This window comes from Pseudomonas sp. ICBG1301 (assembly GCF_016918385.1).
Taxonomy (GTDB): domain Bacteria; phylum Pseudomonadota; class Gammaproteobacteria; order Pseudomonadales; family Pseudomonadaceae; genus Aquipseudomonas; species Aquipseudomonas palleroniana.
In genome coordinates this window covers 517,969-575,639 of sequence record NZ_JAEKGB010000003.1, presented here as the reverse complement: position 1 = coordinate 575,639, position 57,671 = coordinate 517,969, and the positions used below count along the sequence as shown (strand labels likewise).

General features: G+C 62.4%; 47 protein-coding genes (2 of these 47 only partly in view). 32 read left to right on the top strand and 15 right to left on the bottom strand.

What is annotated here, in order from left to right; translation table 11 throughout:
* The 7 genes from JBE38_RS09740 to JBE38_RS09710 all read left to right on the top strand — a co-directional run.
* Positions 1-86, top strand: the 3' portion of a protein-coding gene (locus JBE38_RS09740; RefSeq protein WP_205344197.1) for a DUF3426 domain-containing protein. 1,150 nt of this gene lie to the left of the window's left edge; 86 of the gene's 1,236 nt are visible here — the last part of the coding sequence; its start codon lies off the left edge, out of view; its stop codon occupies positions 84-86.
* 185 nt (positions 87-271) lie between these two features.
* On the top strand, positions 272-1,285 hold the full coding sequence (gene dusB / locus JBE38_RS09735) for a tRNA dihydrouridine synthase DusB (RefSeq protein WP_161547810.1): 1,014 nt from the start codon (positions 272-274) through the stop codon (positions 1,283-1,285).
* Positions 1,282-1,602, top strand: a complete 321-nt coding sequence (fis, locus tag JBE38_RS09730) for a DNA-binding transcriptional regulator Fis (RefSeq protein ID WP_002555375.1) — start codon at positions 1,282-1,284, stop codon at positions 1,600-1,602. The genes dusB and fis overlap by 4 nt, the downstream gene beginning before the upstream one ends.
* An 81-nt stretch (positions 1,603-1,683) precedes the next feature.
* Positions 1,684-3,291 (top strand): bifunctional phosphoribosylaminoimidazolecarboxamide formyltransferase/IMP cyclohydrolase, encoded by a 1,608-nt coding sequence (purH, locus tag JBE38_RS09725; protein ID WP_060755025.1) that lies wholly within the window; start codon positions 1,684-1,686, stop codon positions 3,289-3,291.
* A gap of 129 nt (positions 3,292-3,420) precedes the next feature.
* A complete protein-coding gene (gene purD, locus JBE38_RS09720; protein ID WP_060755026.1) occupies positions 3,421-4,713 on the top strand; it encodes a phosphoribosylamine--glycine ligase in 1,293 nt (430 codons plus the stop codon).
* 124 nt (positions 4,714-4,837) lie between these two features.
* Complete coding sequence (locus JBE38_RS09715; protein ID WP_090367040.1) at positions 4,838-7,609, top strand: hybrid sensor histidine kinase/response regulator; 2,772 nt, start codon at positions 4,838-4,840, stop codon at positions 7,607-7,609.
* Positions 7,610-7,715: 106 nt separating this feature from the next.
* Positions 7,716-8,312, top strand: coding sequence for a MarC family protein (locus JBE38_RS09710; RefSeq protein ID WP_060755028.1), 597 nt, complete (start codon positions 7,716-7,718; stop codon positions 8,310-8,312).
* Here the strand turns inward: JBE38_RS09710 and JBE38_RS09705 are convergent.
* From JBE38_RS09705 to cobG, 5 genes are all read right to left on the bottom strand, one after another.
* Positions 8,309-9,088: a hypothetical protein gene (locus tag JBE38_RS09705; protein WP_161547809.1), complete on the bottom strand. Its 780-nt coding sequence runs from the start codon at positions 9,086-9,088 to the stop codon at positions 8,309-8,311. The two genes, JBE38_RS09710 and JBE38_RS09705, sit on opposite strands and share 4 nt — an antisense overlap.
* A 236-nt stretch (positions 9,089-9,324) precedes the next feature.
* Positions 9,325-10,962 carry a precorrin-3B C(17)-methyltransferase gene (cobJ, locus tag JBE38_RS09700; protein ID WP_205344196.1) on the bottom strand — a complete coding sequence of 546 codons (1,638 nt, stop codon included), beginning with the start codon at positions 10,960-10,962 and terminating at the stop codon, positions 9,325-9,327.
* A complete protein-coding gene (locus JBE38_RS09695; protein WP_205344195.1) occupies positions 10,962-11,693 on the bottom strand; it encodes a precorrin-2 C(20)-methyltransferase in 732 nt (243 codons plus the stop codon). Before JBE38_RS09695 ends, cobJ begins: the two co-directional genes overlap by 1 nt.
* Positions 11,693-12,319: a precorrin-8X methylmutase gene (locus JBE38_RS09690; protein WP_090367047.1), complete on the bottom strand. Its 627-nt coding sequence runs from the start codon at positions 12,317-12,319 to the stop codon at positions 11,693-11,695. Before JBE38_RS09690 ends, JBE38_RS09695 begins: the two co-directional genes overlap by 1 nt.
* Positions 12,312-13,658, bottom strand: coding sequence for a precorrin-3B synthase (cobG, locus tag JBE38_RS09685; RefSeq protein ID WP_090367049.1), 1,347 nt, complete (start codon positions 13,656-13,658; stop codon positions 12,312-12,314). Before cobG ends, JBE38_RS09690 begins: the two co-directional genes overlap by 8 nt.
* Before the next feature lie 38 nt (positions 13,659-13,696).
* On the opposite strand from cobG, the gene cbiE reads away from it, so the two are divergent.
* From cbiE to JBE38_RS09665, 4 genes are all read left to right on the top strand, one after another.
* Positions 13,697-14,902, top strand: a complete 1,206-nt coding sequence (gene cbiE / locus JBE38_RS09680) for a precorrin-6y C5,15-methyltransferase (decarboxylating) subunit CbiE (RefSeq protein ID WP_205344194.1) — start codon at positions 13,697-13,699, stop codon at positions 14,900-14,902.
* The gene (locus JBE38_RS09675) at positions 14,899-15,624 is read left to right on the top strand and encodes a cobalt-precorrin-6A reductase (RefSeq protein WP_205344193.1); all 726 of its coding nucleotides are present in this window, start codon (positions 14,899-14,901) and stop codon (positions 15,622-15,624) included. Before cbiE ends, JBE38_RS09675 begins: the two co-directional genes overlap by 4 nt.
* Before the next feature lie 127 nt (positions 15,625-15,751).
* Positions 15,752-16,030, top strand: a complete 279-nt coding sequence (locus tag JBE38_RS09670) for a hypothetical protein (RefSeq protein WP_205344192.1) — start codon at positions 15,752-15,754, stop codon at positions 16,028-16,030.
* Complete coding sequence (locus JBE38_RS09665) at positions 16,027-16,515, top strand: PIN domain-containing protein (RefSeq protein WP_126851394.1); 489 nt, start codon at positions 16,027-16,029, stop codon at positions 16,513-16,515. Before JBE38_RS09670 ends, JBE38_RS09665 begins: the two co-directional genes overlap by 4 nt.
* A 57-nt stretch (positions 16,516-16,572) precedes the next feature.
* On the opposite strand, the gene JBE38_RS09660 is transcribed toward JBE38_RS09665, so the two are convergent.
* Entirely contained in the window at positions 16,573-16,824 is a 252-nt protein-coding gene (locus JBE38_RS09660) for a DUF6124 family protein (RefSeq protein ID WP_126851395.1), read from the bottom strand.
* Positions 16,825-17,341: 517 nt separating this feature from the next.
* Between JBE38_RS09660 and JBE38_RS09655 the strand changes: the two genes are divergently transcribed.
* From JBE38_RS09655 to JBE38_RS09625, 7 genes are all read left to right on the top strand, one after another.
* On the top strand, positions 17,342-17,656 hold the full coding sequence (locus JBE38_RS09655) for a type II toxin-antitoxin system RelE/ParE family toxin (RefSeq protein WP_090367059.1): 315 nt from the start codon (positions 17,342-17,344) through the stop codon (positions 17,654-17,656).
* Positions 17,649-17,936 carry an addiction module antidote protein gene (locus tag JBE38_RS09650; RefSeq protein WP_090367061.1) on the top strand — a complete coding sequence of 96 codons (288 nt, stop codon included), beginning with the start codon at positions 17,649-17,651 and terminating at the stop codon, positions 17,934-17,936. Before JBE38_RS09655 ends, JBE38_RS09650 begins: the two co-directional genes overlap by 8 nt.
* A 98-nt stretch (positions 17,937-18,034) precedes the next feature.
* On the top strand, positions 18,035-18,430 hold the full coding sequence (locus JBE38_RS09645) for a DUF2946 domain-containing protein (RefSeq protein WP_090367063.1): 396 nt from the start codon (positions 18,035-18,037) through the stop codon (positions 18,428-18,430).
* A gap of 46 nt (positions 18,431-18,476) precedes the next feature.
* A complete protein-coding gene (locus tag JBE38_RS09640) occupies positions 18,477-18,959 on the top strand; it encodes a copper chaperone PCu(A)C (protein WP_198760928.1) in 483 nt (160 codons plus the stop codon).
* A gap of 11 nt (positions 18,960-18,970) precedes the next feature.
* Positions 18,971-19,360 carry a DUF2946 domain-containing protein gene (locus JBE38_RS09635; RefSeq protein WP_205344191.1) on the top strand — a complete coding sequence of 130 codons (390 nt, stop codon included), beginning with the start codon at positions 18,971-18,973 and terminating at the stop codon, positions 19,358-19,360.
* Between the two features lie 95 nt (positions 19,361-19,455).
* Complete coding sequence (locus JBE38_RS09630) at positions 19,456-21,516, top strand: TonB-dependent copper receptor (RefSeq protein ID WP_090367067.1); 2,061 nt, start codon at positions 19,456-19,458, stop codon at positions 21,514-21,516.
* 115 nt (positions 21,517-21,631) lie between these two features.
* Positions 21,632-23,005, top strand: a complete 1,374-nt coding sequence (locus JBE38_RS09625; protein WP_205344190.1) for a PepSY-associated TM helix domain-containing protein — start codon at positions 21,632-21,634, stop codon at positions 23,003-23,005.
* Here the strand turns inward: JBE38_RS09625 and JBE38_RS09620 are convergent.
* Complete coding sequence (locus JBE38_RS09620) at positions 23,000-27,586, bottom strand: DUF4329 domain-containing protein (protein ID WP_205344189.1); 4,587 nt, start codon at positions 27,584-27,586, stop codon at positions 23,000-23,002. The genes JBE38_RS09625 and JBE38_RS09620 overlap by 6 nt on opposite strands.
* A gap of 259 nt (positions 27,587-27,845) precedes the next feature.
* Here JBE38_RS09620 and urtA point away from each other — a divergent pair, with 259 nt between their 5' ends.
* From urtA to ureC, 11 genes are all read left to right on the top strand, one after another.
* Positions 27,846-29,111: an urea ABC transporter substrate-binding protein gene (gene urtA / locus JBE38_RS09615; protein WP_205344188.1), complete on the top strand. Its 1,266-nt coding sequence runs from the start codon at positions 27,846-27,848 to the stop codon at positions 29,109-29,111.
* Between the two features lie 134 nt (positions 29,112-29,245).
* Positions 29,246-30,748, top strand: a complete 1,503-nt coding sequence (gene urtB, locus JBE38_RS09610; protein WP_205344187.1) for an urea ABC transporter permease subunit UrtB — start codon at positions 29,246-29,248, stop codon at positions 30,746-30,748.
* Positions 30,748-31,815, top strand: a complete 1,068-nt coding sequence (gene urtC / locus JBE38_RS09605) for an urea ABC transporter permease subunit UrtC (protein ID WP_090367076.1) — start codon at positions 30,748-30,750, stop codon at positions 31,813-31,815. Before urtB ends, urtC begins: the two co-directional genes overlap by 1 nt.
* Positions 31,812-32,645 carry an urea ABC transporter ATP-binding protein UrtD gene (gene urtD, locus JBE38_RS09600; protein ID WP_162493818.1) on the top strand — a complete coding sequence of 278 codons (834 nt, stop codon included), beginning with the start codon at positions 31,812-31,814 and terminating at the stop codon, positions 32,643-32,645. The genes urtC and urtD overlap by 4 nt, the downstream gene beginning before the upstream one ends.
* A gap of 149 nt (positions 32,646-32,794) precedes the next feature.
* Positions 32,795-33,493, top strand: a complete 699-nt coding sequence (gene urtE / locus JBE38_RS09595; RefSeq protein ID WP_090367080.1) for an urea ABC transporter ATP-binding subunit UrtE — start codon at positions 32,795-32,797, stop codon at positions 33,491-33,493.
* A gap of 31 nt (positions 33,494-33,524) precedes the next feature.
* Positions 33,525-34,364 carry an urease accessory protein UreD gene (locus tag JBE38_RS09590; RefSeq protein ID WP_205344186.1) on the top strand — a complete coding sequence of 280 codons (840 nt, stop codon included), beginning with the start codon at positions 33,525-33,527 and terminating at the stop codon, positions 34,362-34,364.
* Between the two features lie 3 nt (positions 34,365-34,367).
* Complete coding sequence (gene ureA / locus JBE38_RS09585; RefSeq protein ID WP_003171437.1) at positions 34,368-34,670, top strand: urease subunit gamma; 303 nt, start codon at positions 34,368-34,370, stop codon at positions 34,668-34,670.
* A gap of 8 nt (positions 34,671-34,678) precedes the next feature.
* Positions 34,679-35,191 (top strand): GNAT family N-acetyltransferase, encoded by a 513-nt coding sequence (locus JBE38_RS09580; protein WP_205344185.1) that lies wholly within the window; start codon positions 34,679-34,681, stop codon positions 35,189-35,191.
* A 5-nt stretch (positions 35,192-35,196) separates the two neighbouring features.
* Entirely contained in the window at positions 35,197-35,730 is a 534-nt protein-coding gene (locus JBE38_RS09575; protein WP_090367086.1) for a GNAT family N-acetyltransferase, read from the top strand.
* Positions 35,727-36,032 carry an urease subunit beta gene (locus tag JBE38_RS09570; protein WP_060755055.1) on the top strand — a complete coding sequence of 102 codons (306 nt, stop codon included), beginning with the start codon at positions 35,727-35,729 and terminating at the stop codon, positions 36,030-36,032. The genes JBE38_RS09575 and JBE38_RS09570 overlap by 4 nt, the downstream gene beginning before the upstream one ends.
* Before the next feature lie 138 nt (positions 36,033-36,170).
* Positions 36,171-37,871, top strand: coding sequence for an urease subunit alpha (ureC, locus tag JBE38_RS09565; protein WP_205344184.1), 1,701 nt, complete (start codon positions 36,171-36,173; stop codon positions 37,869-37,871).
* Here ureC and JBE38_RS09560 read toward each other — a convergent pair.
* The 3 genes from JBE38_RS09560 to JBE38_RS09550 all read right to left on the bottom strand — a co-directional run bounded on the left by JBE38_RS09560 (position 37,868) and on the right by JBE38_RS09550 (position 50,541).
* Complete coding sequence (locus tag JBE38_RS09560; RefSeq protein ID WP_205344183.1) at positions 37,868-43,756, bottom strand: NEL-type E3 ubiquitin ligase domain-containing protein; 5,889 nt, start codon at positions 43,754-43,756, stop codon at positions 37,868-37,870. The genes ureC and JBE38_RS09560 overlap by 4 nt on opposite strands.
* A 97-nt stretch (positions 43,757-43,853) precedes the next feature.
* Positions 43,854-49,493 (bottom strand): NEL-type E3 ubiquitin ligase domain-containing protein, encoded by a 5,640-nt coding sequence (locus tag JBE38_RS09555; RefSeq protein ID WP_205344182.1) that lies wholly within the window; start codon positions 49,491-49,493, stop codon positions 43,854-43,856.
* Positions 49,494-49,602: 109 nt separating this feature from the next.
* The gene (locus JBE38_RS09550) at positions 49,603-50,541 is read right to left on the bottom strand and encodes a DnaJ C-terminal domain-containing protein (protein ID WP_090367094.1); all 939 of its coding nucleotides are present in this window, start codon (positions 50,539-50,541) and stop codon (positions 49,603-49,605) included.
* A gap of 239 nt (positions 50,542-50,780) precedes the next feature.
* Between JBE38_RS09550 and JBE38_RS09545 the strand changes: the two genes are divergently transcribed.
* On the top strand, positions 50,781-52,049 hold the full coding sequence (locus tag JBE38_RS09545) for an Hsp70 family protein (protein ID WP_060755060.1): 1,269 nt from the start codon (positions 50,781-50,783) through the stop codon (positions 52,047-52,049).
* 125 nt (positions 52,050-52,174) lie between these two features.
* Here JBE38_RS09545 and JBE38_RS09540 read toward each other — a convergent pair whose 3' ends face one another.
* From JBE38_RS09540 to JBE38_RS09530, 3 genes are all read right to left on the bottom strand, one after another.
* Positions 52,175-53,188 (bottom strand): AI-2E family transporter, encoded by a 1,014-nt coding sequence (locus JBE38_RS09540; protein WP_090367095.1) that lies wholly within the window; start codon positions 53,186-53,188, stop codon positions 52,175-52,177.
* A 110-nt stretch (positions 53,189-53,298) separates the two neighbouring features.
* Complete coding sequence (locus JBE38_RS09535; RefSeq protein WP_060755062.1) at positions 53,299-53,598, bottom strand: PsiF family protein; 300 nt, start codon at positions 53,596-53,598, stop codon at positions 53,299-53,301.
* Positions 53,599-53,669: 71 nt separating this feature from the next.
* Complete coding sequence (locus JBE38_RS09530; protein ID WP_090367096.1) at positions 53,670-54,458, bottom strand: AraC family transcriptional regulator; 789 nt, start codon at positions 54,456-54,458, stop codon at positions 53,670-53,672.
* A 97-nt stretch (positions 54,459-54,555) separates the two neighbouring features.
* Between JBE38_RS09530 and JBE38_RS09525 the strand changes: the two genes are divergently transcribed.
* Positions 54,556-55,431 (top strand): DMT family transporter, encoded by an 876-nt coding sequence (locus JBE38_RS09525; protein WP_060755064.1) that lies wholly within the window; start codon positions 54,556-54,558, stop codon positions 55,429-55,431.
* A 12-nt stretch (positions 55,432-55,443) separates the two neighbouring features.
* On the opposite strand, the gene JBE38_RS09520 is transcribed toward JBE38_RS09525, so the two are convergent.
* A complete protein-coding gene (locus tag JBE38_RS09520; protein WP_205344181.1) occupies positions 55,444-56,334 on the bottom strand; it encodes an esterase/lipase family protein in 891 nt (296 codons plus the stop codon).
* Between the two features lie 171 nt (positions 56,335-56,505).
* On the opposite strand from JBE38_RS09520, the gene JBE38_RS09515 reads away from it, so the two are divergent.
* Positions 56,506-57,036 (top strand): ferritin-like domain-containing protein, encoded by a 531-nt coding sequence (locus JBE38_RS09515; protein WP_060755068.1) that lies wholly within the window; start codon positions 56,506-56,508, stop codon positions 57,034-57,036.
* Between the two features lie 185 nt (positions 57,037-57,221).
* Here JBE38_RS09515 and JBE38_RS09510 read toward each other — a convergent pair whose 3' ends face one another.
* On the bottom strand, positions 57,222-57,671 hold the 3' end of the coding sequence (locus JBE38_RS09510) for an AsmA family protein (RefSeq protein ID WP_090367099.1). Its footprint extends 1,620 nt past the window's final position; the window shows 450 of its 2,070 coding nt (coding positions 1,621-2,070); its start codon lies off the right edge, out of view; it ends in the stop codon at positions 57,222-57,224.

Below are 57,671 nucleotides of genomic sequence, written 5' to 3'. Positions count from 1 at the left end.
AGACCCCCATCCACATCTCCCTGGACATCCTCGACCCAGGCAATAAAGCCGTGAATTACAGCCTGAGCTTTCACTCGCCCGAGTGAAGCGGTGCACGACCGAAGGTTTGGCGACGGATTATTGACTGCATCGCCGCCGACCAAACCGACGGCGATAAAGAAATAGCTGCTCAGATTTTATCCAATTCAGCCTTTATCCAGTCATCGAGAGCGGGTATCATGCCAACCCTTTTTCGAACTCTAATGATCCGGCCCCACAACAGGGAAGTCCTATGTCGGCGGTACGCATCGGCCCATACACATTGCAGAACGGCTTGATTCTCGCCCCAATGGCGGGCGTCACCGACCAGCCCTTTCGTCAGTTGTGCAAGCGTTTGGGCGCGGGTCTAGTAGTCTCGGAAATGGTCACCAGCGACATGAGCTTGTGGAATACCCGCAAATCGCGGATGCGCATGATCCACGAAGGTGATCCCGAGCCCCGCTCGGTTCAGATCGCCGGTGGTGATGCACAGATGCTGGCGGATGCGGCCCGGGCCAATGTGGAACTGGGTGCGCAGATCATCGATATCAACATGGGCTGCCCGGCCAAGAAGGTCTGCAACAAGGCCGCCGGTTCCGCGCTGTTGAAGGATGAGCAGTTGGTTGCCGAGATCCTGCAGGCCGTTGTTGGCGCAGTGGATGTGCCGGTCACGTTGAAGATTCGCACCGGCTGGGACCGGGACAACAAGAACGGCCTGACGGTGGCGAAGATCGCCGAACAGGCAGGAATTACAGCGCTGGCGGTGCATGGTCGCACCCGCGCCGACCTTTACACCGGTGAAGCCGAGTACGACACCATTGCCGCGATCAAGCAGGCGGTGTCGATGCCGGTCTTTGCCAACGGCGATATCGACTCAGCCGAGAAAGCCCGGCGCGTGCTGCACGCAACCGGTGCTGATGGCTTGTTGATTGGCCGGGCTGCCCAGGGGCGGCCGTGGATTTTCCGTGAGGTCGATCACTTTCTGCGTACCGGCGAAGTCTTGCCGGCACCGGAGCTGATCGAGGTGGAACGTATTCTGCTAGAGCATCTGGCCGCCCTGCACGCCTTCTATGGGGACGTGATGGGTGTACGCATTGCTCGCAAGCATGTCGGCTGGTATCTCGCAACCCTGCCGGGCGCCAGGGAGTTTCGCGCCCACTTCAATCGTTTGGAAGATACGCAAGCACAGGTCACCACCGTTCGAGAGTACTTCAGCGAGCGCGAAAAGAGCCTGAGGACAGGGAACGGAGAGGGGGTGGCCGCATGACGATGATGACCGAGACTTTAGTGAGTGGAACAACACCCGTGAGCGACAACGTCAATTTGAAACAGCACCTCAACACACCGAGCGAAGAAGGCCAGACCCTTCGCGGGAGTGTCGAGAAGGCGCTGCACAATTATTTCGCCCACCTTGAGGGCGCTTCCGTCACGGACGTGTACAACCTGGTCCTCTCGGAAGTCGAGGCGCCCTTGCTCGAAAGCGTGATGAACTACGTCAAGGGCAACCAGACCAAAGCCAGTGAGCTGCTGGGCCTCAACCGGGGCACCTTGCGCAAAAAGCTCAAGCAGTACGATTTGCTGTAAGCATTCAATCAACCCAGAAAGGCGCCCGCGTAAAAACGGTCGCCTTTTTTGCTGACTCCTTTGCTTTTGATGGAAATTGAAATGACCGACCAGACTACCCGCCTTCCGATCCGCCGCGCCTTGATCAGTGTTTCTGACAAGACCGGGATCCTCGAATTTGCCCGGGAGCTGGAAGCTCTGGGTGTGGAAATCCTCTCCACGGGCGGGACCTTCAAACTGCTGCAGGACAACGGCGTGGCCGCAGTAGAAGTCGCGGACTACACCGGTTTCGCGGAAATGATGGACGGTCGGGTCAAGACCCTGCATCCGAAAATCCATGGCGGCATCCTCGGCCGTCGCGGTATCGATGACGCCATCATGAGCGAGCACGGCATCAAGCCGATCGACCTGGTCGCCGTCAACCTGTACCCGTTCGAAGCCACCATCAACAAGCCAGGCTGCGACCTGCCGACCGCCATCGAAAACATCGATATCGGCGGCCCGACCATGGTGCGCTCGGCGGCCAAGAACCACAAAGACGTGGCCATCGTGGTCAACGCCGGCGACTACGGCCAAGTGCTGGAAAGCCTGAAAGCCGGTGGCCTGACCTACGCCCAGCGCTTTGACCTGATGCTCAAGGCGTTCGAACACACCGCCGCCTACGACGGCATGATCGCCAACTACATGGGCACCGTGAACCAGGCCGCGCAAACCCTGAGCACAGAAGGCCGCAGCCAGTTCCCGCGGACCTTCAACAGCCAGTTCATCAAGGCCCAGGAAATGCGCTACGGCGAGAACCCGCACCAGAGCGCGGCGTTCTACGTGGAAGCCAAGCCGGCCGAAGTGGGCATCGCCACCGCGACCCAACTGCAAGGCAAAGAGCTTTCCTACAACAACGTGGCCGATACCGACGCCGCGCTGGAATGCGTGAAGAGCTTCGTCAAGCCCGCCTGTGTGATCGTCAAGCACGCCAACCCGTGCGGCGTGGCCGTGAGCCCGGACGCAGAAGGCGGGATTCGCCAGGCGTATGAACTGGCCTACGCCACCGATACCGAATCGGCCTTTGGCGGCATCATCGCCTTCAACCGTGAACTGGATGCCGAAACCGCCAAGGCGATCGTTGATCGTCAGTTCGTCGAAGTGATCATCGCGCCAAGCGTGAGCGAAGAGGCACGCGCCATTGTTGCCGCCAAAGCCAACGTACGCCTGCTGGCCTGCGGCGAATGGTCGGCCGAGCGAGCCGCTGCCTGGGACTACAAGCGCGTCAACGGCGGCTTGCTGGTACAGAGCCGCGACATCGGCATGATCAGCAGCGCCGACCTGAAAGTGGTGACCCAGCGCGCCCCGACCGAACACGAGATCAACGACCTGATCTTCGCCTGGAAAGTGGCCAAATACGTCAAGTCCAATGCCATCGTCTACGCCAAGAACCGCCAGACCATCGGTGTCGGCGCCGGCCAGATGAGCCGTGTGAACTCGGCGCGTATCGCCGCGATCAAGGCCGAACATGCCGGCCTGCAGGTTGCCGGTTCGGTGATGGCCTCCGACGCATTCTTCCCGTTCCGTGACGGTTTGGACAACGCCGCGAAAGCCGGTGTAACCGCCGTGATCCAACCGGGCGGCTCGATGCGCGATGCCGAAGTGATTGCCGCGGCCGATGAAGCCGGCATTGCCATGGTCTTCACCGGCATGCGCCACTTCCGTCACTGATCGATCGTTCCCACGCTCCGCGTGGGAACGCAGCCTGGGACGCTTCGCGTCCCAAAGCGTGACGCTTCGCGTCACAAGAGGCATTCCCACGCAGAGCGTGGGAACGATGACCCAAACGAGGTTTTTGAAATGAATGTTTTGATCATTGGCAGCGGTGGCCGTGAACACGCCCTGGCCTGGAAAGTTGCCCAGGACCCACGCGTTCAGAAAGTCTTCGTGGCCCCCGGCAACGCCGGCACCGCGATTGAAGCCAAGTGCGAAAACGTCGCCATCGACGTGCTGGCCCTTGAGCAACTGGCCGACTTCGCCGAAAAGAACGTCGCCCTGACCATCGTCGGCCCGGAAGTCCCGCTGGTTGCAGGCGTCGTGGACCTGTTCCGCAGCCGTGGCCTGGACTGCTTCGGCCCAACCGCCGGCGCGGCCCAACTGGAAGGCTCCAAGGCGTTCACCAAGGATTTCCTGGCTCGCCACAAGATCCCGACCGCCGACTACCAGAACTTCACCGAGATCGAGCCGGCCCTGGCTTACCTGCGTGAAAAAGGTGCACCGATCGTGATCAAGGCCGATGGCCTGGCCGCCGGCAAAGGCGTGATCGTTGCCATGACCCTGCAGGAAGCCGAAGACGCCGTGCGCGACATGCTCGCCGGCAACGCCTTTGGTGAGGCCGGCTCGCGCGTCGTCATCGAAGAATTCCTCGATGGCGAAGAAGCCAGCTTCATTGTGATGGTCGACGGCAAGAACGTACTGCCAATGGCCACCAGCCAGGACCACAAACGCGTCGGCGACGGCGACACTGGCCCGAACACCGGCGGCATGGGTGCGTACTCCCCTGCCCCAGTGGTCACCAGCGAGGTGCACCAGCGTGTCATGGACCAGGTGATCTGGCCGACCGTGCGCGGCATGGCCGACGAAGGCAACGTGTACACCGGTTTCCTGTACGCCGGCCTGATGATCGACAAAGCCGGCAACCCGAAAGTCATCGAGTTCAACTGCCGTTTCGGCGACCCGGAAACCCAGCCGGTGATGTTGCGCCTGCAATCGAGCCTGGTGCTGCTGGTGGAAGCCGCCCTGGCCCAGGCGCTGGACAAGGTTGAAGCGCAGTGGGACCCTCGCCCGAGCGTCGGCATTGTGCTGGCGGCCGGTGGCTATCCTGCAGACTACGCCAAGGGCGATGTGATTGAAGGCCTGGACGCGGCAGCTGCGCTGGAAGGCAAGGTGTTCCACGCGGGCACCGCGCTCAAGGATGGCAAAGTCGTGACCGCAGGTGGCCGCGTGCTGTGCGCCACGGCAATGGGCGCCAGTGTCGACGCGGCGCAACAACAGGCATACAAGCTGGCGGCGAAAATCGACTGGAAAGGCTGTTTCTACCGTACGGACATCGGCTATCGCGCCATTGCCCGTGAACGTGGCCAGAACAGCTGAGCCGCTACTCTCCAGTAGCTATCCGTTCGGTTAGGTAAGGGCCTTCGGCCCTTGCCCTACGCATGTCGCCCCGCGCATAGTTAACCCATGCATCACGTGCATCAACCTACGAAGGGATTTCGCCGTGCGCTGGCTCAGGATCGCCATAGGTTTCACCGTCAGCCTGCTGACACTGCTCTGCTTGTTCCCGGCCCAGGCCGCGGCGCAAGGCAGTGGTTGGGCGGTATTACTTGATGAACAGGCCGACCTGCAACTGAGCGACATCCGCTCCTCACGCTACACCAATCAATTCAGCCCCATCGAACTGGACCGGATTACCGCTGCGCAACCGGACGGCGCGTTGTGGGTGCGCTTCAGGCTGCAACCCGGCAAGCACGAGCAAGTGCTGCGGGTATTTGCCCCGGACTTGTCCCATCTGAGCCTGTATGTGCTGGACGGCGACACTCTGGTGGAACAACAGACCACCGGCACCCGTCAACCCCAGGTTGAAAGGCCACTACCCAGCAGCGATTTCATGCTGCCGATGCCCCAGAGCCCCAAACCGCTCGACGTCTACCTGCGCCTGGTGTCGGAGCATGAGCTGCGCCCCTATATCACCCTGGAGCCGGCCGTACTGGCGGCGGCCGACCAGCACCAGACGCTGATCTACGGGCTGCTGTTCGGCGTCCTCTTGATGCTGATCCTGCACAACCTCACGCGCTTCGCCTACCACCGCTCGCGGAGCAGCCTCTGGCTGGCCGCCTGCGAGTTCCTGTTGATGCTCAGCCTGCTGCTGTTGCTCAACCTGATCGGGCCCTGGCTGCCGAACTGGCAAGCCATCCAGACGCCCGGCGCCTACCTCGCGCTATTGCTGACCGCCCCCTGCGGGCTGATGTTTGCCTACCGCTTCTTCATGCCGCTGGGCCCGCATCCGCTGAACAAACTGTTGATGGCGGACATCCTGTTCATCGTGCTGTGCGGCCTGCTGCTGTTGTTCGTCAACACCTTGCCGCTGAACATCATCACCTATGCCCTGGTCGCCCTGGCCGGGTTGAGCATGCTGTTTATCTCGGCCTACCACTGGCAGAAAGGCTATCGCCCGGCACGCTTGTTCGTGGCGGCCATGGTGGTGTTCAACCTCGGCACGCTGATCATCCTGCCGGCCCTGCTCGGCCTGACACTGGTGGCACCGCAGGGTTTGATCGTCACCCTGCTGAGCTTTATCTGCCTCAGTGGCCTGCTGATGAGCCTGGCCCTGGGCGAGCGCCAGCGCGCGATTGTTGAAACCCGCTTCAGCCTCAGCCGCGACCTGGCCGCCAGCAACGCCGAGATCGCGGCCAAGGCCGAGTTCCTGGCGAAGATCAGCCACGAAATCCGCACCCCCATGAACGGTGTGCTGGGCATGACCGAATTGCTGCTGGGAACGCCGTTGTCGGTCAAACAGCGGGACTACGTGCAGACCATTCACAGCGCCGGGAATGAGCTGCTCACGCTGATCAACGAGATCCTCGATATCTCCAAGCTGGAGTCCGGGCAGATCGAGCTCGATGATGTGCAGTTCGACCTCAACGCACTGATTGAAGACTGCTTGAGTATCTTCCGCGCCAAGGCCGAGCAGCAAAACGTCGAACTGATCAGTTTTATCCAGCCCCAGGTGCCTCGTGTGATCAGTGGCGACCCGACACGTCTGCGCCAGGCAGTGTTGAGCCTGCTGGAAAACGCCCTGCAGAAAACCGACGAAGGCGAAGTGCTGATCGTCGTCGCCCTGGACGAGCGCAGCCCCAAGCCGCGCCTGCGCATTGCCGTGCAAGACAGTGGCGTCCCCATGGATGCCATCGAGCGCGATGCCCTGCTGCACAGCGAACTGCACAGCAAGAACTTCCTCTCGGCCACCCGTTTGAGTGGCCATCTGGGCCTGGTCATCGCCCGCCAACTGATCCTGCTGATGAACGGCGAGTTCGGCATCAAGAGCAGCAGCCATCAGGGCAGCACCCTGTGGTTGACCCTGCCGCTGGACCCGGAACGTCTGGAACACCCGACCTCCGACCTCGATGGCCCGCTCAAGGGCGCACGGGTGCTGGTGGTGGACGACAACGACACCTGTCGCAAAGTGCTGGTGCAGCAATGCTCGGCCTGGGGCCTGAACGTGAGCGCTGCGCCCTCCGGCAAAGAGGCCCTGGCCTTGTTGCGCACCAAGGCACATCTGCGCGATTACTTCGATGTGGTGCTGCTGGACCAGAACATGCCGGGCATGACCGGCATGCAGCTGGCGGCAAAGATCAAGGAAGACCCGAGCCTGAACCACGACATCCTGCTGATCATGCTCACCGGCATCAGCAATGCGCCGAGCAAGATCATCGCGCGCAATTGCGGGATCAAGCGCATTCTCGCCAAGCCAGTGGCCGGGTATACGCTCAAGACCACCCTGGCCGACGAGCTGACGCAGCGCAGCAAAGGCAACGTGCCGCCACGCCCCGTCCTCAGTGCCCCGGCAGCCATCACCGTACCTGCCGATTTCCGCATCCTGGTGGCTGAAGACAACAGCATCTCCACCAAGGTGATCCGTGGCATGCTCGGCAAGCTCAACCTCAACCCGGACACCGCCAGCAACGGCGAAGAAGCGCTGGAGGCCATGAAAGCCCAGCGTTACGACCTGGTCCTGATGGACTGTGAGATGCCGATCCTCGATGGCTTCTCGGCGACCCAGCAACTGCGTGCATGGGAAGTCAGCCACCAGCGCATCCGCACGCCGGTCGTGGCGCTGACGGCGCACATTCTGTCGGAACACAAAGAACGCGCACGCCTGGCCGGGATGGATGGGCATATGGCCAAGCCGGTGGAGTTGTCGCAGTTGCGTGAGTTGGTGGAATACTGGGTGGCGCAGCGTCAACAGCGCCCGGAACACGCCCCCTCCTGAGAACTTGTAGTGAGCGGGCTTGCCCCGCTCACTACAAAGCCCCTTGCAGATTTGGTGTGTGTCGCCTGATAGACTCCACACACTTTATCCACCACGAGCCACTCACATGCTCCACGTGTTATTCAGCGTCTACCTGAAAATGCTGGTGCTCTACAGCCCGTTCTTCGTGCTGTCCTGTTTTATCAGCCTTACCCGGGGTTATTCCAGCAAGGAGCGGCGGCGCCTGGCGTGGAAAGTGGCGCTGGCCACACTGGTGTCGAGCGTACTGCTCTACCTGTTCGGCCGCGTGATTTTCAGTGTCTTCGGCATCACGGTGGATGCCTTCCGCATCGGCGCCGGTAGCGTACTGTTCATTTCCGCCCTGGGCATGGCCCAGGGCAAGTCGGCGGTACAGGCCGACAATGTGCAGCAGGACGTGACCATCGTACCGCTGACCATCCCGCTCACGGTCGGCCCCGGTACGATCGGCGCCCTGCTGGTGATGGGCGTGAGCCAGCCGCATTGGGATGACAAGATCATGGCCATCCTCAGCATCGCTCTGGCCAGCCTCACGGTCGGTGTGGTGCTGTATTTGTCCAACCGCATTGAACGCATTCTTGGCGACCAGGGCTTGCAGATTGTCAGTCGGCTGATGGGGCTGTTCGTCTGCGCGCTGGCCGCGCAGATCATCTTTACCGGCGTGCGCGGTTACCTGGTGCCCTAGATGCGGTACTTGGCGATCGCCAACTGCACCTTGTCTCCCGCACTCTCGCGCATCAGCTGAAGGGTCTTTTCGTTGACCACCGTGGTGTTCAGCACCAGGCAGGTCTGCCCGCTGAATGCCTCGAACGAGGAGCTGTCCCACTCCAGGAAGGGCAAGCCCACCTGTTTATCCACGCCACGGGTGCTGTAGGTCACCAGCACCATCATCAATCCACCCTCTGTTTGCGCACAGGACGCCAGGCCAAAATCACCGCCCTGATGCACCGAGCTATTGCGTTTGAACAACTCGAACGACGCCGGCGTCTGCTTCAACGCCTCCAATGCATCGGCCGCCAGTTTCGGCAGCGCAGTGAGCAGCGGCCCGGACAAGGCACTCGACGCCAGCATGCCGGCGATGAGGTTCAGCGCCGCCAATTGCACGGTCAGGCCCTTGCCCATACGTGAGACCCGCTCGAAGCTGCTGCGCACCGGCAACCACCCCAGGCTGACCATCACCTTGATGAATTCGTCGTACCAATCCTCGGTTCCACGGTGCACTTTCAGCACATCGCTGACGTAGCTGCTGGCCAGCAAATAGCTTTTACGCACGTACTCCCTGTTCAGGCCGGACAAGCCTTCGGCAAACGAGATGACGCCATTGTTGACCACGGCTGCATTGAAGTCGTCCTCGGCGTCCTGCGGTAAAACCGCCTGCCTGGCTGATGCTCCCGGCAGCTTATAGGCAGCAATCAACTTGCGCCGTTTTGTACTGCTGATCCCTCTGTGATGTCGCTCCATTTTGATTCTCCACAAGCACCCCAACTCGGGGCTTATGTCCACCCTAGTCCACGGGCTGATGGGCTTTCCAGACGCTATAAATCCCTTGGCCCAACCCGGCGAAGCGCGCTGCCCAGCAATCACGCCGCGTGACGGGCAGGCTGGCGGATTTCGTCGCAGAAAAAAGAAAAAGCCCCGAACGACGCCAGGAAAATCCCTGGGTCATTCGGAGCTTTCCGGCGACCAATGAAGCGCTTTCAGGACGCAGGCTTTTCGCCGTACCAGCGCGGTGTATATACCCATTGACCGCCACCGGCACGCGGGAATGTGCAGGTCGTGGACGAGCCGATCAACACCATGGTGCGCATGTCCACCTGCTCCGGCGTCAGTTGCCCCAACGTGGTGACACGCAGGGTCTGGCCCGGACGACCGATATCGCGCCCCAGCACCACGGGCGTTTCAGGCGTGCGGTGCAGTGCCACGATTTCCAGTGCACGCCCCAGCTGCCACGGGCGTGAGCGGGAGATCGGATTGTAGAACGCCAGCGCCAGATCGGCCTGGGACGCGAGGTCCAGGCGTTTTTCGATGATCGACCACGGCTTGAGGTTGTCCGACAGCGACATCACACAGAAGTCATGGCCCAACGGCGCCCCCGCCTGGGCGGCGGTGGCGAGCGAGGCCGAGACACCCGGCAGGATTTGCAGGTCGACCTGATGCCACGTCGGGTCGGTGGACTCGTGCAAAGCCTCGATCACCGCGGCGGCCATGGCGAACACGCCCGGGTCGCCGGACGACACCACCACCACCGAGCGCCCCTGGGCCGCCAGCTCGAAAGCGTGACGCGCGCGCTGCATTTCTTCGCGGTTATCGGTGCAGTGCTGCACCTGATCGTCACGAAACGGGCCGGCCATGCGCACGTAGGTTTCATAACCCAGCACGTCGGTGCAACGCGCCAGTTCAGCCTTGACCGCCGGCACCATCAATTCGGCGGCGCCAGGACCCAGGCCGATCACGGCAAGGCGGCCACGCACCCGGCCGACTTGCGACAGGTCCAACGGTTGCTCGGCGACATCGATGACGATATCGGCATCGCGGCCGGCACTGACGAAACGCAGCGGTACACCCAGCTCCAACGCCGCTGCGTGCAACGACGCTTCAGCCATCTGCGTATCGCTGGCCAGCAGGCACGCCAGGGATTGCACGGCGATACCCGCCTCACGCAGCGCCGTGCGCACACGCTCAGCCAGTTGTGCACCTGGTTTGCAGGTCACGCTCACGTTCTTCGGATAAATCAGCAATTCATCGGGCGCAGGGCTGCGCTCGGCATTGCCCACGTGAATCGCCAGGCGTGCCTGTGCGTCCTGGGGCAGGTTGGCCTGGTCCAACCACGGCGCTACGCCCTCGATGCGTACCCTTTCACCGGCCAGCAGGTCGGAAACGAAGCGCTTGCCCAGCTCCAGATCCGCCAACTCATAGCCCTTGGGCGGGTTGAGCAGGCAAGTGCCGAAACGCAGCTCGCCACTGGTGGTAATCGCAGCGGCCACCTGCAGCGCAGCGCCAATGTCGCGTGCCATGACGTTCACGCCGCCCAGCCCGCCGAGCAGCGGCACCACGGCGCTACCGTCTTCGGCAACCGCCAGCACGGCGGGTTCTTCGCCCTTTTCCAGCAGCAGCGGCGCCAGGGTGCGGATCACAATGCCGGCGGCGCACAGCGCAATCAGCGGCGTGCCTTGTTGATAGAGCTGGCGCAGGGTCGTACCGAACTCACTGTAGACCCTGTCGGCGCCGTCGACCCGAGCCGCCAGGCCGTAGATCAAGGCGCCGGGGTACACCTGCTGGATCTTGCGCGCAGTGGCCAGGCTGCCCTGGCCGAGGATGACAATCGCCGGGCTCATCAACCTTGCCACCGTTCACCGGGTACGATGATCAACGAAAAGTACGGCGACGAAGCAGGATCAACCTGATCCAGCGGTACGATCTTCTGGTTGGCCATGGTCGCGCGCTCCACATACAGCGCACGCTTGGCCAGGCCGAGCTCTTCGAGCACCTGGCGCACCTTGGGAAAGTTGCGCCCCAGCTTCATGATCACCGCGGCATCGGCGTCCGCCAGGCGGCGCTTGAGATCGTCGTGGGGCAACACGCCCGAAAGCACCGACAAGCTCTGGTTGCGATACACCAACGGCGCGCCGAGCACCGACGCACCACCGAGCATCGAACACACCCCCGGAATGACCTGGGCTTCATAGCGTTCGGCCAGGCGGTCGTGCAGGTACATGTAGGAGCCATAGAAGAACGGGTCGCCTTCGCAGATCACCGCCACGTCGCGGCCGGCGTCCAAGTGCGCGGCCACGTCGACACTGGCGGCGTCGTAGAAATCGCTGATGACCTGTTCATAGGACATCGGTGCCGGCAACACCTCGGTGGTCACCGGGTACACCAGCGGCATCAGGGTCTGTTGCGGCACCAGGTGGTCTTCGATGATGCCGAAGGCGTTGCCCTTCTTGCCCTTGGCCACGAAGTACGCCACCACCGGCGATTCGCGCAGCAGGCGCAGGGCCTTGAGGGTGATGAGTTCCGGGTCACCGGGGCCGACGCCCAGGCCGATCAAACGTCCGCGTGCCTGCATTATTCGACCTCCGTGGCCAAGGCGTTGACCGCAGCGGCAGCCATCGCACTGCCGCCCAGGCGGCCCTGCATGATCACAAAGGGCACGCCACGGCTATCGGCTGCAAGCATGGCCTTGGATTCGGCAGCGCCGACAAACCCCACCGGGAAACCCAGGATCAATGCCGGTTTCGGGGCGCCGGCGTCGAGCATTTCCAGCAAGTAGAACAAGGCCGTCGGCGCGTTGCCGATCACCACCACGCTACCTTCCAGGTGCGGGCGCCACAGCTCCAGGGCGGCGGCGGAACGGGTGTTGCCCAACTCCCGCGCCAATTGCGGCACGCTGTCGTCGCGCAGGGTGCAGATCACGGGGTTATTGGCCGGCAGGCGTGCTCGGGTCACGCCTTCGGAGACCATTCGCGCATCACACAGAATCGGCGCGCCAGCGGCCAACGCAGCGCGCCCGGCCTGGCCCGCGCCTTCGGAAAACTGCAGGCCGTCGATTGCCTCGACCATGCCGCACGCATGAATCACGCGCACCGCGAGTTTTTCCAGGTCGGCCGGGATGCGGTCCAACTTGGCTTCCGCGCGAATAATGGCAAAGGAGTTGCGATAGATCTCCTGACCGTCGCGGATGTAATCAATCATCGGTGTTGCTCCGTGGGCGGGCGCGTAGCAAGGCGCCCGTCGCTTCAATGGAAAGGTTGTGCGCGTGCAGCCGGCCGAAACCGGGTTGGGCTGGATCACGAAAATAGAGGTCGTAGTGGCCCGGGCTTACCGCCAGCAGCGTGACCGGCGCGGTGTGCGCGGCGGCGCAGGAACGCGGGCAGCCGGACAGGTGCACGTCATGGCCGGGGTGCAACGCGGCGAGTTGCACCGCGTCAGCCTTGGTGTCGGCCAGGGCTTTGCCGCAGCCGCTGGAGCCGGTGCAGGCGATCATGCGCGCCAGGGGCTGCTCGATAGAACAGAGAAAGCCCAACTGCGCCAGGCGTTGGGTCACTGCGTGCGGCTTTTCGACGTAGGGCAGTAGCACGCCTTGCCAAGGCGTGAAACGCAAGGTGCCGTCGCCGTACTCGTTGGCCAGTTGCGCAGCGCCTTTGAGCATCGTCGAATCCAGGCGGCCCAACGGGGCGATAGCCGCGACGTAGAACTGGTTCTTTTGCTCCTGCGGATAGGTTCCGAGGTGCAGCAACGCACCGCTGGGCGGGCGTTTGAAACCGTCGGTGGGCAGCAGCGGCAGGTTGAGACGGCCCAGCACACTCTCCACGGGCAGATGGCGCATGCGGGTTTGCGCAGGGCTCGCCAGATCGAGGAACGCTTCCAGGACCGCCACCACCAGTGCATGGCCCTGCTCCAACGGTACGGCGCCCAACGGCGCATTCAGCCCAGGGCAACCGGCCAGGCCGAACGCGAGCAGCGTCTGGCCGTCGCGTACAAACGCCGACAGCCACAGATCGTGATGATGTTCGAGCATCGCCAGGGCTTCGCCACCATCCAGCTGCACCGCGAACTTGGCCGACAGCTCATGGAAGCGCGGATGGCTTTGCAAGGTGGCGAGAATCTGGTCGGCCAACGGGCGAGTGTCGAACAGCATTTGCGGGTCGATACCGGCGCTGGGACTGAGCATCAGGTTGCGCACGTCGTCGCCGCCGGCGTTGCGGGGGCCAAGACCTGCGGCCAGCAGCGTCGCAATCAGCGCTTCCTGGTCGGCACCGATTCCGCGAATCTGCAGGTTGGCGCGGTTGGTCGCCTCGATCACCCCACCGGCATAGGCCTGGGCCGCGTCTGCCACGGCGCCGGCTTGGGCGGCGGTGATTGAACCGCCCGCCAGTTTGACCCGGCAAATGCCGCCATCCAGCGCCTGGACAATACGCAGCAACCCCGGACAAGCCGAGGGGCGCAAGGTATTCACAGCGGGCGTTGGGTTCACGGGGCTACCGGTTGACGGGTCAAGGCGCGGTATTATGCCTGCTTTGTCCGGCGGCATGAAAAGCCTGCCCGTCGGATGTCGTTCAAGGAATTCATATGTCGCCCTGGCTGACGGTTGTAGGCATCGGTGAAGACGGTTTCAAGGGGCTGGGCAGGAATGCCCGGCATGCCCTGTTGCGCGCCACGCGGATCATAGGCGGCCAGCGCCAGCTGGACCTGTTGCCGGTATGCATTCGGGGTGAGCGCCAAGCCTGGCCAAGCCCGTTTTCCCTGGAGCCGGTGCTGGCTCGGCGTGGCGAACCGGTGTGCGTGCTGGCCAGCGGCGATCCGATGTTCTATGGCGTGGGCGCAAGCCTCGCGCGGCAGGTGCCGGCGGCAGAGTTGCTGATAGTGCCGGCGCCATCGTCGGTGTCGCTGGCGGCGGCGCGATTGGGCTGGCCATTGCAGGAAGTGGTGACCTTATCCGTGGTGGCCCGGCCCTTGGCGGCGCTGAATATGCACTTGGCCAGCGGCGTGCGGTTGCTGGTGTTGAGCAACGACGGTCGCAGCCCTGCTGCGATCGCCTCGTTGCTGGCTGAATCCGGGTTCGGGCCCAGCCGGTTGAGCGTGTTTGAACACCTGGGCGGCGCGGACGAGCGGCGTATCGACGGTTTGGCGGCTGATTGGCAACAGGCTTCAGTCGCCGATTTGAACCTGGTCGCCATCGACTGCGTAGCCTCCTGCGCAACACCCCGCCTGTCACGCCTGGCGGGCCTGCCCGATTCCGCCTTCAAGCACGACGGTCAATTGACCAAGCGCGACGTGCGCGCCATGACCCTCGCCCGCCTCGCGCCGATGCCCGGTGAACTGCTGTGGGATGTGGGCGCGGGCAGCGGCTCCATTGGTATCGAATGGATGCGTGCGCACCCCAGTTGCCGTGCGCTGGCGATTGAAGCGGATGAAGGTCGCCAGGGCCTGATCGAACACAACCGCGATGCGCTGGGCGTGCCTGGGCTGCAACTGGTTCGCGGCAAGGCGCCCGAGGCGTTACGCGGCCTGGAGGCACCGGACGCGATCTTCATCGGCGGCGGCGTCACCCGCGACGGCGTGCTCGAGACCTGCTGGCAACAGCTGCGGCCTGGTGGAAGGCTGGTCGCCAATGCCGTGACCCTGCAAAGCGAAATGACCTTGATGAACTGGCGCGCCCAGCATGGCGGCGAGCTGACCCGCGTCCATGTGGCGCAGGCGCAGCCGCTGGGCGAGTTCGATACCTGGCGCCAGGCATTGCCGATTACCTTGCTGGACGTGGTCAAGCCGCTATGAAACGCATCTTGCTGCTGGGCGGCGTGACCGAGGCGCTGGCAATTGCGCGGACTCTGGGGCCAGAGCATATCTACAGTCTGGCCGGAGTGGGCCGCGTGCCGACGGACCTCACGTGCCAGGTGCGGGTTGGCGGCTACGGCGGGGCCGAGGGCTTGACGACGTTTGTTCGGGACGAGGGAATTGGTCTGATTCTCGACGCGACCCATCCCTACGCGGCACAGATCAGCCGCAATGCCGCCGAGGCTGCACAGTTGAGTGGCATCCCTTGCTGGGCGCTGCGGCGTCCGGCATGGCAGCCGCAGGCCGGGGATGATTGGCGTGAGGTCAGCGATTGGGCCGACTTGATCACCGCCCTGAAACCCTTCAAGCGCCCCCTATTCACATTGGGCCGCGAACCGTTGCAGCACCTCGATGAAATCCCGGTTGACCAGTTCTGGACACTGCGCGCGCTGGACGTGTATCCGGGGAATGAGCGGTGTGAAGTGATCGGCGCGCGTGGGCCGTTTTTGATCGAAGACGAACGCGCGTTGTTTGAACGGCGCGCGATTGACGTGTTGATCAGCAAGAACAGCGGTAGCGCAGCGACGGAGCCGAAGCTGGAAGTGGCGCGGGAGCGAGGTGTGCCGGTGTTGGTGTTGAAGCGGCCGGTGTTGGCTGCGGTGGACCGGGAGTTCCTGTCGCCCGCTGAAACAATCGATTCGTTGGCAGATTTGATTCGGTAGATCAGGATCATTCGCCACCCTCTATCCAATCTGTTTGTTACCTCAAGGGACGGCGATGAACCCACAATACGAAGTGCTAAACTCCAGCAGCAGTTCAAGCCAGGCCCAACGCTATCCAGGAGCTGACATGATAGAAGTTAAAGACGCCGTTAAAGTTGCGAAGGCAGCAGCAAACGATTTTCTCGGGCAGGAAATGGCGTTGAACGATTTAATGCTTGAGGAAGTAGAGCTGGATCCAAACAACAATACCTGGGCAATAACACTAGGCTTCAACGTCCCAAACTCGAATAAACTCCAGAGACTTGGTGCCACTCTTTCCGGAGAAATGTTTTCAAGAAAATATAAGACTTTCATCATTGATGCGCAGACTGGCGAATTCCGCTCCATGAAGATTCGCGAGATATGATAGACACCTATATCAAGCAATATCGAAGAAAAGGAATCATAGTCGACACCAACTTGTTACTGCTGGCACTGATAGGAGGAACGTCCAGCATCGTGGAATTCAAGAGAACACGCGGCTACAGCCATGAAGACTATCAACTTTTGCTAAAAGTGATTGATCAGTTCGAAAAGCTGGTTTCAACTCCTCACATTCTCGCTGAAGTCAGCAACCTGACGAATGGACTTTATGGGAGCAAGCTTCACGATTTTTATGCAACGTTAAAGAACTCACTTTCAACAATAATCGAGATTCACCATCCAGCCCTGGATATAAGTCGTGACTATGAACTGTCACCCTATGGCCTTACCGACGTCGGCATTGTTGCCGCAGCAAAAGATAATTACCTGGTGTTGACTGACGACCTTAGAGTCGCGGGATTTGCTCATCAGCACTGCGTAGATGTCGTCAACTTCAACCATATACGAGAAGCCAGCTGGGAGGCCTGAGACCTGCCACACGATCATTCCCACGCAAGAGCGCAGGAACGATCATTCATCGAACTGTTAACGACTCGCGGCTGCCGCCTGCCCTGCACCTTCGTGCACCCTCTCAGCGAGCAATTGCGCCAGTTCGATCAACTGCGCAACACCTAACAATTCCTCACGGGGTGCACCTTCCAGGTTAAACGCAATATCGCAACTCAGTGCATTGGCCGAGGCGAGTGTTTCGCTGAGGTTGACCAACAGGTCCTCGGTGCTGATTTCATCGGCCACGGTGAAGAGCCGGATGGGGGGATTTGGGGTGGGTTTAATCATTGTGAAGCTCCTTAGAAAAGTGGAGCTGCCACTGATTCGCCGCGACGCGAGGGGGTGGCAGCTGTACGCAGGTTCGCGGACCGGTCCTAAGGCAACCCGGCATACCCGAAGGTATCCCGCGCACAGCCACCATTGCGCCGCACAGTAGACGATAAAAAAGCATCAACTGAAAGCAGACGATAGCGCTTTTGCTCTTAGAAAATCCGGGCCGCGACGCCCGACTGCTGGGTTCACAGCGGTGTACGGAGACTAGAGATCGAGTGTCCTAGGGGCAACCTCAAAGACTTGTCGGATATTTCCATTTGTACGAATAACCAGCGGGACCGTCACCGATTGCACTCCTCGCCTTGAAGCCGAATCCCCCTACAAACACTTCCGAACCAGCCGGCTGGTTCAGCCAAAAGCCACCGCTCTAACCTCCCCTCTCGCGGTTTCGCACCAGCATCCGCGATGGGGATGCACTGATTTTGCAGTGCGTCGCACTTGTCATGCTGTATCCCAAGGAATACGATCCGAGATGATCCGTTTCAAGAGATCCGCCGAGTTTCAGGAGTGGTTTCATTCGTTGCGCGATAACCCCGCCCGTGGACGCGTACTGACAAGATTAGATAACGCAACGATGGGCAACTTCGGAGACTGCGAAACCGTTGGAAATGGCGTATCGGAAATGCGCATCCACTATGGCCCGGGATACCGGGTTTACTTCATGCGCATAGGTGAGGTGGTTTACCTGCTGTTGATAGGAGGCGATAAATCAACGCAACAGCGCGACATTCAGCGTGCGAAACAAATTGCAGATGAGTTTAGAAAAAAAGGAGTGGTCCATGACTGAATTTAAAGATTTCGACATAGCCGAATACCTCAAGACCCCCGAGGACATGGCCGAGTATCTTGAAGCCTCTTTCGAGGAGGATTCAGGTGACGGATTGCTGATTCGTTCAGCCCTTAATCACATCGCTCGCGCCCAAGGCATGACCCAAACCGCCCGCGACGCCGGCCTCGGACGCGAAAGCTTGTACAAAGCCCTTTCCAGCACTGGCAATCCCGAATTCGCGACTATCATGAAAGTCATGAAAGCGCTGGGGCTGAAGCTCCACGCCAGCGCTCGCTGATAGCACTGCGACACCAAACCACACCGCCCCTTTTTACTTATCCCCCCCGATCAGGCTAAATACCCGCCTGATCGTTAAACCCCTACGGATTGTCCGCCATGGCCCGTCAACGCTTTGCAATTGTGTGGATCGCCTGCCTTGCAGTGCTGTTCAACGCCTTTGCCATGCCGATGGCCGGGGCGATGCAACAGTCCCAGGACCCCGTGCAGCAATTGCTGTGGGGCAGTTTCTGCTCCTCCAATGGCGCCAGCCTGAAGACCATTGCCCTGGGCAAACTGGAGATTCCGGCGCCGCAGCAGGACGATCACTCCGCCATGCAGCACTGCTGGTGTTGCTCGGGCTCGGCGCCGTTGGTGGCGCTGCCGGGGCATGTGCCGCAGTTGTATGTCACCCGGTTCGACGCCGCGCAGAGCTTGCCGGCGCCCCGAGTGCAAACCCCAACCCCGCGCCAGCAATGGCCCAGCCTAAACCCTCGCGCCTCTCCAACGGCCTGATGTCTTCGCAAGTGAACTGCGTTTAGAACCGTTCTGGAGAACTGCCATGCTCAAATCTTCCCTGCTTCTGGCTGCGTTGCTGTTGCCGGTGTTCAGTGCTGCCAACGCCGAGGACTACAAGGCCGGCGACTTGCTGGTCAGCCAACCCTGGTCCCAGGAGTTGCCGCCCAATGCGCCGACCGTCGCGGCGTATTTTGTGATTCATAACACCGGTGAAACGCCGGACCGCCTGCTCAGCGTGCAAACGCCGGTGGCGGACAAGGCCGAGCTGCATGAGCATGTGATGCAGGGCGACTTGATGAAGATGCAGCAAGTACCCAGCGTGGCAGTGCCGGCCAAGGGCGAGCTGACCTTCGCACCGATGGCCTATCACGTGATGTTGCTGGGGCTCAAAGACCGCAGCCTGTTGACCGATGGCAAGCAGTTCCCACTGATATTGACCTTCGAAAAAGCCGGCAAGGTGCAGGTGCAGGTCTCGGTGCAGAAAGCACCGCCGATGGCCGGCCACGAGCATAAGCACGCCCAATAGGCTGACACACAATGGGCGCCCCTCGCGCCAGGCTATCGGTACACCGCCGCGTGAAACGCGGCAGTTGGATCAGCCTGTTCGCCATGTTGATGATCTTTATCGGTCCGCTGATCTCCCAAGCGATGCCGATGGATCATCACGCCGGTATGTCGATGAGCATGCCGATGGAGCATGGCCAAGCCCATCACAAAAAAGCACCTGACGAACACCACGCACTCTGGGCCAAGTGCGGCTATTGCGACCTGCTCTTCAGCTGCCCGGCCTTGCCCGGCAGCGTTTCGCCGGTGCTGCTCGATACCCCGCCGCCCGCCAACGCCCTCACCCCCGCCACGCGCCTGGGCCATGCCCGGCAGAGCATCTTCCCCGGCGCCCGCAGCCGCGCGCCCCCCATCCTTACGTAAGCGCACCAAGCACCGTTACTTCACCCCGGCCGACTTTAGACAGACAGCCGCAGGCTGCTGGCCGTGTTGTTTACGAATGATTGATGGAATTTTTCATGTCCAGGTTTTCTGCTGACTCCCGTTTGGGATGCTCCCCCGTTTTCGCCGTTCTGTGCGGCGCACTGCTGGTTCCACAGGCCCATGCCGACGAGCACGAGTTGAGCCCTACCGTGATCACCGCGATCGCGCCGAGCTCGCCGCTGACGGTCATCACCAACCCGAAAGACCCGCGCCAACCGGTGCCCGCCAGCGACGGTGGCGACTATCTCAAGACCATCCCCGGCTTCGCCCTGGTGCGCAATGGCGGCACCAATGGCGACCCGGTGCTGCGCGGCATGTTCGGCTCGCGCCTGAATATCCTCACCAACGGCGGCATGATGCTCGGCGCCTGCCCCGGGCGGATGGATGCGCCCACCTCGTACATCTCGCCGGAGACCTACGACAAGCTGACCGTGATCAAAGGCCCGCAAACCGTGCTCTGGGGCCCAGGCGCATCGGCCGGCACGATCCTGTTCGACCGCGAACCCGAGCAGTTCGGTGAGCTGGGCACGCGGGTCAACGCCAGCGTGCTGGCCGGTTCGAATGGGCGTTTCGACAAGGTCATCGATGCCGCCGCCGGCGGGCCGCTGGGCTATGTGCGGGTGATCGGCAACCAGGCCCACGCCGATGATTACAAGGACGGCAACAACAAAACGGTCGCCTCGCGCTACGACAAGTGGAACGGCGACGTGGCCGTCGGTTTCACGCCCGACGCCGATACCCTGCTGGAACTCACCGCCGGGCGCGGTGATGGGGAAGCGCGTTACGCCGGGCGCGGCATGGACGGCTCGCAGTTCCTGCGCGAAAGCCTGGGCCTGCGTTTCGAGAAATCCAACATCGGCGAAGTGCTGGACAAGGTCGAAGCCCAGGTCTACTACAACTATGCCGACCACGTGATGGACAACTACAGCCTGCGCGTACCGTCGGGCACCGGCATGATGGCCGGGCCGATGGCCTCCAACGTCGACCGTCGCACCCTCGGCGCCCGCATCAAGGCCACCTGGCGCTGGGCCGATGTGCAATTGATCAGCGGCCTGGACGCGCAAACCAATGAACACCGCCAACGCAGCAGCATGGGCATCGACACGTACAAGGATCTGCCGCGCAACAAGGACGCCAACTTCCACAACTACGGCGTGTTCGGCGAATTGACCTGGTACGCCGCCGACCGCGACCGCCTGATCACCGGGGCACGCCTGGACCGCGCCTCGGCCAAGGATTTTCGCCAGACCACCGGCTCGGGCATGATGTCCCGCCCCAACCCCACCGCCGACGACACGCGCGCCGATACCCTACCCTCGGGCTTCGTGCGCTACGAGCACGATCTGGCTGACACACCCACCACCGTCTACGCAGGCTTGGGCCACGCCGAACGTTTCCCGGACTACTGGGAACTGTTTTCCCCCAACACCGGCGCGGCCGGCTCGGTCAACGCCTTCGATGGCGTCAAGCCTGAGAAAACCACCCAACTCGACTTCGGCGCGCAATACAAAACCGCCGACCTGGAAGCCTGGGCCTCGGGTTACATCGGCCGGGTGCAGGACTTCATTCTGTTCGACTACAGGCCGGGCATGATGGGCACCACCTCCCAGGCACGTAATATCGATGCACGCATCATGGGTGGTGAACTGGGCGCAGCCTACAAGCTGACGCGCAACTGGAAGGCCGACGCCACCCTCGCCTACGCCTGGGGCAAGAACAGCAGCGATGGCAAGGCACTGCCGCAAATGCCACCGCTCGATGCCCGTTTCGGCCTGACTTACAGCGAAGATGACTGGAGCGCCGGCGCCTTGTGGCGGGTGGTCGCGGCGCAGAATCGCATCGCCCAGAACCAGGGCAACGTGGTCGGCAAGGACTTCGACAAGAGCGGCGGCTTTGGCGTGTTCTCGCTGAACGCCGCGTACCGCATCAATAAGAATTTCAAGGTCAGCACCGGCGTCGACAACCTGTTCGGCAAGGCTTATGCCGAGCACCTGAACCTGGCCGGTAATGCCGGGTTCGGCTACCCGGCCAACGACCCGCAAGCCCTCAAGGAGCCGGGGCGCACCCTCTGGACCAAAGTCGACATGAGCTTCTGACCGCCTCGCGGCAAGCCCCCTTCCACATTTGCAATGCATTCCAATGTGGGAAGGGGCTTGCCCCCGATTAGCGGCCTACCTGACACAAAAAAACCAACGCCTTGCGGAGCCCCTGATGTCCACTCAAAAAGTTTCCTTCTACAACCTGGCCTGGCGCTGGCACTTCTACGCCGGCCTGTTCGTCGCCCCGTTCATGGTGTTGCTGGCCCTCACCGGCATCATCTACCTGTTCAAACCCCAGCTCGACCCGCTGATGTATGGCGACCTGCTGACCGTGCCCAGCGCCGAGCATGCCCTGAGTGCCGATGAGCAATTGCAACGAGCCCAGGCTGCGTTCCCCCGAGCCCGGATCAGCAAATACCTGCCACCGGCCGACGCCACCCGCAGCGCACAGTTCGTCATGCACAACGACGGCCGCGAAGTGACGGTATTCGTCGACCCGTATCGTGGCACCGTGCTCGGCCAACAGGACGCCAAATACAACCTGCAAGCCATCGCCCGTGCCCTGCACGGTGAGCTGATGATCGGCACCGTCGGCGATCGCCTGGTGGAACTCGCCGCCGGCTGGGGCGTGATGCTGGTGGTGTCGGGCCTGTACCTGTGGTGGCCGCGCGGCAAGTCGGCGGCCGGTGTGTTGTGGCCTCGGTTGAATGCACGCGGCCGGGTGTTCTGGCGCGATATGCATGCCGTGGTCGGTTTCTGGGGCGCCGCGTTTCTGCTGGTGATGTTGCTCAGCGGCATGACCTGGACCGGCTTCTGGGGCAAGCAGTATGCCGAGCTGTGGAACCGCTTCCCGGACGCCATGTGGAACAACGTGCCGCAATCCGACCAGCAGGCCCGCACCCTCAATACCGCCAGCCAACAGACCGTGCCGTGGGCCGTGGAAAACACACCCATGCCGATGTCCGGCGACCATGCCGAACACATGAACCACGGCGCCATGCATACAGGCCCAGCCGCACCGGTGCTGCGCCTGCAACAGGTGGTCGACCTGGCCAACGCACACAAGGTCGAGCCCGGCTACAGCATCACCTTCCCCACCACGGCCACCGGCGTATTCACGGTCGCGGTATTCGCCGACGACCCGCGCAACGACGCCACCCTGCATGTGGATCAATACACCGGCAAGGTCCTGGCCGATGTGCGCTGGGAGCACTACAACAACGTCGCACGCGCCACCGAGACCGGCGTGATGCTGCACGAGGGCAAGATGTTCGGCGTGGTGAACCAGATCATCGTCTTGCTGATCTGCCTGATGATTCTGCTCAGCGCGGTCAGCGGCCTGGTGATCTGGTGGAAGCGCCGCCCGGCGGGCAGCTTAGGCGTTCCACCGCTGCGCCATGACCTGCCCAAGTGGAAAACCGCAATGGTGATTATATTCGCCCTGGCGCTCCTGTTCCCGTTGGTGGGGGTTTCACTGGTGTTGATGTGGGCCCTGGACCGGCTGGTGTTGTCACGGTTTTTCTGGCAAAGCGCGAGCGGCTCATAGCTCGTCCTTGGTCGGCACCAGCACCACCTCGCCGACCGAGGAGGCCAGGTCCGCGCCGAGTTTTCCGCGCAAACGCCAGAACGCCGACGGGTGAATCACCCGCAACTCACCGAGGCGCGCCAGCTCCAGAACCACATGGGAGGGCGCTGGCGCATACGCGGTGTAACCGCCGGCCTGGGACCATTTAAGGCCGGCGTCCAACAGGTTGTACTCATCGTTGCTGAAACTCGGCTGGTAGCTCAACAGGGCACCATCGCGTGTGGTCAGGAACAGCGCGTTGATCGCCACCCCGGCACTCTTCAAGGTGTGGACGTAGAAACCCACTTCACGCCACGAGACGAAGGACCTGCGGTAATTGTCTTCACTCGCCCTTGCAGGCTGGTCGAGCCCGTCGTGAAACACCAGGTGCGCGGCGCAGAACCGGTAGCCATCAGGCAGCTGCGGCACCCTGCGGGCCGGGCCGATGCCCTTGAAAGCCTGGGGGAACAAGCGCTCGGCGACCAGGGAGGGGTAGCCCTGGTCCAGCGTCGGAAGGACCGGCAGGTAGCCACTGCCCGCCGTGTTTTTCAGCTGCGCCCCCAGGAACTGTTTACCGGCAAACTGCCCCGCCAGCTCATGGATATGCAGCGCCGCATCCTCAGCATGGATGTATACCGGCCCCAGGCTCAGGGGGTGTTCGTCGGGTGCCGGCACACCCTGCGAACGTCCCGGTTGCCACTGGCTGTCCACCACGCCAAGGCCCGGCCAGTTGTCACTGGAGCGCAGGATGCGCATGTCGCCGGCCGCCGCCATGCGCCGGATGAAATCGCGCGGGCTCAGCACCCGTGCGTGCAAATCCGACAGGTCGCGGTATTGAACAAACCGATCGTTGACCACCACGAACTTAAGCAAGGCGCCGTCGGCACAGAAGATGTACAGCGGCAGGCTCGCACGTTCACGGGTGCCACGGACCTGATACAGCGCATCCTTGAGGTCGTAGGGCGAAAACAGCCCCTGAAAAATCTCGTCACCACTGATGGTGACGCCACGGGGACGCAACTCGACAGGCTGCGACACGCAAAAGTACAGCCCGGCCATTGCGTAGCCACGCGGGTAACCCGCGTCACTGAACACCCGTCGATGGGCGAACCGCGCACCACTGTCCTTGATCGGCAAGGTCGCGACGAAGTGACCGTCCTGGGACTTGAGCAGATAACCGATCTGCAGCTCATCGCACATCGTCAGCGCCGGGGACAACGACCGCGCAGCATCGTCCAATTGAGTACAGACCGGGCCAAACGCCGGGTCATGCCGCGCTCGTACATAACCGCGCTCGGCGCTCTGCGGCGTGGCGTAAGGCACCCAACCCGACACCGGCCCTGGCGCGCCCCACAGCGCGCTACCCAGCACCACGTCCAGGGAGAACGAGGCGGCGACCCGATTGACGTACTCCACTGGCGTCAACTCGCCGGAGCGCATCACGCGTTCAGTCTCGCCATAGAGCCAGCCGCGACGGTTGTGCGGGCGCATGACCAGGTTGGCCTGAGTGATCAGCGGGTATTTGACCCGGGCCGTCGCCAGCAGGCGAATCAGCGAACCGTCCTGCCCCAGCGAGTAGTGCGTGATGCCCTTGTGCCCCTCACTCATCGCGTGGGCCAGCAGCCGGGTGGAAAACATGTTGCTGTACACCGTGGCCTGCTCGCTCGTCAGCAGGAACGGCATGCGCGCCACTGGACGCGAAGAATAATAGGCCACCAATTTACAGCGCTCGGGGTAAAGCCCACGGGCCACCAGCTCATCGGGAAACAACGTGCTCTGCTCCAACGCCTCATCGGCAAGCCATAACGGCTCGCTGGCGATGAACCAGCCGTCATCGCGACGCAGAATCGCCCCGCCATAGCTTCTTGTGCCGCCCCCTCGTGACATTCTGCTGCACACGTAGCGGGCGGCATCGTCCATCGACAGGAACGCCGCGCTCATGTGCCGACGCGGCAGATGCGCATAAGCCTCCCAGGTGGCCGAGACGATACCCGGGCGGTCCCAGCAGGGGCTGGCGGCAACCACCCGCAACTCACCGGCGGCAGCCACCTTGCGCACGAACCCAAGCCCGTCCAGGGTACCGAAACTCAACTTGGCCTTGATCTGCTCGACGCTGTCACCGCTGCTCTCGGCCTCGAACAGACCACGGGGCGAGGGCGATCGGTAACTCAGCAAGGCACCTTCCGGCGGCGCGATGTAAATCGTCGAACTACGGCCCGAGGCGGGAATCGCGGTGCGCCCCTCGATGATGGCCGTGCTCAAGTCATCGGGCAGGATAAACAGTCGCTCCAGCCATGCCGTCGAACGGTTGCCCGCCGTTTGCCGGGTGTAGTACAGGCCTTGGCAGGCAAAGCCTTCAGGCACCGGGTTGGCGGACACGCCGGGCAGCGACAGCAGTGGGGTTTTCTGCGTGACCGGCACCCACTCGCTGGCCACATACTCTTCACGGCTCTGGTGTTTGAAGATGAACGCGAAGAAGACGCTGGCATAGCGCGGGTAGGCGCGCTCCGGTTGCCGATAATGCAGGTCCAGGGCCGCGGCGTCGGCGCTGGCGAACACGGCGCCATAGCTCAACTCGTCGGGCCGTTGAAACTCCAGCACCCGTGCGAACGGCGCCCAATCCGTCTCGACCTTTTCCGCCGGCCCCCATAACGTGCTGGCGGTCATCACGCGCAGAGTGCCAGGCTCAGCCAGGATGCGCACAACGTCGGCAGGCTTGATCGCGCCACTGTCCAGGCGTTGGGCGATCGGGCTCATGCCGCCGGAGGCCGGTGTCTGCCACTGCTGACGCCAGGCCGCCGTGGCCTCGCCCGGCTGGAATGCGATCAGACTGTCCTGCGTTCCCGAGAGATAACCCGGACAATGGGATTGCAGGATGGCCTGTATATCCAGATCGCTGAACATCTGCGCATGCAGCTCGGCTTCCTGATGGCTCCACTTGAGTCGCGTGCCCTGGGCGCGGTCAGTTTTCCACAATGCCTGGCGCGACCCATATCGTGCATGCAGGCGATGGCCGGCGTGCAAAATGATCAGGCCCCCCTGGCGGTCCTTCGGGTAGCCGCCATCCAGCGCGAACGGGCTGCCCTGAGCCCGCACCGGGTCAGTGACGACGAAGCGCCCGTCGTTGCGTTGCAGGATCAAACCGCCATATGCCTGGTCGCGTTGTTCGTCGATGTGCAGGTGCGCGTGCCGGGCGGCGTCGTCGGCCGATAGAAAAGCCTGCTTGAGCGGCATCAGTACGCGGTTCGAATAAGGGCGCCAGTGTGCGTCGACCACTCCGGGGCGATCCCACAGGGCACTGGTTTTTTCCACCGTCAGCTCGCCGGCCCTGGCCACGCGCAGCACATAGTCGCGCGTCAGCAAGGCGCCGCCGGCCAACTGCGCCTGCAAGCCCTGATCACGAACCGCACCATCGGCCTCAGTCGCAAATAGCAGTGATTCGTCCGCCGAGCCGGAGAAGCGATAACGCAACAGCGCCTCATCCCGCAGGCGAATAAACAGCGAGGCGCCCAGGGTCGAGGGCTGTGCCAGCGCATAGCCACGAAACTGGGCAATGCACTGCGCCAGCTCCAGCGGACTGATGAAGTTCTTGTACAACCAGGCTTCCAGCTCGGGATAGTTGCCAGGCAAGGGTCGCGAATGCAGGTACACACCGTGCAGGTGAAAACCGTCCGGCAGGGGCGGCAGTTGCTTGAGCTGAGCGGGCGGTTGCGGCTCGGCAGCGATATACAGGCCTTTGACGCTGTGCTGTAACACCAGCACCTGCTGTCGTACGGTGGGTTGGCGCTGGATACGCGTCCAGGCATACGCCAGCGCCTGCTCCTGGCCGGTGAACACCGGGCCACACGGTATCGGCAGCGGCGCCGCGCTAAAGGGCTGATAGGGTTGCCAATCGGCAGGCACGTCCCCTACCGATCCCCCCCAATTGGGACTGGAAAGCAGAAATCGCAGGGTGCCGACCGCGGCGAGTTTTTTGAACACCCCTTCGAGGCTGCCGTCATGGGCATGCGGCGAGTCCCACGGGCCGCTCTCGGACAACCACCGCGCATACTGTGCCTCCTCCTCCGAGTGGCTGACCTGATAGCGCAGCAACGTGCCGTCCGGGCCGGACAGATATGCATAGGGCAGCGTCAGCCGGTCTTGCTGGGCAAGGATCACATCCGGAATGGAATAGAAGCTCATGAAGGCCTTGACCTGCTGCACCGTAAAGCGCGGGTTTTTCTTCTGGGTGTCGGCCTGGGTGTCGGGGTGCGAATGCAACGTCGCAACCAGCGTATAGCCGTCCGGCTGGCGGTATTCGCCATCGGCGCTGATGCGGTCGAGCAACAGTGTGAAGTCGAACGTCGTCGGCCGATCCGCCCGGGGCTCGGTGCCGACATACAAATGGTCCGAGTGCCGCTGCAGGATCACGCAACCGTACTCCTTGTCGTGTTGGTTGCCGATACGTTCATGAAGATAGCGCGCCACGTCATCAGCGCTGATGAACGCCGGGGTCAAGGCTCCCAGCTTGGCGTGCCCCTGGGGCAACGCGGCGCGTTTATCGCGTGAAAAAGAATCGTCCATGGGGGCTCCTTGGGTGTGTGTTCGAATGTCCCGACATCCTGAACACCCCAACCTGACCAAGGCGTTAGATAGTTAGTCGTCCCGCACCAGCACTGTGCAACGCGTGAACCCGCCTTGAAAGCGAGCGCCGATATAGTGCACGCCCTACGCAGCAAACCGCGCCTGAGACGTTGATTGTGCAGGCGGACAAAGCGGGCATGCCCCTTGCAAAAGCCCTGTCATCTGTCCAACAAAAACTCGGGTTCACGGAGAACGCACCATGAAGCGTCGCAGCTTGATCAAGGCTTTCACTCTTTCGGCATCCATTGCCGCCATGGGCCTGACCTGGACCGTACAGGCCGCCGAGACCATCAAGGTCGGCATCCTGCACTCTCTGTCCGGCACCATGGCCATCTCCGAGACGTCGCTCAAAGACATGGCGCTGATGACCATCGATGAGATCAACGCCAAGGGCGGTGTGAACGGCAAGATGCTTGAACCGGTGGTCGTCGATCCGGCGTCGAACTGGCCGCTGTTCGCCGAGAAAGGCCGACAGTTGCTGACCCAGGACAAGGTCGCCGTGGTGTTCGGCTGCTGGACTTCGGTGTCGCGTAAATCCGTGTTGCCGGTGTTCGAAGAACTCAACGGCCTGCTGTTCTACCCGGTGCAATATGAAGGCGAAGAGATGTCGCCCAACGTGTTCTATACCGGTGCGGCGCCGAACCAGCAGGCGATCCCGGCCGTGGAATACCTGATGAGCGAAGAAGGCGGCAGCGCCAAGCGCTTCTTCCTGCTGGGCACTGACTACGTCTACCCGCGCACCACCAACAAGATCCTGCGCTCGTTCCTGCATTCCAAAGGCGTCGCCGACAAAGACATCGAAGAGGTCTACACACCGTTTGGCCATGCCGACTACCAGACCATCGTCGCCAACATCAAGAAGTTCTCCGCCGGCGGCAAGACTGCGGTGATCTCCACGGTCAACGGCGACTCCAACGTGCCGTTCTACAAGGAACTGGCCAACCAGGGCCTGAAAGCCACCGAGGTGCCGGTGGTCGCGTTCTCCGTCGGTGAAGAAGAACTGCGCGGCATCGACACCAAACCGCTGGTGGGCAACCTCGCTGCCTGGAACTACTTCCAGTCGGTGGAAAACCCGGTGAACAAGAAATTCGTCACAGACTGGAAAGCCTATGCCAAGGCCCACAACCTGCCGGGCGCGGATAAAGCGGTGACCAACGACCCGATGGAAGCCACCTACGTGGGCATCCATATGTGGGCGCAGGCCGCGGAGAAAGCCAAGTCCACCGACGTCGATAAAGTGCGCGAAGCCCTGGCCGGCCAGACCTTCGCCGCGCCGTCGGGCTTCACCCTGACCATGGACAAGACCAACCACCACCTGCACAAGCCGGTGATGATCGGCGAAATCCAGGCCGATGGGCAGTTCTCGGTGGTGTGGCAGACCCAGGAGCCGATCCGCGCCCAGCCGTGGAGCCCTTACATCCCGGGGAATGACAAGAAGCCGGATTACGCCGTCAAGAGCAACTAAGCCCGCGGTACTGATCGTTCCCACGCTCTGCGTGGGAATGCATCGCGTGACGCTCTGCGTCACAACGCGGACGCAGAGCGTCCAAGGCGGCATTCCCACGCAGAGCGTGGGAACGATCTATAGGAAACTTGTTTATGCCCACTGCCCTTTACCGCTTCATCCTGACGGCCCTGCTGTTGCTGCCCTTTGCCGCACACGCCAACGACGCCGAAGACTTCCTTGCCGCCAACCCGGCCCAACAAGCCAAGCTGCTCCAGGACTGGGCCGCCCAGCCCGACCCTGCACGCATCGAGTTGGTGGACGCCCTGCAACAAGGCCAACTCACGGTCAACGGTGAAACCAAAACCGTACGCCTGAACAACCGTCTGCGCGGCCTGATCGACAACGTACAAGCCAGCCAGCAATTGCTCGCTGCCGATCCCAAGCTGCGCTTGGCCGCTGCACAGACCCTGCAAAAAAGCGCACAGCCCACGCAACTGAAATTTCTCGACCAGCAAGTCGCCGCCGAAACCGACAAAGGCGTGCACACCGCCCTCAGCTTGGCTTTGGCCAACCTGCAATTGGTGGACACCGACCCCGTTGTTCGCCTCGCCGCCGTACGCCTATTGGGTGGCACCGGCGACCCGCTGGCGCGCACCCGCCTCGAAGCGCTGCTCGCCCCCGGCGTGGAAACCGATGCGGCCGTGCACACCGCCGCCGAAACCAGCCTGGCCCAGGTCAAGCGTAAATTGATGCTGGGCGAACTGCTCGGCCAGGCGTTCAGCGGCCTGTCGCTGGGCTCGATCCTGTTGCTCGCGGCGCTCGGCCTGGCGATTACCTTTGGCCTGCTCGGCGTGATCAACATGGCCCACGGCGAGATGCTGATGCTCGGCGCCTACTCGACCTACGTGGTGCAACTGATGATGCAGCGCTATGTGCCGCAAGCTATCGAGTTCTACCCGCTGGTTGCGCTGCCGGTGGCGTTTTTCGTCACCGCCGCCATCGGCATGGCCCTGGAACGCACGGTGATTCGTCACCTCTATGGCCGCCCGCTGGAAACCCTGCTCGCCACCTGGGGCATCAGCCTGATGCTGATCCAGCTGGTACGCCTGGTATTCGGCGCCCAGAACGTCGAGGTGTCCAACCCCGCGTGGCTGTCCGGGGGTATTCAAGTGCTGCCCAACCTGGTGCTGCCCTATAACCGCATCGTGATCATCGCCTTCGCCCTGTGCGTGGTGATGCTGACCTGGTTGCTGCTGAACAAGACGCGCCTGGGCCTGAACGTGCGCGCCGTCACCCAGAACCGCAACATGGCGGCCTGCTGTGGTGTGCCCACCGGGCGTGTGGACATGCTTGCCTTTGGCCTGGGCTCCGGCATCGCCGGCTTGGGCGGCGTGGCGCTGAGCCAGATCGGCAACGTCGGCCCGGACCTGGGCCAGAGCTACATCATCGATTCGTTCCTGGTGGTGGTGCTCGGCGGTGTCGGCCAGTTGGCCGGCAGCGTGACGGCAGCCTTCGGGCTGGGCATCGCCAACAAGATCCTGGAACCGCAGATCGGTGCGGTGCTGGGCAAGATCCTGATCCTCGCGCTGATCATTCTGTTTATCCAGAAACGCCCGCAGGGACTCTTCGCACTGAAAGGACGGGTGATCGACTGATGAACCAACCATTGATGCTGACGGCCACGCAAAAGGCCGGCCCCAAGCTGACGATTGCGCTGGGCGCGCTGGTCCTCGTGGTGTTGCTCGCCCTGCCGCTGCTGTCATTGTTGCCGCCGGACAACGCGTTGCATGTCTCGGCCTACACCCTGACCCTGGTGGGCAAGATCCTCTGCTACGCCATCGTCGCCCTCGCGCTGGACCTGGTGTGGGGTTATGCGGGCATGTTGTCCCTCGGGCACGGCCTGTTCTTTGCGCTGGGCGGTTACGCCATGGGCATGTACCTGATGCGCCAGGCCGCCGGGGATGAGTTACCGGCGTTCATGACCTTTTTGTCGTGGACCGAATTGCCCTGGTACTGGGTCGGCACTCAACACTTTCTCTGGGCGTTGTGCCTGGTGGTCCTGGCGCCAGGCCTGCTGGCGCTGGTGTTCGGTTTCTTCGCCTTTCGTTCGCGGATCAAGGGCGTGTACTTCTCGATCATGACCCAGGCCCTGACCTTTGCCGGGATGCTGTTGTTCTTTCGCAACGAGACCGGCTTTGGCGGCAACAACGGTTTCACCAACTTTCGCAGCATCCTCGGGTTCGGCATTACCGAGCCTGGCACGCGAGCGGTGTTGTTCGTCGCGACGGTGCTGTTGCTGGTCACGAGTCTGTTGATCGGTTGGCGCTTGGCCAAGAGCAAGTTCGGCCGGGTGCTCACGGCCCTGCGTGACGCGGAAAACCGCCTGATGTTCTGCGGCTACGACCCGCGTGGCTTCAAGCTGTTCGTGTGGGTGTTGAGTGCAGTGCTGTGCGGCTTGGCCGGGGCGCTGTATGTACCGCAAGTGGGCATTATCAACCCCAGCGAAATGTCGCCGACCAACTCCATCGAAGCGGCCGTTTGGGTGGCCTTGGGCGGGCGCGGCACGTTGATCGGCCCGCTGCTCGGCGCCGGTGTGGTCAACGGCATGAAGAGCTGGTTCACCGTGGCGTTCCCGGAATACTGGCTGTTCTTCCTCGGGGCGCTGTTCATCATCGTCACCCTGTACCTGCCCAAGGGCGTTATCGGGCTGCTGAAGAAATGAGGAACGTCATGCTTGAACCTATTTTCGATGCCGGCATCGGCCGCGACGCCATCGGCCTGGGCCAGGCCGCCGGCAAGGGCCTGAATACCCGTCACGGCACCATTTTGACCCTTGAGAGCATCAGTGTGAGCTTCGATGGCTTCAAGGCGCTCAACGACTTGAACCTGTACATCGGCGTCGGTGAACTGCGCTGCATCATCGGCCCCAACGGGGCAGGCAAGACGACGCTGATGGATGTGATCACCGGCAAGACCCGCCCCAGCCAGGGCCACGCCTGGTTCGGCGAAACCCTGGACTTGACCGGTATGAGCGAAGTCCAGATCGCCCAGGCCGGGATTGGCCGCAAGTTCCAGAAACCCACGGTGTTCGAAGCCCTCAGTGTGTTCGAAAACCTGGAGCTGGCGCAGAAGACCGACAAGTCGGTATGGGCCAGCTTGCGCGCGCGCCTGAGCGGCGAACAGAAAGACCGCATTGCCGAGGTACTCGACACCATCCGCCTCAGCGCCTCGGCGCAGCGCCCGGCCGGGCTCTTGTCCCATGGCCAGAAGCAGTTCCTGGAAATCGGCATGCTGCTGATGCAAGACCCCCAGTTGTTGCTGCTGGACGAACCGGTGGCAGGCATGACCGACGCCGAAACCGAATTTACCGCCGAACTGTTCAAGCGCCTGGCGGGCAAGCATTCGTTGATGGTGGTGGAACACGACATGGGCTTTGTCGGCTCGATTGCCGACCACGTCACCGTGTTGCACCAGGGCAGCGTGCTGGCCGAAGGGTCGCTTGCGCAGGTACAGGAAAACGAGCGGGTGATCGAAGTCTATCTCGGTCGCTAAACCTGCCACGGACCGCTGATCGTTCCCACGCTCCGCGTGGGAACGCATCCAGTGACGCTCCGCGTCACGACTTTAAGAGCGGACGCGGAGCGTCCTGAGCAGCATTCTCACGCAGAGCGTGGGAACGATCGATTGAGGAGAGTTTGAACATGCTGCAAGTCGACAAATTGCACCAGTATTACGGCGGTAGCCACATCCTGCGCGGGCTGTCCTTCGAGGTGAAGATCGGCGAGGTGACTTGCCTGCTCGGCCGTAACGGCGTGGGCAAGACCACCCTGCTCAAGTGCCTGATGGGCCTGTTGCCGGCCAAGGAAGGCGCAGTCAATTGGGAGGGCAAGGCCATCACCGGGTTCAAGCCGCACCAGCGCGTACAGGCCGGTATCGCCTATGTGCCCCAGGGCCGTGAAATTTTCGGGCGGCTGACGGTGGAAGAAAACCTGTTGATGGGGCTCTCGCGTTTTCCAGGCTCAGAAGCCAAGGAAGTGCCCGCTTTCATCTACGAATTGTTTCCGGTGCTGCTGCAGATGAAACATCGCCGTGGTGGCGACCTGTCCGGCGGCCAGCAGCAACAGCTCGCTATCGGTCGGGCGCTGGCCAGTCGACCGAGGCTGCTGATCCTGGATGAACCCACCGAAGGCATCCAGCCGTCGGTGATCAAGGAGATCGGCGCGGTGATCAAGAAGCTCGCTGAGCGCGGGGATATGGCCATCTTGCTGGTCGAGCAGTTCTACGACTTTGCCGCCGAATTGGCCGACCAGTACCTGGTGATGTCTCGCGGTGAAATCCTGCAGCAAGGCCGTGGTGAAAATATGGAACGCGAGGGTGTACGCGGCTTGGTAACCATCTAATCTGTAGCCTTCCAACGATAAGCACTCTGCCATGAACCTGCCCGTTTCCCCTGCCCTGTTCACCCCCAGCTGGCATGCCGCGCTGGAACTCGGCTACGCGCGTTTCGGCGACACGACGCGCCCGGTGATGCGTCGCCACCTCGGCCCGCTACGGGTGCAAAAGCACTTGTACGCTGAAGGCCCCGAGGTGTGCCAACACATCATCGTGCACCCGCCCGGCGGAATCGCCGGTGGCGACCGCCTGGCGATCAGCGCACGGGTGGGCGAAGGCGCCTGGGCGCAGTTGACCAGCCCCGGCGCGGCCAAGTGGTACCGCGCCCAGAGCCCGGCCTTCCAGCACCTGGACTTGACCGTCGAAGCCGGCGCCACCCTGGAGTGGCTGCCCCAGGAAACCATCGTGTTCAGCGCCGCTCAAGCCGAGCTCAGCACCCGTATTGAGCTGCACGGCGACGCCCGGCTGTTCTACTGGGATGTGGTCGCCCTAGGCCGCCCGGCCAGCGACGAACGCTTCGACCTCGGCCACTTTCAATCACACCTGGATATCCGCCGCGATGGCCGGTTGCTCTGGCATGAGCGCCAGCGCATTGTAGGTGCCGACGGTTTGCTCGACTCACCCATCGGCCTGGACGGGCAGCCGGTCTTTGCGACGTTGCTGCTGACGGCCGACATCGACCCTGAACTGCTGGACACCTGCCGCGCCCTGCCTCACGCCGTGCGCGGCGACCTGACCCAACTGCCCGGCCTGCTGGTCGCCCGCTGCCTGGCCGGCGAAGCGCTGCTGGCACGCGCCTGGCTGATCGATTTATGGCGGCTGCTGCGCCCGGCGACGCTGGGCCGGGAAGCCGTTTCACCCCGAATCTGGAGCACCTGAACCATGGACCTGACCCCACGGGAAAAAGATAAGCTGTTGATCTTCACCGCCGGCTTGGTCGCCGAACGGCGCCTGGCGCGCGGTGTAAAGCTCAATTACCCGGAAACCATCGCCTACATTTCCGCCGCCTTGATGGAGGGTGCCCGCGATGGCCGCACCGTGGCCGACCTGATGCACTACGGCACCACCTTGCTCAGCCGTGAACAAGTGATGGAGGGCATCCCGGAAATGATCCCAGACATCCAGGTGGAAGCCACCTTCCCCGACGGCACCAAGCTGGTCACCGTCCACCAACCCATCGCCTGAGGCCCCCCATGATTCGTGATGCAACCGAACAGGATCTGCCGGCGATCCGCGATATCTATAACGACGCGGTGCGCAACACCACGGCGATCTGGAACGAACAACCGGTGGACCTGGCCAACCGCCTGGCCTGGTTCAGTGCGCGTCAGGCCCAGGGTTATCCGGTGCTGGTGTCCACCGAAAACAATGAAGTCACCGGCTACGCCTCGTTCGGCGACTGGCGGCCGTTCGAAGGTTTTCGCTACAGCGTCGAGCACTCGGTGTATGTGCGCAGCGACCAACGCGGTCAAGGGGTCGGCCCACGCTTGATGGAGGCCCTGATCGAACGCGCGCGGGCCTGCGGCAAACACGTCATGGTCGCCGCCATCGAAAGCGGCAACCAGGCCTCGATCCGCCTGCATGAGCGCCAAGGTTTTATAACGACCGGGCAGATGCCCCGAGTCGGTATCAAGTTTGGCCGCTGGCTGGACTTGACCTTCATGCAACTGGCCCTGAACCCGGGTGCCGAGCCACCCCAGGAGTGACACCGATGAGCGCCACGCACCTGCGTCGAGTGAATGCTGAAAGTTTTGCCCATTACCGTCTGGGCCTGGTCGAGCTGTTGCTGGACGCGGTCAAGCATGGCGCCAGCGTCGGGTTCATGGCCGACTTTGATGAGGCCCAGGCCCGCGTCTATCTGAGCGGCGTGCAGGCCAGCATCGAGGATGGCAGCCTGTTGCTGTGGGTGGTGGTCCGTGAGGAGCAGGTGATCGCCAGCGTGCAATTGGCGCTGTGCCAGAAAGCCAACGGCCTGAACCGCGCCGAGGTGCAGAAGCTGTTGGTGCACAGCAGCGCGCGGCGTCATGGCCTGGGCCAACAATTGATGCATACCCTGGAACTCGCCGCCCGCCAGCACAAGCGTGGCCTGCTGTACCTGGACACCGAGGCCGGTTCGGCCGCCGAAGCCTTCTACCAGGCGCTGCGCTACACCAAGTTGGGCGAATTGCCCGATTACTGCCAAAGCCCGGACGGGCGCTACACCCCGACCGCCATCTACTTCAAGACACTGGGGCAACCTGCATGATTCCTGGCGAATATCAGATCCAGCCTGGCGACATCGAACTCAACGTGGGCCGGCGCACCGTCAGCCTGAGCGTGGCCAACAGCGGCGACCGACCGATCCAGGTCGGCTCGCATTATCATTTTTTCGAGACCAACGACGCACTGACCTTCGACCGCGCCGCCAGCCGTGGCATGCGCCTGAATATTCCAGCGGGCACGGCGGTGCGGTTTGAGCCGGGGCAAAGTCGTGAAATCGAGTTGGTGGATTTGAGCGGTGGACGGCGGGTATTTGGCTTCGCCGGGAAAATCATGGGTGATCTTTAGGGGCTTCACTGATCGTTCCCACGCTACGCGTGGGAATACATCCGGTGACGCTCTGCGTCACGACTTTAAGAGCGGACGCAAAGCGTCCAGGGCTGCATTTCCACGCAGAGCGTGGGAACGATCGAGGAATAACGTGCGATGAAAATTTCCAGACAAGCCTATGCCGACATGTACGGCCCCACCGTCGGTGACAAGGTCCGCCTGGCCGACACGGAGCTGTTCGTCGAAGTGGAGAAAGACTTCACGGTCTATGGCGAAGAAGTAAAATTCGGCGGCGGCAAGGTGATCCGCGACGGCCAGGGCCAGAGCCAATTACTCGCCCATGAAGTCGTCGACACGGTCATCACCAACGCGCTGATCATCGACCATTGGGGCATCGTCAAGGCCGACGTCGGTTTGAAGAACGGCCGCATCGCCGCCATCGGCAAGGCCGGTAACCCGGACATCCAGCCCGGTGTGACCCTCGCCATCGGCGCCAGCACCGAAGTGATCGCCGGCGAAGGCATGATCCTCACCGCCGGCGGTATCGACAGCCACGTGCACTTCATCTGCCCGCAGCAGATCGAAGAGGCGCTGACCAGCGGCGTGACCACCATGATCGGCGGCGGCACCGGGCCGGCCACCGGCACCAATGCCACCACCTGCACCTCCGGGCCCTGGCACCTGGCACGCATGCTCCAGGCCAGCGATTCGTTCCCGATGAACATCGGTTTTACCGGCAAGGGCAACGCCAGCTTGCCCGAGCCGCTGATCGAGCAGGTCAAGGCCGGCGCCATCGGCTTGAAGCTGCATGAGGACTGGGGCACCACCCCGGCGAGTATCGACAACTGCCTGAGCGTGGCCGATGAGTATGACGTGCAGGTGGCGATCCACAGCGACACCCTCAACGAGTCCGGCTTCGTCGAAACCACCCTCGCCGCGCTCAAGGGGCGCACCATCCACACCTATCACACCGAAGGTGCCGGTGGCGGCCATGCGCCGGATATCATCAAGGCCTGTGGTTTCCCCAACGTGTTGCCCAGCTCCACCAACCCGACACGGCCGTTCACCCGCAACACCATCGACGAACACCTCGACATGCTGATGGTCTGCCATCACCTGGACCCGAGCATTGCCGAAGACGTGGCGTTTGCCGAAAGCCGCATCCGTCGCGAAACCATCGCCGCCGAAGACATCCTGCACGACCTCGGCGCGTTCTCCATGATCAGCTCCGACAGCCAGGCCATGGGCCGCGTCGGCGAAGTCATCACGCGCACCTGGCAGACCGCCGACAAGATGAAGAAACAGCGCGGCGCCCTGCCCGGCGACGGCGTGGGCAACGACAACTTCCGCATCAAGCGCTACATCGCCAAGTACACCATCAACCCGGCGATCACCCACGGCATCAGCCATGAAGTGGGCTCGATCGAAGTGGGTAAGTGGGCCGACCTGGTGCTGTGGCGCCCGGCGTTTTTCGGGGTCAAGCCGACGTTGATTCTCAAGGGCGGGGCGATCGCATCGAGCCTGATGGGCGATGCCAACGCGTCGATTCCCACCCCGCAACCGGTGCACTACCGCCCGATGTTCGCCAGCTTCGGCAGCTCGCTGCAGGCCACCAGCCTGACCTTTATCAGCCAGGCGGCATTTGCCGCCGGGCTGCCCGAAGCCTTGGGTTTGAAAAAGCAGATCGGCGTGGTCAAGGGCTGCCGCTCGGTACAGAAAACCGACCTGATCCATAACGACTACCTGCCGCAGATCGACGTCGACCCGCAAACCTACCAGGTCAAGGCCGACGGCGTGTTGCTGTGGTGCGAGCCGGCGGAAATGCTACCGATGGCGCAGCGCTATTTCCTGTTTTAACTTGCGGCCAGCTCCTCACGGGTCAACGCTTCGATCAGGTTGGCCTCTTCGATCGCCAGTTGGGCCTGCAAGTCCTTGGCCTGTGCCGCATATTCATCGCTGGTCAGCAGGCCGCTCGCGGACTGCTCGTACAGCACCGCCAGGCGCTCCTGGTACGGCTTGCTCAGGGCATCGAACTGCGTGCGGTATTTATGCGTCACGTAGTCGAGCCAGAAGTCCCGGGACAACAGCGCTTCGAACTCCTGCGGCGAATTGTCGAGTGCGAGCACCCGCGTGCGAGCGCTGTCGAGCATCGCCTGGGTGACACTCCCCATGTGGGTGAATCGCACCTGTTCCGGTTGGCCGGGCAAGTCGAGCTGGTCGGCGCCCTTGAGGCCGAAGCGATAAGCCAGGCGGATTTCGACCTCCTCCAGGCGGCTGATGCGCCGGGCTTTCTCGGCATTGCTCAAATGCGGCGTGGCGTTGATGGCAGCGGTCCGTTCGGCAATGTCGTTGAGGGCGATTTTTTCCACCTCATCCAAGCGGAACAACCCTCGCGACAGAGTGCGCAATGCCGCGCCCTGGGTCGCGTCGGTGGCGGCTGCCCGTGCCTTGTAGACCATCGCCATGACTTCGAGGTTGCTGAACGACAACGCCGCCCGATCACAACACGCCGGCCGGCCGGCCCATTCGAACATCTGCTCGCGCAGGCGCTCCGACTCGCTGCTGTTTTGCGTGATGCAGTCGATCACCTCCCAGACACGGCCTTGCAGGTCGGTGTGCTGCTCGCTGACCACCTGCAAATCGCTGAGCATCCGGAAAAACCCCGCGCTCCCCGGCCGTTCCCGCAGTGCCAGCCACTGAGCCCTGCGCGTCGCCAATTGCTCCTCGGCAAAACCCAGGCTCCAGCGCTCGAACACCAACCCTGGGGCCGTATTCAAGAGTTCACGGTGAGCAATGCGCAAGGCCGAGACCACCAACAGGTTCGGGCTGCCCGGCTCACTCAATGCGTTCTGCTCGAGGCGTTCGGAATACACCCGCACCTGCGCCAGCGTCGCTTCGCTCAGCGGGTTGTTGCTCACGTTGGCCACCCGGCTCAGGCGCACCGATTGCGCCCGTTGCTCGGGCAGCGGCGCGACCAGGAAGTCCGGTAGCGTGGTGATCTGGTTGCCGCTCAAGTCGACCATGTCCAGCAGCGGCTGCTCACCCAACCCCGGCGGCCAGGTGTCGATATTGACGTTTTTCAGGCTCAGCGAACGCATGTCGGGAATCCGGCTGAAATCCGGCGCGATGCCCAGTGGGTTGTTGTCCAGCCACAACGCTCGCAGGCTGCTGCGACCGGCCAGGACCTCGGCGGTCTGCGGGGTCAACTGGATCTGGTTTTTCTGCAAGAACAAGCGCGTCAACCCGTGCATCTCGCCCAGGGCCGGTGGCAGTTCACGCAGTTGGTTGTTCGACAGATCCAGCCAGCGCACGCTGCGATAACGCGCCAGGAAACCTTCGGGGGAGGCGCTCAGCGCCATCCCGCTGAGCTTGAGCGAACCGACATGCGAGAAATCCGCATCCAGGTCCGGCAGGCTGGGCAGCCGCAGATTGCCCAGGTCCAGCTCGAGGCCGATAGGAGTACCGTCATGGGCCAGTTTCATCGGCGCCTCGCGACGCCAGCATTGCAGGATGCGTGACTTGGCGATGTAGCGGTCATCCCGCGTCGTCGCGTTGCTGCGCAGTTGATCGGAGCGAATATAGCGTTCACTGGCGCCGCCACCGGAGAAAGCCCAGGCGTTGAGCTGTTCGGTCAGCCTGTCGAACTCGGTCGCACGCCGCGCCAACTCTGCTTCGGCGCCATCGCCCAGGCTCCAGATCAGCTCTCTGGCGGCCTTGATGGTCTTGTCCGGGTACATGCGCTGCACCGTCAAAATGGCGGGGGACTCGACGGAAAACGCATCGGCAATCCCACTCTGCGCCAACTCCGGTACGACCTCGCCCAAACGCTTCCAATAGTTGTCCACCTCCAGCATGCAGGCTTCGGAGAACGTGTTGCCGCCGATCACCGTCACACCATTGATCTGTATCGTGCGTTGGAAATGTTCGGCCTGCGGGTAGAGGTGTTCTCGCGGGATCTCGCTCAGTTGGTTGTTGCGCAGGTCCACGCGCAGCAGGTCGGCCTGGCTCAGCAGGCCCCGGGGCCACTGGGTGATGCCGGTATTGCTCAGGTCGAGGAATTTGAGACGCTGCAGGGCAGTGAAATCCGGCGTTATGTGCAGGGGGTTGCCGGCCAGGTCAAGGCTTTGCAGTTGATCCAGCCCGGCGAGTTTTTCAGCACTGGCGTCGGTCAGGCGAATGCGGTTGCCGCGCAAGCGCAGATGAGTCAGCTGGTGCAGGTCACCGACAATATCGGGCAGTTCGGTCATACCGGTATCGCTGATGCGCAGTTCGTGGATGTGCGTGAAGTTTTTCAGGAAGACCTGGGTGTCGGCATTCCAGACGATTTTGCCGAGGGCCAGTTCCTGCACGTGGCTGAAATCGGCGGTCAGCGCCGGCAGGCTGCGCGGGGCGATGGCCGACAGCGACAGTTCGCTGCCGGTTTCGCGGCGCCAGCAACGTCGAATGTCCATGGCGAACCGTGCGCCACTGGCATCGGACGGCGTATCGGTGGCGCGCACCCACGCCTTGAGGCTGCGATCCAGGTTGGCGTAGTCAGCTTCCAGTTGCGTCAACCGGACCCGCACATCGGCCCCCAGGAACTGGATATACACACTGACATCGGCATCGGAAAACGAAGGGTACAAGCGCCGCACCCGCGCCTCATTGCTGCGCAGCGTGTTCACCAGTTGCTTGAAACCGCGCCCTCCCCCGAGCAGGCGCATCGTGGGATCAATGACCGGGCGGCGTAACGGGTGATCGAGCAACACCGTACGCAAGGGTTCGCGTGGCAAGGGGTTGCGCAGGATGGCCGACTTGAGCTGCGTCACGTGGGTGAAATTCATCGCCTGTTGTTCGGCCGGTGTGAGCACTTGCCACAGCGCCGTGTAAAAGTCCTCGCCCTGAAACTGCCCATCGGCGTCCTGCACCAGGATTCGCCGCGCAGTGGCCTCGGGATGGCCGATGGCATCCAGCACCTGGCCCTCGGCAAAATGCTCGCGCAGTTCCAGGCGTGTACCGCGTGCCCAGCCCGGCAACAGTTCCAAGGTGCGCAGCGCAAGGCGCTGAGTGTCGATATTGCTCATCGAGTCGAGGAACAGGCCCTCATAGGCGCGGGATACACGGACCTCCTGCTCGCTCCAGCGCAGCCGCTCATGGATCGGGCCGGGCAGGCGCCGGCTGCTGCGAAAGACTTGCAGGTCCTCGGCGCTCATCCCATCGAGCAATAGCTTGGCCACCGGCGCGGGCAATTGCGGGTAGGTGTTGAGCACACGCTGCACGTCGACATCGGCGGAGCAGTTCTGCGCCTTATAGCGTTCTTCCAGCAGCGAGCCTTTGAGCTGTTCGGCGGCGTCGGCCAGGTACAGGCGCAACTGGGCGGCGCGTTCGCCGAGCGTCTGCGCGGCCATGCCGGGTATGTCCTTGAGCGCCGGGTCGGTGCCTTGCAGGGTGTACAGCACCTGTTCGAGTAATTCGCCCCGCGCTTGTTGCACCGCATCCAGTGCGACGACCCGGCGAACCTGGGACGCGGGCGCCGGGTCGTTCCATAGCTCGCGCCCGTCACTGCCGAGCACACGCAGCGAGGGCTCGTTGGAAAGCATGCCACGGCGTTTCATCAGCTCCAGTTGCAGCGTCGCATCGGCCTTGGCGTAGGTCGCAGGATTGCGACTGCGCAATTGCTCGATACTGTTCTCCAGCTCGCGATGCAAGGCAAAGCGCTTGAGACTGTCGGCCAACAGCCGCGGCGTGGCGTGCTGGTCGAACAACGCTTCACGCAGCGCCTCGGTCTCGACCCCGCTGGCCAGGCGCGCCTGTTGCAAGCGCTCGGCGCTGAGGTCGGCGGCCGGTTTGCCCAGTCGCCGCAGCAAGGTCGCCTCGCCCCAGGTCAGCGGGTCTTCGCCTTCGTGGGTCCAGGCACCTTCGCCGTTGTGTTCCAGCAGCGGGCGATAGGCCTCCGTGCGGTCTGGGTGCTGCACACGGTACTGGCCGGTGCTGGTTTCCTGCTCGACCTGATAGTGCTTGCCTTCAAGGACCAGCACCGGTTTTCCCTCGTGACGGTACAGGCCCAGGCCGTCGGGTTTGGCATCCGTGGCCAGCTGGATATTGGCTTTGTAGCGTGACAAGTCCGGGTTCCACAGCTTCTGCTTGCCGTCGGCCAGGATCACCGGCTTGAGCGCCTCGACCACACCGGACACTTGCACGTGGGGCAGCACGGTGGCGCCGGTGCCGAGCATGGCCACGTTCAGCGCGATGCTGGAAAAATGCGCCCACATTTCACGGGTCTCGCCTTGTTCATAGGCATCGATGCCCTCGTACACTTCCTCGCACATCTGCGCGGCGCCCACCACCAGCATGAGTGGCCCCAGGCCCGGCACCACGAAGGCGGCCAGGTTGAACACGCTGAGCACGGCATCCTTGAAACCTTCCAACCGGGCCGCACGGGCCTTGGCGTCTTCGTCATCGGTGGGCACCGCCACAGCGCGGGCATCGGCAAGGATTTTGTCGACATGGGCCTGGTGGCGGTGCTGCCACAGGTCGCCTTTGATGGTCGATTCGTCCATCGCCAGCTCCGCGGGTTGGACCGACCGCGAAGGCCGGTACAGCGCGTTGATTTTGTCGAAGAACGCTCCTTGCTCGGACACCGGCACGAACCGGCTGAAGAAGCGCCGGTACTCGAGGCTCTTCAAGCGCTCGCCCAAATCGGCCAGAAACTCGTACAGGTTGGCGTATTCCTTCAGCGGTTGCTGTGGGTCATCGGGCAGGTACACCACCAGGCGCTCGACCCGCGCCGCGCGCTTGCGCCTTGGCCCGATCAACAACGGCCCGACCAGCTCCACGCCCAGCAACTGCAGGTTGGCGAACGTCACCGGGCGGCCATCCAGCGTCGGGGCGGCCTTGGCGGCGAGCACATGCTTGAGCATCCGGTAGGCATCACTGCTGATCCCGGCACCGACCAGGTAGCTGTTGGGCTTCTTGGCGAATTGCTGCCAGGCGATTTCAGTGCTGAGCGCCAGTTGCTGGCGCTGATGCTCCTGCAGTTGCTTGACCAGCGCCTGGCGTTTTTTCTCGTCCTTGGGTTGCAGGATATCCTTGATGTGTTGCTGGTACAGGCGACCCAGATCCAGGCTGCGACACAGTTTGGCGAACGCAGAAGGTGCAATGGGCTTGGCCTGGGAGTTGACCGCCGCGAAGTCCGGGATGACGTCGCCGTCGTAGCGGCCCCAGCCGGTGATGATTTCGCAATCGGCGCAACGCGCCGGGTGTTCTTCTTCGGGCAGGAAGTTGGCCAGCGCCACCTCCAGCAACGACACGCCCCGGTACTCCTCATCCAGCCGCGATGTGCGGGTGCGGTCAAAGCTGAAAAAACCATAGAAATCATCACGGGCGCCGGGCGCGAACTTGCGCGCCAGGTAGACGTTGCGCACATCTATATCGAGCTTGAAGCGTTGCTTGATCGCGGCTTTGAGCAAGGGTTCGGCGAACGCTTGCACATCCTGGATCGTTGCAAGGGTGGCATCGACCTGATTGAAGATTGCGCGGTACCGGCTATGGCTGGCGGCCAGCGCTTGTTTCTGGGTGCCCGAGGCCTTGATGTACCACGCGGGCAAAACCAGCGCGTGGTCGGCCAGTTCCTGCCGGCGCGGCGCCCGCGCCTGGCTGAACCAGCTCGGCACGCGGGCCTTGATAAAGTCGTAGTGAACACCCCGAAGGTCGGCATGGAACACACCTTCGGGGCGCGGTGCTGGGGTTTTGCGGTCTGACATGAGCGGTCGTCCGTCACTGATGGAAACCTCAGCCTACGCAACGACCGTGCGCCACAGTGCCTGCTTAGTTACCGCACAGCGGCACTGAACTGCCGTCTCAGGCGGCGGCGTCGAGGGCTGCGACTTCCTGGCGTGATAAGGCCAGCAGCCGTTGGTTGCGCGTTGTGTCGAGTTCGATCTGCAGCGCGGTCACCGCCGCACCGTAGGCTTCGTCCAGGGCCTGATGCTCATCCTCCAGGCGCGAGCGACGCTGCTCGGACTCGCGCTCGAGGGTGTCGAACGACTCGGGGTATCTGGCCTTGAGGTAATCCACCCAGTAGCTGCGGCTGATCAGGTCTTCGTAAAACGGCTCGCCCTGTTCGGCCTGCTGTACGATTTCAATCGCCTGTTTCAGCACCTGACCCCGGATGGGCAGGCCGGAGAGCATGCCCTGCGGCTGCCCGGGCAAGTCCAGTGGGGCCTTGAGGCCAAGGCGGTATTCAAGGCGCACTTCGGCCTTGTCCACATGCGGCCCCGCCACCCCATCCGCCAGTTTCTCCACTTCGCCCAGGCGAAACAGGCGCCGCGACAGGTGCAGCAACGCCGCGCCTCTGGCCGGTAGGTCATGCGGGTCGATCGCCTGTACCGCCTGGTACTCGAACACCTTCACTTCCAGCTCGCTGAAGGTCAGCATGCGTCCGTCCGCGCAGGTACCGTGCGTGCTCGACAGGCTGAACAGCAATTGACGCAATTCGGTATTGGCAGTGGCGGCCTCGATCACCGTCCATACGCGGCGGGTCAGGTCGTCGGAGTCCGCGCGATAGTCTGCGGATAACCGCAGCCGGGCCAGCAAATGGAAAAACGCCTGGTTGTCGGGCTCGCTTGCCAATTGCAGCCACTGCTTACTGCGCACGTGATTTTCGGGCACAGACAAACTGAAGACCCAGGGCAACAACTCCGAAACACCGGAGTCATTCTGCGCAAGCACCTCGTAGCCTTGAGCAGATGACACATGAGTTCCCAAGGTCTCTTCATCGCTATCCGGTTCAATATCCGGCAGGGTCCTTGCGCGCTGCATCGGTCTCATTACACGAGGGCTGGACGGGGGGCTGCCGAGAGGCGAATCATCCGTGCTGTCAATGTGGTAGTCCGGCCGTGGAATCCCAGTCGCCCAATTCAAAGGCTCAGGCGTCGGAGCAAGCGGTGTCTCGTTCCTTTCTCTGACCCTGGACGGCCAAAGCATGGGCCTCGATGACGCACCCGATTCCGGCGTTTGCCTGTAGAGGGTATCCAGAGGCGGTACGCCGGAAAAGCTGTTGCGAAAATCGTAGTTCAACTGCCAAAGAGACCGCTCCGCTCCCATTACCAGCTCAGTCACATGGGAGAAATCACCGCTGAGGACAGGCAGGTCCCGCAGTTCGTCAGTGGGTACGCCGGAGAGGTCCAGGCCCGTGGAAAAACCTGATACGTCGTAGCGCTTCATCAAGCCTTCAACCCAACAAGCCATGAACATCCGCATCGTTTGTTGCCTGCCCGACCTCACCGCCACTGACGTCCCCCTGTCATGCCATTGCTCCAGTTCACGCAACTGCGCTGCGTATTCATCGCTGAACGCCTCGACGGCTTCGAAGCGGGCCTGGGCGTCCGGCCAGCGATCGACAATCCTGTCGATCAAGACATACAGACGCGAGCTCGGGTGGTACGTGACCGGCGCAATGAACTGGCCCATTCGCTCGATCTGGCCCATGGCATACCCGGCCACCATGTGCTCCAGGTCGACCTCGTGCTGGGGGTGGTTCTTGATGTACTCATAAGCCGGTTTGAAGTTTTCTCGCGTCAATTTCGACCAGTCCAGTGACAGGCCCGCCCAAAGCTTTTCATGCCCCGGCTGGAGCAGACGCGCAGGCAATTGCCGCACGGTCGAGTATTGCAAGTTCAGGCGTCCGAGTTGAGGCAGGTCCAACGCGCTTTCTGGAAAGTGGCCCTGGTGGGTGTCGGAAATCGTCAGTTCGCGCAGCTGGGTCAGCGGGCGAACGTCCAGATGATCGAACGAGGTGAGTACGCGATGCAGCTTCAGCGAACGCAGGTTGACCAGGCTCGCCACTTCGGCGGCCGCTTGGGGTTGGAATTCCACGAGGCCGTCGAGGGTCAGCGCCCTCAGCTCGGGCAGGCGATGCACGCCCGAGGGTAGATGGGGTACACGCTCCGAGGGCACATCCAGCCTGAGTTCGCGCACATTGGGAAAACGCTCCAGCATCTGGTTGATGTCGCGATCCGTTGGGGTATCCCCGCTAATCCGCAACTTACGCACATGGGAAAAATCGGCATCCAATAACGCCGGCAGTCGATCCTGGGCCGAGATTTCCAGTGCCGTATAGCGCGGGTCTTCGGCGGCCAGCGGCGCGTTGCGCCAACTGTCCTTGATGCTCAGGGCTGCGCGCTGCTTGCTTCTGCGGTTACCACCACGTGCGGCAACCCACTGGTCGAGCCTGGCTTCCAGGCGTTGCCATTCGCTCAGGCGATCATCAAGCAGGCTGAGAATTTGCGAGTTGCTCTTACCCGCGCGCAGTTGTTCGAGGATAAACCCGTTGGCCTGCTGCTCCGTCAGTTGCGGGTAAACGTCACGCACTCGTCTGACCAGTGCCGGCGCTTGCCCTTCCCCGCGACCACTGGCCGGGTAGCCCAAACGCATCCGGCCGATACGCTGCGGCGGTCGCAGGCGCGGCAGGCGCCTGTCGAGGACCTGCACCGCGTCGGCCGGGTGGGCGAGCGCATACTCGGTGATCGCCTGGCGCAACTCGGCACTGCGGGCCACCTCGGCAATGCCCAAGGCCTGGCGGGCGGCATCCGGCAAGGCATGCATCAACGACGGGTAAAAATTGTCGCTGTCCCTCGGTACGCTGTTGAGGGTTTCGCCACGCTCGTTGAAGGCCTGGTAGGACGGGCCTTTCTTGACCAGGTATTTGCGCTGCGTGGCACGGATGTCGCCAACGCCTGCAATTAACTGCCCATCGATGCCGCCGTCGCGGATTTCCAGGCGCAGGTCCTCCGGCCAGCCCGGCAATTGGCCCAGGGCATGCAGGGCCAGGCGTTTGCTGTCAGTGGCGGCCAGGTTGTCCATGTGCAATCCGGCCAGTGCTCGGCTGACGCGCCCCTGGCGTGCATGCCAACGTGATTGTTCCAACAGTGACAGAGGCGCGCGCGCAGTGCGCAGGCGGGTCAACTCTTCAGCAGAGGCGTGGTCCAGCACACTTTGCGCCGCCGGTTCACTTAAACCTGGGGTCAGGCGCTGCAGTTTCTGTACATCGGGGTCCTTGGCCGCTCGGCCTTGGTAGAGGCTTTCGAACAACGCCGGCTGGCGGGTACGGGCAAAGTCGGCCAACTGCTTGCGTAACTCCTCGGGCCGGGCGGCTTCGACACGGGCCGCTTCACCGCCCAGTAAACGGGTGACTTCCACCTCATCGAGGGACGCCAGAAGACGCACCGGCAGCTGGCCGCCGAGCACGTCGGCGCGGCTGATTTTGATCGGCGCCTTGGCCGTGCTCCCCGAAGGTAAATGCTGGCTGCCGTATTGAATCGAAGGGCCGCTCAGCTCGGCGCTCTCGAACACTTGCAGCACTCGCCCCACGGGCCAGCGCGGTAATTCGCAGACCAGTGCCGGGGCGTACAGGTAACGCTCATCGATCGGCTGCTTGCCCTCCAACTGCGCCAAGACCTGCTGCACGCCTCGTTCGGCCTCGAACAGACGCAGGGTATCGTCCAACTCAGGCGGCGGCGCGGCGTTGTCCAGATGCATCTTGCGCAGGCTGCTGTCGCTGACCCCGCTGATATCGGCGGCCCTGAGCAACGCGTCGTCACTGTAGCCTTCGACAATCGGCCCCATACGCCGCAGTAACGTCAGGCGGTCCCACGCCAGCGGCTGCTCATGCACCTGGCGCCAGGCACCGGCGCCGTTATGCACCAGTGGCGGTTGATAGGCCAGTGCATCACTGGGGTGTTGGATGCGCCAGCGCTGCGTCGACTCATCAAAGGCGTGCTCGACCACCTTGTCGCCCAGGCGCAGATAATGTTTGCCGGCGACTGCATACTGCCCCAGCGGGTTGGCCTGGCCCTCAAGCTTGAGGTCCTGGTGATACACCGACAGGTCCGCCCGCCACAGCTTTTGCTTGCCGTCGGCCAGGATCACCGGCCTGAGCGCATCCACCACGCCGGACATTTGCACTTGGGGCAGTACCGTAGCGCCGGTGGCAAGCATGGCCACGTTCAGCGCAATACTGGAAAAGTGCGCCCACATTTCGCGGATTTCGCTTTGTTCGTAGGCTTCGATGCCTTCATACACTTCTTCGCACATCTGCACCGCGCCCACCGCCAGCATGATCGGCCCCAGGCCCGGCACCACAAAGGAGGCCAGGTTGAACACGCTGACCACGGCGTCCTTGAATCCCTGCATTCGCGCTGCCCGGGCCTTGGCGTCTTCGTCATCGGTGGGCACTGCCACGGCGCGGGCATCGGCAAGGATCTTGTCGACACTGGCCTGGTAGCGGTGCTGCCACAGATCGCCCTTGATGGTCGCTTCGCCCATCCGCCAGTCAGGCGGTTGAGGCAGCCGCGACGACTGATACAACGCATTGAGCTGTCGGAAGAACTCACCTTGTTGAGACACCGGCACGAACCGGCTGAAATAGCGCCGGTACTCCGTATCTTTCAAGCGGCCACCCAGGTCGGCCAGGAACTCGTACAGGTTGGCGTACTCCTTCAGCGGCTGCTGCGGGTCATCGGGCAGATACACCGCCAGGCGCTCAACGCGCGCCGCACGGATGCGCGAGGGGCCGATCAGCAGCGGGCCGACCAGTTCCACCTCGAGCAACTGCAGGTTGGCGAAAGTGACGGGGCGACTGTCCAGCGTCGGGGCGGCATTGGCGGCCAGGACCTGCTTGAGCATCTGGTAAACAGCGCTGCTGATCCCTGCGCCGACCAGGTCGCTGTCGGGCTTCTTGGCAAATTGCTGCCAGGCGATTTCAGTGCTGAGCGCCAATTGCTGGCGCTGGTGCTCCTGCAACTGACCGGCGAGCGCCTGGCGTTCAATCACCCCCCTGGGTTGCAGGATGGTCTTGATGTGCTGTTGATACTGGCGGCCCAGATCCAGGCTGCGGCACAGCTTGGCGAACGCGGCGGACGCAATGGGTTTGGCCTGGGAGTTGACCGCTGCGAAGTCGGCAATGACCTCACCGTCGTAGTCACTCCAACCGGTGATGATTTCGCAATCGGCGCAACGCGCCGGGTGTTCTTCTTCGGGCAGGAAGTTGGCCAGCGCCACCTCCAACAACGATACGCCCCGGTACTCCTCATCCAGCGGCGATGTGCGGGTGCGGTCAAAGCTGAAAAAACCATAGAAGTCATTACGGGCGCCGGGCGCGAATTTGCGCGCCAGGTAGACGTTGCGCACGTCTATATCGAGCTTGAAACGCTCCTTGATCGCGGCCTTGAGCAGCGGTTCGGCGAATGCCTGGACATCCTGGATCGTCGCAAGCGTAGCGTCGACCTGATTGAAGACCGTGCGGTATTTGGCATGGCTGGCGGCCAAGGCGCTTTTTTGTGCGGCGGTGGCCTTGATGTACCAGGCGGGGATGACCAGGGCATGGTCGGCCAGTGCTTGCTGGCGGGGCAGGCGAGCCTGGGAAAACCAGGGCGGGATGGCGCGCGTGAGGAAAGCGCCGTGAATGCCGGATGAAACGGCAGGGCGGGTGACGTCGGGCATGGTGTCGCTCCAATAGATGGGAGCGCTAGCACATCACGTCAATCGCGGCGGTCGGGCGTAGATAGTTGTCGCCATGCAGCGCCCCCCCGCCGGGGCGCTGCACTGAGGGTCAGAAGTTTTCGCGCGGGTTGAACGCGGCTTTCTGCGCCAGCTCTTGCCACAGCGCCTTGACCTCATCGTCAGCCGCCTTCGGCATCACCGCCTTGAGCTGCACGAACAGGTAACCCCGCTGCCCGGCCTTGTTCAGCAAACCGTGGCCCTTGGCGCGCATGCGCTGGCCATTTTGGCTGCCGGCCGGCACCTTGAGGTTGATCTTGCCGGTGAGGGTCGGCACCGCTACCTCGGCACCCAGCGCCAATTCCCATGGCGCCAGCGGCAGGTTGATCACCAGGTTTTCGCCGTCCACTTCAAATTTGGCGTGCGGCGCGAACTTGATGATCAGGTACAGGTCGCCATTGGCCCCGCCGCCAATACCCGGTGCGCCCTGCGCCTTGAGGCGGATGCGCTCGCCGTCGGCCACGCCGGCGGGGATCTTCACATTCAGACTCTTGGTGGTGTTGCTGACGTGACGGCCCGAGGCGTCGTATTGCGGCACCTGGAAGTTGATCTGCTTGGACTCGGCAGACAGCGTCTCCTCGAGGGACACCGTCAGTTGCATCTCCACGTCCTGGCCTTTACGCCCGGCAGGTCGGCGCTGGCCACCGCCGAAAGCGTCGCCACGCGAGCCGAAGATCGAACTGAAGAAGTCCGAAAAATCGCCCGCATCCTGGCCGCCGCCGAAACCGCCACGGCTCTGCCAGCCCGGCGGCCCCTGAAACGGCTGGCCATGCTGGCCGTACTTGCGCAGTTCATCGTACTCGGCACGTTTGTCGGCGCTTTTGAGCGCCTCGTAGGCTTCGGACGCGTCTTTGAATTTCTCCTCGGCGTCTTTTTCCTTGCTCACATCAGGGTGATATTTGCGCGCGAGCTTGCGATAAGCGGCCTTGATTGCCTTGTCGTCCGCGCTCGGCTCAACGCCCAATATCTTGTAGTAGTCTTTGAAATCCATCGGCGGTTCACCATCCTAAATCGGGATCGCACAGCCCGGGGCACAACGTGCGCTGCTTTGCACCTGTTGAGTCTTGTGGCCTGGGAGTGCGTCAAAGTGTTATCGGCGCTTGCCGTATGCAACAGATGTGGGGGCAAATTGCGCACTTTCAAGCACGATTTAACAGAGCGTTGGCCTACGCATCCGCCTTCGACTGGCATACACTGCGCGGCCGTTTTTTCGACCGGAACCCGATAGACATGAACAGCCCCTCCCCAGCCCGTGCCTGCGGCATCGACTTCGGCACGTCCAACTCCACCGTCGGCTGGATCCGCCCCGGCATGGAAACGCTCATCGCGCTGGAAGACGACAAGATTACCCTGCCGTCGGTGGTGTTCTTCAACATCGAGGAACGTCGTCCGGTCTACGGCCGCCTGGCCCTGCACGAGTACCTCGAGGGCTACGAAGGCCGTTTGATGCGCTCGCTCAAGAGCCTGCTGGGCTCCAAGCTGATCAAGCACGACACCAGCGTGCTGGGCACTGCGATGCCGTTCAAGGACTTGCTGGGCCTGTTTATCGGCCAGCTCAAGAATCGCGCCGAAGCCACCGCCGGCCGCGAGTTCGAGGAAGTTGTGCTGGGCCGCCCGGTGTTCTTCGTCGATGACGACCCGCTGGCCGACAAAGAAGCCGAAGACACTCTGGTGGAGGTGGCGCGTAAGCTGGGCTTCAAGGAAGTCTCGTTCCAGTACGAACCGATTGCGGCGGCATTCGACTACGAGTCCACCATCGAAAAAGAAGAGTTGGTGCTGATCGTCGACATCGGCGGCGGTACTTCAGACTTTTCCCTGGTGCGCCTGAGCCCGGAACGCCGCACCGTCGATAATCGCCACGCCGACATCCTCGCCACCGGCGGCGTGCATATCGGCGGCACCGACTTCGACAAACAACTGTCGCTGGCCGGCATGATGCCGTTGTTCGGCTACGGCAGCCGCATGAAAAGCGGTGCCTATATGCCCACCAGCCACCACATGAACCTGGCGACTTGGCACACCATCAACTCGGTGTACTCGCAAAAATCCCAGCTGGCGCTGGGCAGCATGCGCTACGACATCGAAGACACCGGCGGCATCGACCGGCTGTTCAAGCTGATCGAACAGCGTGCCGGCCACTGGTTGGCGATGGAAGTGGAAGAGACCAAGATCCAGCTGACCCACGAAGAAAACCGCCATGTGCCACTGGACCGTATCGAAAAAGGCCTGAGCGTCGACCTCAGCCGTGCCTTGTTCGAGTCGTCCATCGACAGCCTGCTGGAGCGGGTGCGCGGTAGCGTGACGCAGTTGCTCAACGACGCCTGCGTAGGCGTCGAACAGGTGGACACGGTGTTCTTTACCGGCGGTTCCAGCGGTATTCCGGCACTGCGCCAGAGCATCTCGGCGATGCTGCCGAAGGCGCGGCATGTGGAAGGGAATATCTTCGGCAGTATCGGCAGTGGGCTGGCGATTGAAGCCAGCAAGCGGTACGGCTACTGAGTTTCAGCTGAAAGACCGTGGCGCCCTCATCGGGAGCAAGCCCCCTCCCACACTTGAATGTGTACACTCGTCAAAGTGTGGGAGGGGGCTTGCTCCCGATGGGGCCGGCCCAGACAGCACAAGCCTTAAACCATCCCCCCGAGCTTCAGCTCACTCTTGAGATACGCGTAGTAAATCGGCCCCGCTACAACGCCCGGCAAGCCGAACGCCGCCTCGAATACCAACATCGCCAACAGCAGCTCCCATGATTTGGCGCTGATCTGCCCGCCCACAATGCGCGCGTTGAGAAAGTACTCGACCTTGTGGATCACGATCAGATACCCCAACGCCGCGACCGCCACCCAAATCGACAGCGACAACGCCACGATCGTGATCAGGGTGTTGGACAGCAGGTTGCCGATCACCGGCAGCAGGCCCAGCAGGAAGGTCAGCACGATCAGGGTCTTGGTCAACGGCAGGTGGATGCCGCACAAAGGCAGCACCACGGCCAGGAACACGGCGGTGAAGGCGGTGTTGAGCGCGGCGATCTTGATCTGGGCGAAGACGATGTTGCGAAACGCCTGGACCAGCAGGTGCAGACGGTCGAACAGCGCGGCGGCCAGGGGTTTGCGTTTGGTCAGGTCGGGCACGCGCTGCAAGGCGATGATCGCACCGAGCACCATACCGATCAGCAGGGTGACGAACATGTGGGCGGCATCTTTGCCCACCAGTTGCAGTTCGCTCAGGTGTTTGCTCAGCCAGTCGCCGATGGCCACGCGGAACTCGGCGGCGCTGGCGGGCAAGTAGGCATCGAGGAACGGCGGCAACTGGCCGCGTGCGCGGTCGACCACCCCCATGAATTTGTCGAGGGAAGCCCCGGGGTTTTCCGCTTCGTGGAGCAGGAAGCTGATGGCACCGGCGAAGATCAGCGTCAGAACGCTGACGATCAATGTGCCGAGCAAGGCCACCGCGAGCCAACGCGCACGTCGCCCTTCGATCAGCCGTTGCAATTGCGGGGTGAGCATATTGACCAGCTCATACACCAGCAAACCCGCCAGCAGGCTAGGCAGTAGTTTCAATGGCAGGACCAGCAGCAACCCGCCGAAAATGATGATGCAACTGACCAGCAACAATACGTGACGCTGAGAAAACGTTGGCATACAGCCTCAAAACGAACGACGTTAAAGGATGTTGCTGCCGGAACGAAGTCGCTCGCCCCGGCAGCAGAGGGCTGTGTGCGAGTGTCGCAGCCTTCTATGGCTTGGGGCTATTACTTCTTCAGGCAAGTGCTCATAAAAGTCTTGCGCGCATCGCCGGTCAAGGCCTGGGTTTTCGCCGTGGCATTGCAGTCTTTCATCTTTTGCTGCTGAGGGGTCAGGGTTTTCGCAGCCGGAGCCGGGGCGGCCTTGAGGCATGTGCTCATGAAGGCTTTGCGCTCATCGCCCTTGAGCGCCTTGGTCGTGGCATCGGCGTTACAGGTGGTCATTTTGTTTTGCTGAGCGGTCTCGGCAAAGCTCTGGGAACACAGCAACAAACCGATCATCAACAGCGGAACACGCAACATCTTCATGGAGTTTTCTCCCTGTTACCGTGCCGAAGGGGCACGGCCTACGAGCAGTGTAGCCAAAACCTGTTACATCTTCAGCGTCCGCGAATATTTGACCGACGGTACTGCTCCGGCGTGCAACCGGCGTGGCGCTGGAACATGGCGATGAAGGCCGACGCGGTGCTGTAGCCGAGGTCAAAAGCGACGTGTTGCACACTGCGTTCGCTGTCCAGCGCCTCGATGGCGGCCAGGTAGCGCAAACGCTGGCGCCACTCACCGAAGCTCATGCCCAACTCCCGCACAAATTGCCGCGCCAGGGTGCGCTCGCTGACGTGCACGTGCTCGGCCCATTGTGCCAACGGCCGATTATCGCCGGGCTCGGCTTGCATGCCTTCCAACACACTCAACAGCCCGGGATGGCGTGCGTAAGGCAGAAAGCAATCGTGGATCGGTGCTTGCTTGAGCTGGTCGACCAGCACCTGGGCCAGGCGAATATCAGCGTCGGCCTGCGGGATATTGACGCCGCGCTGGGCGAAATCGCGCAGGATGGCCTTGAGGATGTCACTGATGGCCAGGGTGCACGGCTGCGCAGGGAGTTGCTCGCAGAGCTCCGGGGCCAGGCCCACCGAATGGTAGACGATCGCCTCGGCATTGTAGGAACTGTGCTCGGTATGCGGCGGCACCCACACCGCATACTGCGGGGGCGACATGAAGCGGCTGCCCGCCACCTCCATGCGCATGACGCCGCTGGCGGAATAATCCAGCGATCCCCAGAAGTGCTCGTGTGGGGTGCACTCGGTATCGGGGGCGAAATCGGAGTAACGGAAGTACACGGGGCTTGGCAGCTGGCGGAAATCCGCGAGGCGTACGGTATGTCTGGCCATGTTGTCTGGATACAAGGGTCGGTTGTCTGGTTTGCAGTATAAGCCGCTATCCAGACAGCGGATAATCGCGCCTCGTCAATACACCAGGTTTCTCTCGATGCAATACGCGTATCCCCTGCTGGCCATTTTTATCTGGGCCGGCAACACCGTTGTCAACAAACTGGCCGTGGGCTCGATTTTCCCGTCGGAGATCGGCTTTTATCGCTGGCTGCTGGCGGCACTGTTGTTCACCCCGTTCATGCTCAAGCCGGTGATTGCCCATTGGTCGAACATCCGCCCGAACCTGGGCAAGGTCTTTATCCTCGGCGTGCTCGGCATGGCCGTGTACCAGAGCCTGGCGTACTACGCAGCGTCCCTGACGAGCGCGACCAACATGGGCATCATCTTGTCGTTGATGCCGTTGATGGCACTGACCGCCGCGATCATCAGCCTCGGCCAGCGTCTCACCTTCGGCGCCCTTACCGGTGCGGTGCTGTCATTTGCCGGCGTGGTCGTGGTGGTGTCGGCCGGCAGCCTGGGCGCGCTGCTGCAACATGGGGTCAACCTGGGCGACGGCATGATGCTGGTGGCCACGCTCGCCTACGCGGTCTACAGCACCCTGTTGAAAAAATGGCAGTTGCGCCTGCCACCGCTGGTGTTGCTGTATCTGCAAGTGCTGGTGGCCGTGGTAGTGCTGTTTCCGCTGTTCCTGTTCTCGGCCAAGGCCGGCTTGGGCTGGGCGAATATTCCACTGGTGCTGTACGCCTGCTTGCTGGCTTCGATGCTCGCGCCGTTGGCCTGGATGCACTCGGTGAAGACCCTGGGCCCCAGCCGCACCACGCTGTTTTTCAACCTGCTGCCGTTGATCACGGCGCTGATCGCAGCGTTGGTATTGAAAGAAGAGTTGGCGCTGTATCACTTGGTGGGCGGTTTGCTGACGTTGGGTGGGGTGATTCTGTCGGAGCGCTGGACCACACCGGTCAGGGCGGCCTGAACTCATCACGCTTTAAACCCCGGCATCCTTCAAGCGCCGCGCATGCTCGACAAACAAGCGGATAGGCTCGGCGCCCTTGCCCACCAGGCCCATGGATTGGTTGACGATATCGAAGTGATCCAAGGCATAGTCGTCACCGATCACCACCCCCAGGTGCGAGCTGTAGCGCCCGACCATGCCGTCGCACTGGCCCTTTTCCCGCACAAAGCTGCGGGCGAACAAGCGGCAGCTTCGATGGCTCCCGTCGAACAGGTTGCGCCCCCGGTCGGTGATGCCCGGCTGCAAGGTGCCCGACCACGAGTAATAGCGCACACCGTTGACCTCCTCCGGGCCCTGCCCGCCCCATGCCTGGGGTAGCCCCTGTGGGTACTGGCGATTGAACAGCGTTACGCCCTCGCTAGTCAGTGACTGATGCGAGGCGCGCAGATCCGCCTTGAAGCGCGGCCCGCGATAGCCGGTCTCCAGCACGCCCATGCCCCAGGCGACCAGATGAAACAGCGAGCTGATGATGCGACCTTTTACACCCTCGGGCGGGTAATGGAGATGGAAATGGTCGGCCAGTTCCGAGCCGTGGTTGGGGCCGGCCACCGAGGTCACCGAGGCCACCCATTCCGTGTGCTTGGCCGCTGCATAGCGAGCAGTGAGCGCGCCCTGGCTGTGGCCGATCAGGTTGACCTTGTCGGCGCCGGTCTCACGGCGAATGCGCTCGATGTGCACCAGCAATTGCTCGCCGCGCACCTCGCTGGAATCGAGCGGCGCGACTTGCACAGGAAAGACCTGCGCCCCGCCCGCCTGCAGCGCCGGGACTATGCCGTACCAGTATGGAAACCCGCCCAGGCGCACAAAGCCCAGCATGCCGGGGACCAATACCAGGGGGTAACGCGTGGCCAACGAATGCGACATGAGGCAAGTTTCCTCGAAACCCAATGCCTGCAGCCTAGCCCAGCCTCAAGTCCGACTTATGACGCTGTCGATAAATCCGATAAAACTTTTGCCCTTGCCTGGGACTCACAACTGGACGCGATCACGCCGGCAGAGCGTGGCGCAACACCGGATTAGTACCAGGAGATCGAGATGACCCAAGCAAATTTGACCGACGTCGCCACCCTGCGCAGCCGCGCCCGCCAGAACGTCGAAAACGGTGCCGTCACCGAAGGCTACGATGCCGACCGCGAAGAAATCATCCGCTTGCTCAACGCCTCGTTGGCCACTGAATTGGTCTGCGTACTGCGCTACAAGCGTCACTACTTCATGGCCAGCGGTATCAAAGCCTCCGTCGCCGCCGATGAATTCCTTGAACACGCGACCCAGGAAGCCGAGCACGCCGACAAACTTGCCGAACGCATTGTGCAGCTGGGCGGTGAGCCGGAGTTCAACCCGGACCTGCTGACGAAAAACTCCCACGCCCAGTACGTGGCCGGCAACTCGCTGAAAGAGATGGTCTACGAAGACCTGGTGGCCGAGCGTATCGCAGTGGACAGCTACCGCGAAATCATCCAGTACATCGGCGATAAAGACCCGACCACCCGCCGCCTCTTCGAAGAAATCCTCGCCCAGGAAGAAGAGCATGCCGACGACATGGCCGACATTCTGGAAAGCCTGTAACCCGGCAACATGCATGGCCAATATGGGAGGGGGCTTGCCTTAATGCCAGTCAGCTAAGGCTTAACGCTGTCTCTGTGGGAGGGGGCTTGCTCCCGATGAGGGTGAATCAGTCGATATCGCAATTGACTGACTCACCGCCATCGGGAGCAAGCCCCCTCCCACATTTTGGATGGAGATTGGGTGCCTTAACCTTTTACGGTTTTCGGCGCCTTGCCTTCCTTCATCTGCTGCAGCAACGGCGCGCACTGGTTGGGTTCATCGCCACTCGGTGCGACCAACGCCAGCAACCCCGCAGCGGGCCCCGCGATCACACCCAGCGCCACCATCCCCGCCCCCCGCAAGGCCAGCGGAATGGCTTTTACCCCGGCGTTGGGCTTGATGAACGGCCCATTGACGTACAACGGTGAACGCAGGGAGAACAGGCGGAAGCCTTTCGATTCCGGCGTGATGGTCAGGTCCAACTGCTCCGTGGCCATATTCGCCGTGCCATCGATGTAGATGATGGCGTTCTCGGTATCGAACACAAACAGCCGCGTGGTCGCCAAGCCGGTCTTGATGCCGAAATCGGCCGCCGCGCAATTGATCTTCACTTCCTTGTCGCCGAACAAGCGACCCACCACGTAATTGCCCACGTT

What these genes read in the sequence shown, in the direction of transcription:
- JBE38_RS09710 (WP_060755028.1), top strand. Translation starts at nt 7,716, where the DNA reads ATGCTCCACGTGTTATTCAGCGTCTACCTGAAAATGCTGGTGCTCTAC.
- JBE38_RS09555 (WP_205344182.1), bottom strand. Translation starts at nt 49,493, where the DNA reads ATGCCCGACGTCACCCGCCCTGCCGTTTCATCCGGCATTCACGGCGCT.
- urtC (WP_090367076.1), top strand. Translation starts at nt 30,748, where the DNA reads ATGAACCAACCATTGATGCTGACGGCCACGCAAAAGGCCGGCCCCAAG.
- cbiE (WP_205344194.1), top strand. Translation starts at nt 13,697, where the DNA reads ATGTCGCCCTGGCTGACGGTTGTAGGCATCGGTGAAGACGGTTTCAAG.
- JBE38_RS09570 (WP_060755055.1), top strand. Translation starts at nt 35,727, where the DNA reads ATGATTCCTGGCGAATATCAGATCCAGCCTGGCGACATCGAACTCAAC.
- JBE38_RS09695 (WP_205344195.1), bottom strand. Translation starts at nt 11,693, where the DNA reads ATGCAGGCACGCGGACGTTTGATCGGCCTGGGCGTCGGCCCCGGTGAC.
- JBE38_RS09535 (WP_060755062.1), bottom strand. Translation starts at nt 53,598, where the DNA reads ATGAAGATGTTGCGTGTTCCGCTGTTGATGATCGGTTTGTTGCTGTGT.
- JBE38_RS09655 (WP_090367059.1), top strand. Translation starts at nt 17,342, where the DNA reads ATGATCCGTTTCAAGAGATCCGCCGAGTTTCAGGAGTGGTTTCATTCG.
- JBE38_RS09550 (WP_090367094.1), bottom strand. Translation starts at nt 50,541, where the DNA reads ATGGATTTCAAAGACTACTACAAGATATTGGGCGTTGAGCCGAGCGCG.
- purH (WP_060755025.1), top strand. Translation starts at nt 1,684, where the DNA reads ATGACCGACCAGACTACCCGCCTTCCGATCCGCCGCGCCTTGATCAGT.
- JBE38_RS09675 (WP_205344193.1), top strand. Translation starts at nt 14,899, where the DNA reads ATGAAACGCATCTTGCTGCTGGGCGGCGTGACCGAGGCGCTGGCAATT.
- urtE (WP_090367080.1), top strand. Translation starts at nt 32,795, where the DNA reads ATGCTGCAAGTCGACAAATTGCACCAGTATTACGGCGGTAGCCACATC.
- JBE38_RS09515 (WP_060755068.1), top strand. Translation starts at nt 56,506, where the DNA reads ATGACCCAAGCAAATTTGACCGACGTCGCCACCCTGCGCAGCCGCGCC.
- JBE38_RS09690 (WP_090367047.1), bottom strand. Translation starts at nt 12,319, where the DNA reads ATGATTGATTACATCCGCGACGGTCAGGAGATCTATCGCAACTCCTTT.
- JBE38_RS09630 (WP_090367067.1), top strand. Translation starts at nt 19,456, where the DNA reads ATGTCCAGGTTTTCTGCTGACTCCCGTTTGGGATGCTCCCCCGTTTTC.
- fis (WP_002555375.1), top strand. Translation starts at nt 1,282, where the DNA reads ATGACGATGATGACCGAGACTTTAGTGAGTGGAACAACACCCGTGAGC.
- ureA (WP_003171437.1), top strand. Translation starts at nt 34,368, where the DNA reads ATGGACCTGACCCCACGGGAAAAAGATAAGCTGTTGATCTTCACCGCC.
- cobJ (WP_205344196.1), bottom strand. Translation starts at nt 10,962, where the DNA reads ATGAGCCCGGCGATTGTCATCCTCGGCCAGGGCAGCCTGGCCACTGCG.
- cobG (WP_090367049.1), bottom strand. Translation starts at nt 13,658, where the DNA reads ATGCCGCCGGACAAAGCAGGCATAATACCGCGCCTTGACCCGTCAACC.
- JBE38_RS09525 (WP_060755064.1), top strand. Translation starts at nt 54,556, where the DNA reads ATGCAATACGCGTATCCCCTGCTGGCCATTTTTATCTGGGCCGGCAAC.
- JBE38_RS09625 (WP_205344190.1), top strand. Translation starts at nt 21,632, where the DNA reads ATGTCCACTCAAAAAGTTTCCTTCTACAACCTGGCCTGGCGCTGGCAC.
- JBE38_RS09580 (WP_205344185.1), top strand. Translation starts at nt 34,679, where the DNA reads ATGATTCGTGATGCAACCGAACAGGATCTGCCGGCGATCCGCGATATC.
- urtD (WP_162493818.1), top strand. Translation starts at nt 31,812, where the DNA reads ATGAGGAACGTCATGCTTGAACCTATTTTCGATGCCGGCATCGGCCGC.
- JBE38_RS09590 (WP_205344186.1), top strand. Translation starts at nt 33,525, where the DNA reads ATGAACCTGCCCGTTTCCCCTGCCCTGTTCACCCCCAGCTGGCATGCC.
- purD (WP_060755026.1), top strand. Translation starts at nt 3,421, where the DNA reads ATGAATGTTTTGATCATTGGCAGCGGTGGCCGTGAACACGCCCTGGCC.
- urtA (WP_205344188.1), top strand. Translation starts at nt 27,846, where the DNA reads ATGAAGCGTCGCAGCTTGATCAAGGCTTTCACTCTTTCGGCATCCATT.
- JBE38_RS09530 (WP_090367096.1), bottom strand. Translation starts at nt 54,458, where the DNA reads ATGGCCAGACATACCGTACGCCTCGCGGATTTCCGCCAGCTGCCAAGC.
- JBE38_RS09645 (WP_090367063.1), top strand. Translation starts at nt 18,035, where the DNA reads ATGGCCCGTCAACGCTTTGCAATTGTGTGGATCGCCTGCCTTGCAGTG.
- JBE38_RS09620 (WP_205344189.1), bottom strand. Translation starts at nt 27,586, where the DNA reads ATGGACGATTCTTTTTCACGCGATAAACGCGCCGCGTTGCCCCAGGGG.
- JBE38_RS09635 (WP_205344191.1), top strand. Translation starts at nt 18,971, where the DNA reads ATGGGCGCCCCTCGCGCCAGGCTATCGGTACACCGCCGCGTGAAACGC.
- JBE38_RS09650 (WP_090367061.1), top strand. Translation starts at nt 17,649, where the DNA reads ATGACTGAATTTAAAGATTTCGACATAGCCGAATACCTCAAGACCCCC.
- JBE38_RS09560 (WP_205344183.1), bottom strand. Translation starts at nt 43,756, where the DNA reads ATGTCAGACCGCAAAACCCCAGCACCGCGCCCCGAAGGTGTGTTCCAT.
- JBE38_RS09520 (WP_205344181.1), bottom strand. Translation starts at nt 56,334, where the DNA reads ATGTCGCATTCGTTGGCCACGCGTTACCCCCTGGTATTGGTCCCCGGC.
- JBE38_RS09705 (WP_161547809.1), bottom strand. Translation starts at nt 9,088, where the DNA reads ATGGAGCGACATCACAGAGGGATCAGCAGTACAAAACGGCGCAAGTTG.
- ureC (WP_205344184.1), top strand. Translation starts at nt 36,171, where the DNA reads ATGAAAATTTCCAGACAAGCCTATGCCGACATGTACGGCCCCACCGTC.
- JBE38_RS09660 (WP_126851395.1), bottom strand. Translation starts at nt 16,824, where the DNA reads ATGATTAAACCCACCCCAAATCCCCCCATCCGGCTCTTCACCGTGGCC.
- JBE38_RS09575 (WP_090367086.1), top strand. Translation starts at nt 35,197, where the DNA reads ATGAGCGCCACGCACCTGCGTCGAGTGAATGCTGAAAGTTTTGCCCAT.
- JBE38_RS09640 (WP_198760928.1), top strand. Translation starts at nt 18,477, where the DNA reads ATGCTCAAATCTTCCCTGCTTCTGGCTGCGTTGCTGTTGCCGGTGTTC.
- JBE38_RS09540 (WP_090367095.1), bottom strand. Translation starts at nt 53,188, where the DNA reads ATGCCAACGTTTTCTCAGCGTCACGTATTGTTGCTGGTCAGTTGCATC.
- JBE38_RS09665 (WP_126851394.1), top strand. Translation starts at nt 16,027, where the DNA reads ATGATAGACACCTATATCAAGCAATATCGAAGAAAAGGAATCATAGTC.
- dusB (WP_161547810.1), top strand. Translation starts at nt 272, where the DNA reads ATGTCGGCGGTACGCATCGGCCCATACACATTGCAGAACGGCTTGATT.
- JBE38_RS09545 (WP_060755060.1), top strand. Translation starts at nt 50,781, where the DNA reads ATGAACAGCCCCTCCCCAGCCCGTGCCTGCGGCATCGACTTCGGCACG.
- urtB (WP_205344187.1), top strand. Translation starts at nt 29,246, where the DNA reads ATGCCCACTGCCCTTTACCGCTTCATCCTGACGGCCCTGCTGTTGCTG.
- JBE38_RS09670 (WP_205344192.1), top strand. Translation starts at nt 15,752, where the DNA reads ATGATAGAAGTTAAAGACGCCGTTAAAGTTGCGAAGGCAGCAGCAAAC.